Origin of the sequence: Halomonas sp. 111 (genome assembly GCF_052379685.1) — a bacterium.
Classification (GTDB): domain Bacteria; phylum Pseudomonadota; class Gammaproteobacteria; order Pseudomonadales; family Halomonadaceae; genus Vreelandella; species Vreelandella citrativorans.
The window spans coordinates 1-56,805 of sequence record NZ_JBQSYV010000007.1 but is presented as its reverse complement, the minus strand read 5'-3'; the positions used below and the strand labels follow the sequence as shown (position 1 = coordinate 56,805).

The 56,805-nt window shown below is 54.3% G+C and carries 53 protein-coding genes and 3 pseudogenes (1 of these 56 only partly in view); 28 read left to right on the top strand and 28 right to left on the bottom strand.

Features of this window, described 5'->3' with window-relative positions:
* The 5 genes in view from ACT3T7_RS06985 to ACT3T7_RS06965 are tightly spaced (at most 57 nt apart) and all read right to left on the bottom strand, a layout consistent with a single transcriptional unit that may run on beyond the window.
* Nucleotides 1–1,691, bottom strand: partial view of a peptidase M14 gene (locus ACT3T7_RS06985; RefSeq protein WP_172117825.1) — the 5' portion only. 76 nt of this gene lie to the left of the window's left edge; the window shows 1,691 of its 1,767 coding nt (coding positions 1–1,691); its start codon is at nt 1,689–1,691; its stop codon lies off the left edge, out of view.
* Nucleotides 1,688–2,536 (bottom strand): ABC transporter permease, encoded by an 849-nt coding sequence (locus ACT3T7_RS06980; protein ID WP_172117826.1) that lies wholly within the window; start codon nt 2,534–2,536, stop codon nt 1,688–1,690. The genes ACT3T7_RS06985 and ACT3T7_RS06980 overlap by 4 nt, the downstream gene beginning before the upstream one ends.
* Before the next feature lie 8 nt (nt 2,537–2,544).
* Entirely contained in the window at nt 2,545–3,468 is a 924-nt protein-coding gene (locus tag ACT3T7_RS06975) for an ABC transporter permease (protein ID WP_172117827.1), read from the bottom strand.
* 57 nt (nt 3,469–3,525) lie between these two features.
* Nucleotides 3,526–5,046 carry an ABC transporter substrate-binding protein gene (locus ACT3T7_RS06970; RefSeq protein WP_172117828.1) on the bottom strand — a complete coding sequence of 507 codons (1,521 nt, stop codon included), beginning with the start codon at nt 5,044–5,046 and terminating at the stop codon, nt 3,526–3,528.
* A 48-nt stretch (nt 5,047–5,094) separates the two neighbouring features.
* A complete protein-coding gene (locus ACT3T7_RS06965) occupies nt 5,095–6,948 on the bottom strand; it encodes an ABC transporter ATP-binding protein (RefSeq protein WP_192528279.1) in 1,854 nt (617 codons plus the stop codon).
* A 220-nt stretch (nt 6,949–7,168) separates the two neighbouring features.
* Here ACT3T7_RS06965 and ACT3T7_RS06960 point away from each other — a divergent pair, with 220 nt between their 5' ends.
* Complete coding sequence (locus tag ACT3T7_RS06960) at nt 7,169–7,699, top strand: winged helix DNA-binding protein (RefSeq protein WP_172117830.1); 531 nt, start codon at nt 7,169–7,171, stop codon at nt 7,697–7,699.
* A 208-nt stretch (nt 7,700–7,907) separates the two neighbouring features.
* Here the strand turns inward: ACT3T7_RS06960 and ACT3T7_RS06955 are convergent, their stop codons facing one another.
* Nucleotides 7,908–8,996 (bottom strand): HDOD domain-containing protein, encoded by a 1,089-nt coding sequence (locus ACT3T7_RS06955; protein WP_444630466.1) that lies wholly within the window; start codon nt 8,994–8,996, stop codon nt 7,908–7,910.
* 217 nt (nt 8,997–9,213) lie between these two features.
* Here ACT3T7_RS06955 and ACT3T7_RS06950 point away from each other — a divergent pair, with 217 nt between their 5' ends.
* The gene (locus ACT3T7_RS06950) at nt 9,214–9,909 is read left to right on the top strand and encodes an HAD family hydrolase (protein WP_444630465.1); all 696 of its coding nucleotides are present in this window, start codon (nt 9,214–9,216) and stop codon (nt 9,907–9,909) included.
* Nucleotides 9,910–9,951: 42 nt separating this feature from the next.
* Here ACT3T7_RS06950 and ACT3T7_RS06945 read toward each other — a convergent pair whose 3' ends face one another.
* Nucleotides 9,952–10,698, bottom strand: coding sequence for a sulfite exporter TauE/SafE family protein (locus ACT3T7_RS06945; protein ID WP_444630464.1), 747 nt, complete (start codon nt 10,696–10,698; stop codon nt 9,952–9,954).
* A 90-nt stretch (nt 10,699–10,788) separates the two neighbouring features.
* On the bottom strand, nt 10,789–11,823 hold the full coding sequence (locus ACT3T7_RS06940; RefSeq protein WP_444630463.1) for a LacI family DNA-binding transcriptional regulator: 1,035 nt from the start codon (nt 11,821–11,823) through the stop codon (nt 10,789–10,791).
* 181 nt (nt 11,824–12,004) lie between these two features.
* Between ACT3T7_RS06940 and ltnD the strand changes: the two genes are divergently transcribed.
* The 10 genes from ltnD (at nt 12,005) to ACT3T7_RS06890 (ending at nt 22,028) form a co-directional block, all read left to right on the top strand.
* Nucleotides 12,005–12,937: an L-threonate dehydrogenase gene (gene ltnD, locus ACT3T7_RS06935; protein WP_444630462.1), complete on the top strand. Its 933-nt coding sequence runs from the start codon at nt 12,005–12,007 to the stop codon at nt 12,935–12,937.
* Between the two features lie 2 nt (nt 12,938–12,939).
* Complete coding sequence (gene otnK, locus ACT3T7_RS06930; protein WP_444630461.1) at nt 12,940–14,268, top strand: 3-oxo-tetronate kinase; 1,329 nt, start codon at nt 12,940–12,942, stop codon at nt 14,266–14,268.
* A complete protein-coding gene (gene otnC, locus ACT3T7_RS06925) occupies nt 14,265–14,924 on the top strand; it encodes a 3-oxo-tetronate 4-phosphate decarboxylase (protein WP_444630460.1) in 660 nt (219 codons plus the stop codon). The genes otnK and otnC overlap by 4 nt, the downstream gene beginning before the upstream one ends.
* Before the next feature lie 38 nt (nt 14,925–14,962).
* On the top strand, nt 14,963–15,757 hold the full coding sequence (gene otnI / locus ACT3T7_RS06920; RefSeq protein ID WP_444630459.1) for a 2-oxo-tetronate isomerase: 795 nt from the start codon (nt 14,963–14,965) through the stop codon (nt 15,755–15,757).
* 63 nt (nt 15,758–15,820) lie between these two features.
* On the top strand, nt 15,821–16,783 hold the full coding sequence (denD, locus tag ACT3T7_RS06915; protein WP_444630458.1) for a D-erythronate dehydrogenase: 963 nt from the start codon (nt 15,821–15,823) through the stop codon (nt 16,781–16,783).
* A gap of 86 nt (nt 16,784–16,869) precedes the next feature.
* Complete coding sequence (locus tag ACT3T7_RS06910; protein WP_193053373.1) at nt 16,870–17,871, top strand: TRAP transporter substrate-binding protein; 1,002 nt, start codon at nt 16,870–16,872, stop codon at nt 17,869–17,871.
* Between the two features lie 61 nt (nt 17,872–17,932).
* Nucleotides 17,933–18,502: a TRAP transporter small permease gene (locus ACT3T7_RS06905; protein WP_444630457.1), complete on the top strand. Its 570-nt coding sequence runs from the start codon at nt 17,933–17,935 to the stop codon at nt 18,500–18,502.
* Entirely contained in the window at nt 18,499–19,773 is a 1,275-nt protein-coding gene (locus ACT3T7_RS06900; protein ID WP_444630456.1) for a TRAP transporter large permease, read from the top strand. The genes ACT3T7_RS06905 and ACT3T7_RS06900 overlap by 4 nt, the downstream gene beginning before the upstream one ends.
* Nucleotides 19,774–19,783: 10 nt before the next feature.
* Nucleotides 19,784–21,097 (top strand): aldehyde dehydrogenase family protein, encoded by a 1,314-nt coding sequence (locus ACT3T7_RS06895; RefSeq protein ID WP_444630455.1) that lies wholly within the window; start codon nt 19,784–19,786, stop codon nt 21,095–21,097.
* 37 nt (nt 21,098–21,134) lie between these two features.
* Nucleotides 21,135–22,028 (top strand): NAD(P)-dependent oxidoreductase, encoded by an 894-nt coding sequence (locus tag ACT3T7_RS06890; RefSeq protein WP_444630454.1) that lies wholly within the window; start codon nt 21,135–21,137, stop codon nt 22,026–22,028.
* Between the two features lie 250 nt (nt 22,029–22,278).
* Here the strand turns inward: ACT3T7_RS06890 and ACT3T7_RS06885 are convergent, their stop codons facing one another.
* The 9 genes from ACT3T7_RS06885 to ACT3T7_RS06845 form a co-directional block, all read right to left on the bottom strand.
* Nucleotides 22,279–22,707: a YbaN family protein gene (locus ACT3T7_RS06885; RefSeq protein ID WP_444630453.1), complete on the bottom strand. Its 429-nt coding sequence runs from the start codon at nt 22,705–22,707 to the stop codon at nt 22,279–22,281.
* A 126-nt stretch (nt 22,708–22,833) separates the two neighbouring features.
* Nucleotides 22,834–23,595: an ATP-binding cassette domain-containing protein gene (locus tag ACT3T7_RS06880; protein ID WP_444630452.1), complete on the bottom strand. Its 762-nt coding sequence runs from the start codon at nt 23,593–23,595 to the stop codon at nt 22,834–22,836.
* Nucleotides 23,589–24,623: a FecCD family ABC transporter permease gene (locus ACT3T7_RS06875; protein WP_444630451.1), complete on the bottom strand. Its 1,035-nt coding sequence runs from the start codon at nt 24,621–24,623 to the stop codon at nt 23,589–23,591. Before ACT3T7_RS06875 ends, ACT3T7_RS06880 begins: the two co-directional genes overlap by 7 nt.
* On the bottom strand, nt 24,623–25,492 hold the full coding sequence (locus tag ACT3T7_RS06870; protein WP_444630450.1) for a heme/hemin ABC transporter substrate-binding protein: 870 nt from the start codon (nt 25,490–25,492) through the stop codon (nt 24,623–24,625). The genes ACT3T7_RS06875 and ACT3T7_RS06870 overlap by 1 nt, the downstream gene beginning before the upstream one ends.
* Entirely contained in the window at nt 25,489–26,541 is a 1,053-nt protein-coding gene (locus ACT3T7_RS06865; protein ID WP_444630449.1) for a ChuX/HutX family heme-like substrate-binding protein, read from the bottom strand. The genes ACT3T7_RS06870 and ACT3T7_RS06865 overlap by 4 nt, the downstream gene beginning before the upstream one ends.
* Before the next feature lie 32 nt (nt 26,542–26,573).
* Nucleotides 26,574–28,568, bottom strand: a complete 1,995-nt coding sequence (locus ACT3T7_RS06860) for a TonB-dependent receptor domain-containing protein (protein ID WP_444630448.1) — start codon at nt 28,566–28,568, stop codon at nt 26,574–26,576.
* 121 nt (nt 28,569–28,689) lie between these two features.
* On the bottom strand, nt 28,690–28,854 hold the full coding sequence (gene hemP / locus ACT3T7_RS06855; RefSeq protein WP_193054698.1) for a hemin uptake protein HemP: 165 nt from the start codon (nt 28,852–28,854) through the stop codon (nt 28,690–28,692).
* Nucleotides 28,855–29,149: 295 nt separating this feature from the next.
* The gene (locus ACT3T7_RS06850; protein ID WP_444627101.1) at nt 29,150–29,641 is read right to left on the bottom strand and encodes a YciE/YciF ferroxidase family protein; all 492 of its coding nucleotides are present in this window, start codon (nt 29,639–29,641) and stop codon (nt 29,150–29,152) included.
* Nucleotides 29,642–29,843: 202 nt separating this feature from the next.
* Nucleotides 29,844–30,446, bottom strand: coding sequence for a LysE/ArgO family amino acid transporter (locus ACT3T7_RS06845; protein ID WP_172117861.1), 603 nt, complete (start codon nt 30,444–30,446; stop codon nt 29,844–29,846).
* Nucleotides 30,447–30,564: 118 nt separating this feature from the next.
* Here ACT3T7_RS06845 and ACT3T7_RS06840 point away from each other — a divergent pair, with 118 nt between their 5' ends.
* From ACT3T7_RS06840 to ACT3T7_RS06825, 4 genes are all read left to right on the top strand, one after another.
* Complete coding sequence (locus ACT3T7_RS06840) at nt 30,565–31,452, top strand: LysR family transcriptional regulator ArgP (RefSeq protein ID WP_172117862.1); 888 nt, start codon at nt 30,565–30,567, stop codon at nt 31,450–31,452.
* 74 nt (nt 31,453–31,526) lie between these two features.
* Nucleotides 31,527–32,618, top strand: coding sequence for an ABC transporter ATP-binding protein (locus ACT3T7_RS06835; RefSeq protein WP_193054695.1), 1,092 nt, complete (start codon nt 31,527–31,529; stop codon nt 32,616–32,618).
* Between the two features lie 29 nt (nt 32,619–32,647).
* A complete protein-coding gene (locus ACT3T7_RS06830) occupies nt 32,648–33,631 on the top strand; it encodes an ABC transporter substrate-binding protein (protein WP_176372234.1) in 984 nt (327 codons plus the stop codon).
* Nucleotides 33,631–35,328: an ABC transporter permease gene (locus ACT3T7_RS06825; RefSeq protein ID WP_087110902.1), complete on the top strand. Its 1,698-nt coding sequence runs from the start codon at nt 33,631–33,633 to the stop codon at nt 35,326–35,328. Before ACT3T7_RS06830 ends, ACT3T7_RS06825 begins: the two co-directional genes overlap by 1 nt.
* An 8-nt stretch (nt 35,329–35,336) precedes the next feature.
* Here ACT3T7_RS06825 and madM read toward each other — a convergent pair whose 3' ends face one another.
* The 5 genes from madM to ACT3T7_RS06800 form a co-directional block, all read right to left on the bottom strand.
* A complete protein-coding gene (madM, locus tag ACT3T7_RS06820) occupies nt 35,337–36,098 on the bottom strand; it encodes a malonate transporter subunit MadM (protein WP_193054694.1) in 762 nt (253 codons plus the stop codon).
* A gap of 15 nt (nt 36,099–36,113) precedes the next feature.
* Nucleotides 36,114–36,584 carry a malonate transporter subunit MadL gene (gene madL / locus ACT3T7_RS06815; protein ID WP_087110906.1) on the bottom strand — a complete coding sequence of 157 codons (471 nt, stop codon included), beginning with the start codon at nt 36,582–36,584 and terminating at the stop codon, nt 36,114–36,116.
* Between the two features lie 89 nt (nt 36,585–36,673).
* Entirely contained in the window at nt 36,674–38,209 is a 1,536-nt protein-coding gene (locus ACT3T7_RS06810; protein WP_444630447.1) for a malonate--CoA ligase, read from the bottom strand.
* Nucleotides 38,210–38,244: 35 nt separating this feature from the next.
* Nucleotides 38,245–39,582, bottom strand: a complete 1,338-nt coding sequence (locus ACT3T7_RS06805) for a malonyl-CoA decarboxylase (protein WP_444630446.1) — start codon at nt 39,580–39,582, stop codon at nt 38,245–38,247.
* 316 nt (nt 39,583–39,898) lie between these two features.
* Complete coding sequence (locus tag ACT3T7_RS06800) at nt 39,899–40,660, bottom strand: SDR family NAD(P)-dependent oxidoreductase (protein WP_444630445.1); 762 nt, start codon at nt 40,658–40,660, stop codon at nt 39,899–39,901.
* A gap of 244 nt (nt 40,661–40,904) precedes the next feature.
* On the opposite strand from ACT3T7_RS06800, the gene ACT3T7_RS06795 reads away from it, so the two are divergent.
* Together ACT3T7_RS06795 and ACT3T7_RS06790 are read left to right on the top strand one after the other, a co-directional pair.
* Complete coding sequence (locus ACT3T7_RS06795) at nt 40,905–41,198, top strand: hypothetical protein (protein WP_172117871.1); 294 nt, start codon at nt 40,905–40,907, stop codon at nt 41,196–41,198.
* Nucleotides 41,199–41,372: 174 nt separating this feature from the next.
* Entirely contained in the window at nt 41,373–41,900 is a 528-nt protein-coding gene (locus tag ACT3T7_RS06790; protein WP_442353188.1) for an HPP family protein, read from the top strand.
* A 23-nt stretch (nt 41,901–41,923) separates the two neighbouring features.
* Here the strand turns inward: ACT3T7_RS06790 and ACT3T7_RS06785 are convergent, their stop codons facing one another.
* Nucleotides 41,924–42,523 (bottom strand): gamma-glutamylcyclotransferase, encoded by a 600-nt coding sequence (locus tag ACT3T7_RS06785; protein WP_444630444.1) that lies wholly within the window; start codon nt 42,521–42,523, stop codon nt 41,924–41,926.
* A 64-nt stretch (nt 42,524–42,587) separates the two neighbouring features.
* Between ACT3T7_RS06785 and ACT3T7_RS06780 the strand changes: the two genes are divergently transcribed.
* Both ACT3T7_RS06780 and ACT3T7_RS06775 read left to right on the top strand, forming a co-directional pair.
* Nucleotides 42,588–43,451, top strand: a complete 864-nt coding sequence (locus tag ACT3T7_RS06780; RefSeq protein WP_444630442.1) for a sirohydrochlorin chelatase — start codon at nt 42,588–42,590, stop codon at nt 43,449–43,451.
* Nucleotides 43,452–43,534: 83 nt separating this feature from the next.
* A complete protein-coding gene (locus ACT3T7_RS06775; protein ID WP_444630441.1) occupies nt 43,535–45,124 on the top strand; it encodes an ABC-F family ATPase in 1,590 nt (529 codons plus the stop codon).
* Nucleotides 45,125–45,166: 42 nt separating this feature from the next.
* Here the strand turns inward: ACT3T7_RS06775 and ACT3T7_RS06770 are convergent, their stop codons facing one another.
* On the bottom strand, nt 45,167–45,772 hold the full coding sequence (locus ACT3T7_RS06770) for a cell division protein ZipA C-terminal FtsZ-binding domain-containing protein (RefSeq protein ID WP_444630440.1): 606 nt from the start codon (nt 45,770–45,772) through the stop codon (nt 45,167–45,169).
* A gap of 166 nt (nt 45,773–45,938) precedes the next feature.
* The gene (locus tag ACT3T7_RS06765; protein ID WP_444630564.1) at nt 45,939–46,085 is read right to left on the bottom strand and encodes a hypothetical protein; all 147 of its coding nucleotides are present in this window, start codon (nt 46,083–46,085) and stop codon (nt 45,939–45,941) included.
* Nucleotides 46,086–46,391: 306 nt separating this feature from the next.
* On the opposite strand from ACT3T7_RS06765, the pseudogene ACT3T7_RS06760 reads away from it, so the two are divergent.
* Nucleotides 46,392–47,423, top strand: a pseudogene (locus ACT3T7_RS06760) (IS630 family transposase).
* Between the two features lie 4 nt (nt 47,424–47,427).
* On the opposite strand, the pseudogene ACT3T7_RS06755 reads toward ACT3T7_RS06760, so the two are convergent.
* From ACT3T7_RS06755 to ACT3T7_RS06745, 3 genes and pseudogenes are all read right to left on the bottom strand, one after another.
* Nucleotides 47,428–47,835: pseudogene (locus tag ACT3T7_RS06755) on the bottom strand (glycerate kinase).
* A 101-nt stretch (nt 47,836–47,936) separates the two neighbouring features.
* Nucleotides 47,937–48,220 (bottom strand): annotated as a pseudogene (locus ACT3T7_RS06750) (glycerate kinase).
* 262 nt (nt 48,221–48,482) lie between these two features.
* A complete protein-coding gene (locus ACT3T7_RS06745; protein ID WP_444630439.1) occupies nt 48,483–49,217 on the bottom strand; it encodes a GntR family transcriptional regulator in 735 nt (244 codons plus the stop codon).
* A gap of 160 nt (nt 49,218–49,377) precedes the next feature.
* On the opposite strand from ACT3T7_RS06745, the gene ACT3T7_RS06740 reads away from it, so the two are divergent.
* From ACT3T7_RS06740 to ACT3T7_RS06710, 7 genes are read left to right on the top strand one after another with little or no spacing between them, the layout of a single operon-like run.
* Nucleotides 49,378–50,355 carry a tripartite tricarboxylate transporter substrate binding protein gene (locus tag ACT3T7_RS06740; RefSeq protein ID WP_444630438.1) on the top strand — a complete coding sequence of 326 codons (978 nt, stop codon included), beginning with the start codon at nt 49,378–49,380 and terminating at the stop codon, nt 50,353–50,355.
* 56 nt (nt 50,356–50,411) lie between these two features.
* Nucleotides 50,412–50,894 (top strand): tripartite tricarboxylate transporter TctB family protein, encoded by a 483-nt coding sequence (locus ACT3T7_RS06735; protein WP_444630437.1) that lies wholly within the window; start codon nt 50,412–50,414, stop codon nt 50,892–50,894.
* An 18-nt stretch (nt 50,895–50,912) separates the two neighbouring features.
* Complete coding sequence (locus tag ACT3T7_RS06730) at nt 50,913–52,421, top strand: tripartite tricarboxylate transporter permease (protein WP_444630436.1); 1,509 nt, start codon at nt 50,913–50,915, stop codon at nt 52,419–52,421.
* Between the two features lie 20 nt (nt 52,422–52,441).
* Nucleotides 52,442–53,581, top strand: coding sequence for a mandelate racemase/muconate lactonizing enzyme family protein (locus ACT3T7_RS06725; RefSeq protein ID WP_444630435.1), 1,140 nt, complete (start codon nt 52,442–52,444; stop codon nt 53,579–53,581).
* 14 nt (nt 53,582–53,595) lie between these two features.
* A complete protein-coding gene (locus ACT3T7_RS06720) occupies nt 53,596–54,495 on the top strand; it encodes a fumarylacetoacetate hydrolase family protein (protein WP_444630434.1) in 900 nt (299 codons plus the stop codon).
* Nucleotides 54,488–55,450 (top strand): NAD(P)-dependent oxidoreductase, encoded by a 963-nt coding sequence (locus ACT3T7_RS06715; protein ID WP_444630433.1) that lies wholly within the window; start codon nt 54,488–54,490, stop codon nt 55,448–55,450. The genes ACT3T7_RS06720 and ACT3T7_RS06715 overlap by 8 nt, the downstream gene beginning before the upstream one ends.
* Nucleotides 55,451–55,479: 29 nt before the next feature.
* Nucleotides 55,480–56,619 (top strand): mandelate racemase/muconate lactonizing enzyme family protein, encoded by a 1,140-nt coding sequence (locus tag ACT3T7_RS06710; RefSeq protein ID WP_444630432.1) that lies wholly within the window; start codon nt 55,480–55,482, stop codon nt 56,617–56,619.
* The last annotated feature ends 186 nt before the right edge of the window (nt 56,620–56,805 follow it).

Here is a 56,805-nt window from a genome sequence, read left to right as displayed (position 1 = left end):
TGTGCCATTACGAAGTCGTCGCCATAAATCGTTTCGTCCGGATACTCGGTAATCAGTTGCAAAGGGGTTAACTGCTGATCATCACGTGTCAGTAAATAAGGAATGTGGTGACGCGAGGAAAACTCCAGACGGCCAGCATGGGCTTCAAACGCTTTAATCTGTCGCTGGTTATAGGCGACAAGACCCGGCACGTTTGCCAAGTGAGCGGTTACGCTCTCAAGCAATGCGTTGGCTTGAGTTTCCCACTCTTGATGATAGCGAATGACCAGGAAGAACCCCTTCGGAATGGACCATAGCTCAAAGTTACGCGGCACGTAGCCGGTCAATGGACGAGTCCACTCGTGGGCGGGATAGCCGTGCAGGTTAATGTGTAGGTAAGCATCACTTAATGCTTTGGCACGCTCGCGGATAGCTAGCTCAAACTCGCCGTTGGCGGGCTGTGCCTGGAGGTCGTTGCCAAATGCGGTATAGCGTGCAGCGTGATGCATATGGGTCGGCTGCTCGGCGACCAAGCGCTGTTGCAGGCGATAGCCATCAGGATTCTCAAGGGGTGAAAGTACAAAGTGTGCCTCAGCCTGCTGCGCCAAGTCGCGCCCGGCCCGAAGTGCGCCAACGATACCAGACGGCTCATTGGCGTGCTGCGCTGCGCTAATCATCACGGCACGATCGCTGCCTGGACGGTAGCGTGCGGAGAGTTGTCGTCCGCTGCGGCTTTTAGTGTGGATTGCTTCGCCGCCTAATGCCTCCAACTGCGTGCTGATTTGGCCAACGCTCAGCGGGTGGGAGGCCGTATCGAGCTCAACCTCTGCCTTGGCGGGTGCCTCTGTGGTATTCAGCGGACGCAGGGTAATGTTCAGGGAAGGAGATGCGTCCGGGCGAGTCTTGATTTCAGGCACAATTTGGCCCGGCTGAATCGAACGATCGCCGAGCGGTAAGCCTGCAAGGTGCTGATAATACTCCAAAAGCGAAAAGTATAATTCTTCATGCAGGGCCTCGGCCAAGCTGATGTGCTCTAGCCCAAAGGGTAAGCATGTATCCTGGCTTGGCAGCGTAACGCTGATATTTAGCTCTTCAAAGTACGGCTGCTCGGTGGGCCAATCAGTTCGGGTGACAGCTTCTATCGCCGCCTCAAACAGCTTGGCGTAATCACAGGCGTAAAAAGCGCTTTCGGTGTTGCCATCGCCAGTGCTCCACTCGACCCAGCCGCAAGGAGAGAGTTGCCAGGTATTGATGTGGTCCAGATGGTGGCGGTTAGGGGCCGCGACACGGACCTGCTCTTGTGCGCCATCGCTATCGGTAAGTGTCAGTTCGTAGTGGTAACGTCGGGTTTGCGTGTCACATGCTACGGGTTCCCAGCTGAGTGCTACGTTGGCATCAAGCAGTCCTGCCAGCGGGTAGGCTTCCAACAAAAAACGCTGGGGCGTTTCCAAAGGTGCTGGGTAGCGGATATGAATAGCCCGTAGCGACCGCTCGGGCAGTACCTCAATAACATAGTGCACCAAGGGCTTATAGGCGCTGTAGAAGTGCGCCTTAATGCCATGTTGTGCAAGTGTTTGCTCAGCCTGCTGACGTGCGGCGAGGTCATCAAATACCCAAGCGTTAAGCGTATCGCCAGACGACAGCACTGTCTGGTATTGTGAAACGATGGCATCTACGCTGCGCTCAAACGAAGTCTCCAGTAATGTGATCATCGTGATGTCCGCCCAGTAGGATCAAGGGTATCGCGTAGCCAGTCTCCCAATAGATTGAGACCCAGCACGGTGAGCAAAATCGCCACACCAGGAAATACGCTGACCCACCACGCGGTTTGCAGATAAGTACGGCCCTCTGCCAGCATGCCACCCCAGCTAGGAATAACGGGGTCAACTCCCAAGCCCAGGAAGGTTAGGCTGCTCTCCAGAAGAATGTTGTTGGCGACGTTAAGTGTCATCAGTACAACAACCGGGCCAAGCAAGTTCGGCAGCAAGTGCTGAAAGAGAATTCGCCAGTCACGCACACCAATGGCCTGTGCCGAGAGAATAAATTCGCGATCTTTAAGTGATAGCACCGAGCCGCGTACCAAACGAGCGTACTGCACCCACTGTGAGATGATGAGCAGAATGATCATGTTGGTCAGCCCACCACCGATGACGGCGATGAACGTAATGGCGAGCAGAATAAAGGGCAGCGCAAGCTGCACATCGGCAAAGCGCATCACGAGCATATCGACAATGCCGCCATAATAGCCCGATAAAAGCCCCATAATAATACCCAGCACTACAGCACCTAACGCGGAGTAAAAGCCGACCTTAAGCGATATTTCACCACCGATGACCACGCGTGCTAATACATCGCGTCCCAGTGGGTCAGTACCTAACGGAAAGCTACCGTCGACCAAGGGAGGCGTGAGGCGCATGGCGAGATTGATACCGCTGCCGCCGTCTGGAAATAGCCAGCCTGATAGCAGAACGGCCAAGGTGATGCCGCCCACCAACAGGGCGCCCATGATAAATTCAATACTTTTAAAATGTCTTAGATCCAGAGAGTTTGCCGACATAATGATACCTAGCTCTTGCGCACGCGGGGATCAACAAAGCCATAGGCGATATCGACCAGCAGGTTGATTGAGATAATCATCAGCGAGAGGACGGTGATAACGCCCTGCAGTACGGGGTAGTCGCGGGCAGCAACAGCATCAAAGGCCAGCGTACCCAGCCCAGGCCAGTTGAAAACACGCTCAACCACAACAATACCGCCCAGTAGGCCGCCGAATTGCAGGCCGAAGTAGGTAATCAATGGAATAGAGCAGTTGCGCAGTGCGTGCTTATAGAGCACTACAGAATTGGATAGGCCTTTAGCACGCGCCACCATGATGTACTGAGAGCGTAGGGTTTCCAGCATGGTTGTTCTGACCAGACGCACGTTGGTTGCGGTAAGAATAATGCCCATGGTCGCCGCCGGCATAATGAAACTCTGCCAGCCCTCCATACCGCTGGGGGGCAGCAGATTAAAGGTAATGGAGAACACTAATACCAGCATGATAGCTAGCCAAAAGTTGGGGAAGGAGAGCCCCACCAGCGAAACAATCCGAATGACCTGATCGGGCCATTTACCGCGTGAAACAGCGGCCTTTACTCCTAAAGGAATCGACAGCGCAATTGAGATGAAAAGGGATGCAAAGGCCAGCGCCAGGGTGGCTGGTAGGGCGCGGCTAATCAGCTCGCTTACGGATGTGCCGCCCATAAAGCTGCGTCCCATGTCACCTGTAAACAAACCTTTTAAAAATTCCAGGTACTGCACTAAAAACGGTTGGTTGAGTCCAAGAGCCTCGCGAATACGCTCCAGGTCTGCTTCGGTAATGCTGCCTGCACCTTGGGCGAGCATAACGGCCGGGTCGCCGGTGAGGCGAATCGCAAACGACACGATCAACGTGACGGCTACAAGCACAAACAGCGCCTGTAGCAGTCGGTAGAAAAGAAACTTGGCCACGTGGCCTCCCCACTCAAAATAGGCACCGCCGCCCACAAGGACGACGGCGAATTAGGCTTACTCGCTGACGTCGACGTTAGTGAGACGTATCCGGTTGTCAGGGGCTGGCTCAAAGTTCGTCACACGGCTACCCACGCCGTACAGCGCATTTTGGCTATACAGAGGCATCTCCAAGGCACGCTCTTTGGTATAACGTGCGATGAACTGAAGCAGGGTTTCGCGCTCTTCGCGGTTAGTAATGCCGCGTTGAGTGTTCAGCATCTCATCCAACTGGGCATCGCTGTCGTAGGGGTTCCAACGTTCGCCAGTGTGGTACATCAAATACGCAGTGTTATCGAAGTCAAACGTCCAGCCTCCCCACTTTTGCTGGAACATTGCGCCGGTACGTCCCGCTGGAATAATGTCATTAAGCAATACGTTGGTTTCGTAAGGTTGGATAGAGACATTAAGCCCAACGCCTTGCAGGTAGGAAGCTACTACTTGAGCGACTTCGGAAAAGGTAGAGTCGTTTCCGCGTACATCAATCTGCAGTGAGGTGCCAGGTTCAACACCCGCTTCGGCGAGCAGTTGCTGGGCGCGCTGCGGATCGAAGGGGTAGGGGTCAAGCGAGGGATCAAAGCCAAACGACTGGCTGCCTTGGAAGCTGGCGATAACATTGCCTTCACCTGCGAGTACGGCGTCGACGATCGCCTGACGGTCAACCGCCATGATAATCGCCTGACGTACTCGCTCATCGGCGGTAATGCCTGACTGGGTATTAAAACGCAGAGCTTCTACCGTAGGAGAAGCGACGCTGACAATCTCCGCATTAGGATGATTATTGATGGATTCGATCATGCCGATCGGAATAGTGGGCGGTAGTACCAAGTCGACTCGGCCGGACTGTAGCTCGGCAACGGCAGTGGAAGGCTCAGAGATAAAACGGTAAGTCACACTGTCGAGCTTGGGTGCGCCACCCCAGTGATCCGCAAACGCTTCCAGCTTCACATCAGAGCGTGGTGTGTAGTCGACTAATTTAAAAGGACCGGTACCGACAGGATGAGTATTAAAGTGGTCGTCACCATGCTCTTCAATATAGCCAGGCGGTACGATCATCGCGCCATACCCGGCCAACTTGGTGAGCAGCACGGGATCCGCATTATATAAGAAGAAATCAACGGTATAGTCGTCAATGATCTCTACATGAGAAATAGCCGTGTAGTTAGAGCGTTGTGGCCCGCGTGAGCCCTCTTCTCCGAGCAGACGGTCGAAGGTGAACTTAACCGATTCAGCATTGAACGGTTCATCATTATGGAAGACCACGCCTTCACGCAGCGTAAAGCGGATGCGCTTACCATCATCCAGCTCTTCCCAACTGGTGGCCAAGCCTGGTACTAACTCAAGGTCGGGGCCTCGGTAGGTCAGACCATCGAAGATGTTAGTGGCCACTGAGGCCCAGTTCACCAAAAAGGTGTCAATCGGATCCCAACTGCCCGGATCCTGCGGTGAGGCTATAGTGATTGAGCCCGCGTAGCTGGTGCTTGCAGCAGCCATGGCAGCAGCCAGGGTGCATGCTTGGAACAGTTTTGTCTTTTTCATTAGTATCATTCTCCAAGGGCTTGTTATTTGTGTTAACAAAACGAGCAATTACAGGCGGGACGACGTGCCGCTACGCGACACAAAATGTCCTGCCGCTACTTCATCCAACGGGTAAATGGCGGGCTCGTCGCCTACTTTACGGATGGGACTTGGGATATCACCCTCCAATAACAGATGCTTACGGTGGTGAAGTGGATCCGCTACCGGGACGGCAGAAAGTAATTTTTGGGTATAAGTATGCTTGGGGGAGTCAAACACCTGTTGGCGTGACCCCATTTCAACAATTTGGCCCAGGTGTAGTACGGCAACGCGATGACTCATCTTTTCTACTACGGCCATATCATGGCTGATAAAGAGATATGCCAACCCCTCTTCACGCTGTAGTTGCATCATGAGATGAATAATTTGTGCCTGGATAGAGACGTCCAGTGCTGAGAGCGCTTCATCGGCAATAATAAGCTTGGGTTTAGACGCTAGCGCCCTAGCGATACAGATGCGCTGGCGCTGGCCGCCGGAAAACTCATGCGGATAGCGCTTGGCATGCTCTGGCTTAAGGCCAACCCGTTCGAGAAGCTCACTCACCCGTTGCTTAATACGTTTGCTATCACTTATTAAATAGTGGGTGTGGATGGGTTCAGCAATGGAGAAGCCTACCGTTTTGCGCGGATCTAGCGATGCAAAGGGGTCTTGGAAAATATACTGCACTTGCTGACGAAGCGTCATTTTCTCGCTGCGGGACATCTGTGAGACAGGCTTCCCAGAGAAAATAATGTCACCACTGTTGCTCTTTTGTAACTGCTGGATAGTGCGGCCAATGGTCGACTTTCCTGAGCCAGACTCACCTACCAGCGCCAGTGTTTCGCCTGGAGAGATAGCGAAGCTAACGTTCTCTACGGCATGGACGCGATGGCTAACGCCTCCAAAAAAGCCCTTATTGATATCGAAGCGCGTTACCAGATTTTCGACGCGTACTATCGGTTCCTCCTGAACACGAACCGTATCCTGAACGGTAGGTTCACCGTGGGTAACGATCTCTGTGCCGTCAAAGATAACGAGTGGGTCAGCGCACGGGAGCGCTTGTCCTTTCATGCTGCCCAGCGTAGGCACAGCCGCTAGAAGGGCGCGGGTGTAGGCTTCTTGAGGATGCTTAAAAAGAGGTTCAACATCCGCTTCTTCAACCTTTTCTCCATCACGCATGACAACTACATGATCGGCAATTTCAGCGACCACGCCCATGTCATGGGTGATGAAAATCACTGCCATGCCCAGTTCTTTTTGCAGGTCGCGAATAATCGTTAGAATTTGTGCTTGGATCGTGACATCCAGTGCTGTCGTCGGTTCATCGGCGACCAGTACCTTGGGCTTACAAGCGAGTGCCATTGCAATCATAACGCGTTGCCGCATGCCGCCAGATAGTTGGTGGGGGTAGCGCTTTAGCAAGGACTCGGCATCGGCCAATCGCACTAAGCGTAATAGTCGCAGTGCTTCTTCTTGTGCTGATGCTCGCGTGTAATCACCGTGAAGTAGCAAAACTTCGGTGATTTGATCACCAATCGTGTAAACCGGATTAAGCGATGTCATCGGCTCTTGAAAGATCATGGAAATATCCTTCCCACGGATCTTGCGCATCTGGCGATCAGATAACTGGGTCAGGTCGACAGGTGTGCTATCGACGTTTTTTTGAAAAAGAATACTGCCGTTGGCAATGGTGGCATTGAGATAGTGAACCAGACCCATGATAGCCAGTGAGGTCATGGATTTACCTGACCCGGACTCTCCTACGATCGCAAGCGTTTGACCGGGGTAGAGATCGAAAGATAGGTTCTTGACGACTCGGTTTGAGCCGAAGGCGATATCTAACGAATTAACGGATAGCAGCGGGTAGGGCGGTTGTGATGGCACAGAGTGTTTACCTGTATTTTTTATGTAATTTATATAGAAATTATCCGTAAGATGTCTGCGTGTCAATCGTGCAGTGTTTATCCCTTTCCTATTCTGTAAGCAACCCCGGCATTGATAACAAGTTGCCAAACATCCGAAACTACGTAGAGTATGGTTCCCTAGCGAGCGATCAAGCAGCGTAAATATATGTTTACGAACAAAGACAATGGATATGTTAGCGATGACAGAATCAAGCCAGACAGTAGTCAGTAGTCGAGAGCCGATCGTCTCTTCGGAGCACTTATCTCATAAGGCTCACGAACTCTCGGAATTTGAATTTGGCGTTATTATTTCGAGCCATGCGTTTAATCGTTGGATGGTGCGTTGCATGGCGGCGACCGGATACCCTGAATTGAGCGCTCTGGATGTCCTGGTGTTGCATCGGGTGAACCATCGAGGGAGAGCCAAGCGCCAATCTGATATCTGCCTGGTACTTAACGTGGAAGATACGCATACCGTTACTTACGCGCTTAAAAAGCTAACCAAACTTGGCTTGGTGATAGGCGAAAAGCAGGGTAAAGAGACGTATTTCAGTACAACTGAACAAGGAGGCGGTGTGTGTAGCCGTTATGCTGAAATACGAGAAACATGCTTGATTGACTCACTCGCTTCCATGGGAATTGAACGGGCCGAAATCAGCCGCGTGGCAGGTATTTTGCGCGCCATGTCAGGTCTTTATGATCAGGCCGCGCGAGCCGCTGCTTCTTTATGAATACACTTTTATGATCACGTAGCGGTTAAAATCAACTTCAATTAGGCCCACTTTTATCGATCGCTGATATCTAATGCTTTATTTTATTGCTGTTTATTTGAAATGTTTCGTCGACGAGAAAAGATAAGGGTGAAAATAACAATATACTTAAAAAACAGGTCGCTTAATCACGGCCTGTTTTTTTAGCATGGGTCAAAATGCGGTTTATCTATTTTTTATGCTTGCGTACTAGCCCTGATCGCTTGGCATCAAGAGAAGCATCCCGTCGGATACGCTCTTTGGGACTGGTGTTGTCATTGGGGTAGCGCAATGAGATTAACGCTTGTTTTTGGGCTTCTAGTTGAGAACCAAGCGTCAGCGTGTGCTGAAAGAGCAGTTGATGAGCTTCCGCCAACAGGGCCGTGCTATCGACCTCTATGGGCGTATTCATGTTCATCACGTTGGCAATCAGGCTGGTCTGATGCTGAACATTATAAAGCACTTCGTCGAGCTGCAGCGTATCGGCATAGCTAACGGTCTTGAGTTGATATAACAAGGCCGCTAGTTGAGATGCTGGGTTGTTGGATAGCCAGGCATCGGCAATGGGTCCTGACAAACGAAGGCAGAGAAGTGCTTTATCACTGACTAAAAAGCTTTCATGGCTTTGGCGTATGGCCATTGCCGCGTGATTGGACATTCCCCATTTAGAGGCTAGCCAAGCGCCAACCAGTGTATGGTCGCAGCCAAAGCAGCGTTGCTCTGCTTGCGTTATCTCAGCATGCGATAAGGAAGTATCGGTATAGAGTTTGTCGGCTTCTTCAGGGTAGGCTGCCTGTAACGCTAATATGCCAATATCCTGTAGTAGCGCCTGTGTAAATATGCTGCCACTTTCGTCAGGGCATAGCTGCTCAGCCAAATAGCGGGCTACCAGGGCCGCAGTGATGGTGCGTTGCCAAGCCTGATGACGATTAGGCGCTTCTTGAAACAAACTAAACCCTAATATAACGGGCAGCGTTGCGTTTATACCAAGGCGCTGCATGGCTTCAATACAGGTTTGAACAGGTGGCGCTGAGCGCGTGTAATAGGCGCTATTCGCGAGCGCAATGAGGCGCAGTGTTAACGCTGGATCGTGCTCAATCGCTTTGGCGTAATCGCTCAAGGTTGAACTTGATGAACGGGCTATATCAAGCACTTTAAGCGCTACAGACGGTAGCGTTGGTAGGCTCTTGCACTGTAAAAGTGATTGGCTCAAAAACGCTGGCAGTTCATCAGTCAGTGTTATGTAGAGCGTATCGACTGATACTAAAGGGCCCGTCATGGGATAATCTCCTTGTGTGTTGTCAGCGTAGCGGGCAGCGGCTGTCAGTACTTTCGTTAATCATATACCCCGTAGGCGTCGACGTCTTCCATGCTGATGCAATGAACAGCGCTTGTACAGCGGGTGAGTAACAACGAATGGCTTGCGGTTGTCATCTTTTTGCCATGATTCGTGGCATATCCTACGCGCCGTCAATCCGCGACGATAGGAGTGCTTTATGCGGCTGGCCTTGTTTGACCTTGATGATACTCTCTTGGATGGAGATTGTAGCGACCGCTGGAATTTATGGATGTTCGAGCAGGGTTGGATCAGCAGCGCCGAGACCTTTCTCGCCCGGGCTGAGCAGATGCAGCAGGCTTATCATGCGGGTCAATTAAAGCTGGAAGAGTACCTGGCGATGACGCTGGCGCCGCTTAAGAACAGGCTCGTGACTGACGTCGAAAAAGAAGTAGAGCGTTTTGTTGCGACGCATATCCAGCCGCGTATATTCGCTCAAGCCTTGGCCTGCCTGGCGGCTCATCGTCAGGCGGGCGATACGTTAGTGTTGATTTCTGCCTCGTCACGCCACTTGGTCGCGCCCATTGCCAACATGCTGGGAATTGCCCACGTGCTGGCGGTGGATCTAAGTATTGATAAAGAGGCAGAAGAAGCGCGTTATACCGGTGAGAGTGAGGGCATTTTCTCTTACCGCGGCGGTAAAGTGCTGCGCTTACAGCAGTGGCTAACGGAGCACCAGATTACCCCCAGCCACACTATGTTCTACTCAGACTCCCGCAACGATTTACCGCTTCTGCAATATGTCGATTGCCCCGTGGTGGTTAATCCCGACCCCGTGCTGGCTGAGGTCGCGAGCCTTGAAGGGTGGCAGAGGCTTGATTGGCGAACCTGGCCGCTACCAGGTTATCAGTTGTAAAGATACCCTACGCAGATAATTGTATGGGGAGACGTTTATCTTTTAAGGCGCCAACGCCTGCCAAATCAGATTAACACCCACCAGGAACATGGCCAGTATAACCAGGCGATAAAACCACTGCTCATTAACTCGGCTTTGTAGCCAAAGGCCGCTGCGCACGCCTACCCAAGCGACCGGCACCAGGAGTAGCGATGCCCAAGCACTGGTCATATTGATTTCACCAAGCCACAGGTACGGGCCCAGTTTAATCACGTTAACCGCTGTAAAGGTGACAACGCAGGTGGCGATAAAGGTCTCTTTAGGCAGTTTTCGTGGCAGTAGGTAAAGATTGAGTGGTGGGGCGCCTGCATGGGCAACAAAGCTTGTGAAGCCACACACGCTGGCGGCAGGCAGCGCCCAATGCGTTGAGATAGGCTTGGCGGCCAATGGCTTTAACAGCATATACGCAGCAAACACCACTGAGATCGCACCCAATACCAGGCGAACGCCCTGTTCGCTCAGGCTGCCAAAGAGCAGTGTGCCAACCGCAACACCGACGAAGAGCCCTGGCAAAAATCGCCATACTTCGGCCATGTCATGCTTGCCCCACCATGCTTTCACTGCCAATACGTCCATTACCAGCAGCAACGGCAGCAATAGGCCTGCGGCCTGCGTGGGGCTAATCACCAGTGCCATCAGCGGCACCGAAAGCGTGCCAAAACCACCAGCAAAGCCGCCTTTTGAGACGCCCGTCAGATACACCGAAAATCCGATCAATAGCCAAGCGATAATGGAGTAGTCCGGCAGCATGGCAATCCCTTAAAAGCCCGAAGTTGAAACGCCTGGCGGGAAAAAACGCGTGGGCGGGGCTTGGAGTTAGCGAAAATGTTTTGCGGTCTCTTATGTACTTTCACCGATTTGAAGCGTGAAGCCTACATCGTGTTGTCGGCGATAAACATGTTTACCGCGAAGTCTGCGAATGAGCTCCTGTGCGGCCAGACGGCCCATGTCTTCGCGTGGGGAGAGAATGGTAGTGAGTTTCGGCGTGATATGTTGACCTAACGGTAAGCCGTTGAAGCCTGCAATGGCAATATCATCTGGCACAAGAAGATCTTGGCGTTGGGCGGCCAGCAAGGCACCTGCGGCAAGATCATCGTTGGCAAAATGGATGGCCTGCGTGGCGGGGTAGCCTTTCAAAACCTGGGCTAGGCTTTCCGCGCCCGCCTGCAGGCTGCCCAAAGTGTCCAGTTCTAGCAAGGGGGCTTCAAGCCCCTTTTCCTCCAATGCTTCTTTATGCCCTAGGTAGCGCATTCCCGCGCGATAATCGTGGGAGAGCCGCGCGCCAACATACACAATTCGCTGGTAGCCTCTGTCGATAAGATGGCTGGCCATGCACCGGCCGGCAGCTAAATGATCCAGCCCCACGTTGAGATCTATGCCTTTACCGAGCTCCATCACTTCCATAATCGGATGGCCCCAGTTAGCTAATAGCGTCCGACACGCATTGTTATGGCGTAGCCCGGCGGTGACCAAAGCCGAACATGACCAGCCTAAAAACGTACGCACCAGTTGATACTCACGGTCCAGGTCGTAATCAGTATTGCCGAGCAGGATCTGATACCCCTGCGCTTCTAGTGTTTCCTGCAAGCCTTTGATGACTTCCACAAATACACTGTTGATCAGCGACGGCACGATAACGGCAATCAGCCGGGAGCGGGAAGAAGCTAGGCTACCCGCCACCAGGTTGGGCACATAGCCCAGACGCTCTACGCTTTCCAAAACGCTTTGGCGGGTACTGTCGCTCACCTTGTCGGGGTGGTTCAGTGCCCGCGATGCCGTAATCGGGGAAACCCCTGCGGCCTGCGCCACCTGACTGAGCGTGATTTTATCGGAGCGACGGCGTGACTTGTTAGCGGTCGAGAGGTCTTTAGACATTAGTCGCACGTCCTTGATGTTCAACTTGTCGATACGTTGAGAGTAATCTAGAAGTAATGGTAGCGCTATCATGACAGCGCTACCATTTCCCTTGTTAAGGTGAACAATCAGAACAGATTCAAGGGAAAAGTAAGGCATCGTAACGCCAGCAATTCATACAACAACAGCGAGGTGTCGACCGGTGAGTCAACACGATAAGCAATCACGTCAAGTAGGCGTTATTGGCCTCGGTGCGATGGGAATGGGCACCGCTACTGCCTTACATCACCAAGGATTTAACGTAACTGGATGTGATATTGCCGTTGAGGCACGCGATGCCTTTATAGCAGCTGGGGGCAAGAGTGTGGCAACGCCGATGGAGCTTGCTCACTGTCATATTGTGCTGGTAGTGGTCGTCAACAGTAGCCAGGTTGAGCAGGTGTTGTTTGGTGAGCAGGGCGTGGTGGGCCATCTAGCGCCAAGCAGCCTGATTATACAGTGCGCCACGGTGGCGCCCAGTCAGGCGAAACAGCTTGGTGAGCGCGTGGCAGCAGAGGGATTGATGATGCTGGACGCACCGATTAGCGGCGGTGCTGCAAAAGCCAAAAGCGGTGAGCTATCAGTTATGGCATCGGGCGCCGCGGAGGCATTTAGCTACGCAAGTGACGTGCTTGATGGCATGGCCGCCAAGGTTTATCGCCTGGGCGATGACCCCGGCGTGGGGTCCAGTATGAAGCTAGTCAATCAGCTGTTGGCAGGCGTACATATCGCGACCGCCGCTGAAGCCATGGCGTTGGGTATTCGGATGGGACTTGATCCCGAGGATATCTTTGAGGTGATTACTCACTCGGCGGGCAACTCCTGGATGTTCGAGAATCGTGTACCCCATATTCTCAAAGGTGACTACACGCCGCTTTCAGCGGTGGATATCTTTATTAAAGACCTCAATATCGTGCACCAGACCGGGCGCGAGCTTTCGATGGCGACGCCGGTTGCCGCCAGCGCGTTGCAGCAGTTTACCTCGGCCAGTGGGGCAGGTTTTGGTCGAGAGGATGATTCTGCGATTATCAAAGTCTACCAGCGGCTATCAGGCATTACGTTGCCTGAAGCGGCTAACGATGCTCAGGAAACCTAATCATGAGCACAGTGCAGAGCATAGCCCTTGAAAAGATAGCCCTTGGAAGCATAGTCCTTGGAGCTATTGCCGACGACTTTACCGGGGCAACCGATCTTGCCAATAACTTGGTGCGCGGCGGTATGCGCTGCTTACAGGTGATCGGCGTGCCGCAGGAGACGATTGATCTCCAGGACGTTGATGCCGTAGTGGTAGCTTTGAAATCGCGCTCCTGCCCGGTTGATGAAGCCATCACGGATTCTCTCGCAGCTCTTGAGTGGCTGCATGGGCAGGGTGCCCGACAGCTATTCTTTAAATACTGCTCTACTTTCGATTCTACGGATAAAGGCAATATCGGGCCCGTGGCCGATGCGCTACTGGATCGCCTGGACGCCTCTCAAACGGTGATGGTACCGGCATTTCCGGTCAACGGGCGTACGGTTTATCAGGGCCACCTGTTTGTGGGTGATCGCCTGCTTAACGATAGCGGTATGCAGTATCATCCACTCAGCCCGATGCAGGACGCCGATCTGGTGCGGGTCTTATCCCGTCAAACAACCCACCCGGTAGGCTTGCTCAGTCACTCGGTATTGTCCCAAGGCGCCAGCGCCGCTTGTGGTCACTTATCCGCACTTGCCGAGCAGGGCACTCGCCATGTGATTTGCGACACGCTTGATGAGCAGAATCTGGATATATTGGCAGAAGCTACCGTGCTGATGCCGTTGGTGACCGGTGGCTCCGGCTTGGGGCAGGCTTTACCCGCCCAGTACCGTGCCCAAGGCTGGCTTAAGCCCATTACGGAACCGGGGCGTTTACAGCCTGCATCAGGCAGCGTGTTGGTGCTGTCCGGGAGCTGTGCTACAGCAACCCTGGCACAAGTAGCCGATTTTCTGGCTTGCCATCCTAACAGCGGTTTTGCGCTAGACCCTTTGTCGCTTGCCGAAAGTGACCGGCAGTTGGAGCAGGCGCTGGTCTTTGCGCGACAGCGGCTATCAGAACAGACTCCGGTATTGATTTACGCCTCGGCGGATCAAGAGAAAGTCAGCGCTGCCCAGCAAGCATTGGGTGTTGCGCGTGCGGGGGCGCTGGTCGAAGAGGCACTGAGCCAATTGGCGGTAACGCTGGTTAATGAAGGCGTTGGTCAGTTGCTGGTCGCCGGGGGCGAAACCTCAGGGGCCGTGGTCTCGGCGCTGGGAATTTCCACCCTACGTATTGGCGAGCAGATTGATCCCGGCGTGCCCTGGACCCAGGCTCCGCTGGAAGGTCGTGAAGCGCCGCTCTCGCTGGCGCTGAAGTCGGGCAACTTTGGCGGTGTCGATTTCTTTACCCGAGCCTTTGAGGTGTTGGCATGAGCGTCCACTTACGCCACCATCATCAAAACAGCCTGCGCGAGCAGATCAGCACGCTAGGCAACTCGCTGTTTGATCGCGGGCTGACCATGGGGTCCAGCGGCAACATTAGCGTGCGCCTGGATGACGGTGGCTGGCTGATGACGCCCACCAACGCCTGCCTGGGGCGGCTGGACCCGGCGCGAATCTCCCATCTGGATGATAACGGCCAGCTACTTGGTGGTGATAAACCTACTAAAGAACAGTTCCTGCATATGGCGATGTATGCAGAGCGCCCTCAGTCGGGCGCTATTGTACACCTTCACTCTACTCACTCGGTGGCGGTCTCGTGTTTGCCGGACGTAAACCCCTGCGACTGCATTCCGCCGCTCACCGCCTACTATGTCATGCGGGTGGGCAAACTGCCGCTTGTGCCCTATCACATCCCCGGTGACCCAAAACTGGGCGAAGCGGTACGGGGCCTAGCGGGTAAACACAGCGCTGTGCTGCTTGCCAACCACGGCCCGGTAGTGGCAGGCAAGAATCTGGAAGCGGCGGTGTACGCCACCGAAGAGCTTGAAGAAACGGCCAAACTGTTTCTGCTACTGCGCGGCGAAAACCCACGGGGGCTAACGCCTGAACAGGTCGCGGAGCTTGAGGCGCGGTTTCCTCGGGATTAGCCCGCATTGCGATAAAAATAAAGAGGCACCGATACACCATGATTCGATTAGCCGCCAACCTCAGTATGCTGTTTAACGAGCACGATTTTATGGACCGCTTTTCAGCGGCGGCTGATGCGGGGTTTAAAGGGGTTGAATACCTGTTCCCCTACACCTATAGCGCTGCAGAGCTACGCCAAGCGCTTGACGAAACACAGTTGGAACAAGTGTTGTTTAACTTGCCGCCGGGTGATTGGGAAAAAGGTGAAAGAGGGCTTGCCAGTCTGCCTGGGCGCGAAGCCGAGTTTCGTGATTCGGTTATCGAGGCGCTACATTATGCTGAGACGCTTAACTGCCCACACGTTCACGCCATGGCGGGATTACTACCTGAGGATGCCGATGCGACGACCCTAGCCGATCATCAGGCTACTTACCTACGTAACCTGCACTACGCTGCTACTGAGGCCGCCAAGCTGGGCAAGGGCATATTGATCGAGCCCATCAATACCCGTGATATGCCCCATTACTTCTTGTCGGGACAAGCGCAAGCCTTGACGGTATTGAAAGCGCTGGGGGCGAGCAATCTGAAGCTGCAGTTTGATCTCTACCACTGTCAGATCATGGAGGGGGACCTCATTCGCCATCTTGAACACCAGTTTAGCGCTATCGGCCATGTGCAAGTGGCGGGAGTGCCGGAACGGCACGAGCCCGATGTTGGCGAGATCAACTATCCGGCACTATTTGCCAGGCTTGAAGCGCTGGGCTATAGCGGTTGGGTTGGCTGCGAATACAGGCCGGCCAGCGATACGCGCCAAGGTCTGGGCTGGGGTCGACATTATGGGCTTCACTCATGATCGAGTAGCCAAAACATGGTCTCAAACGCTAACAACCTACAATAAAGCGAGGACACCTTAATCATGCATATCTTAATCACGGGCGCCGCTGGGTTTTTGGGACAGCGTCTTTTACATCGACTGATTAGCCGCAAAGAGCTGTGCGGTCAGCCGATCACCCACTTAACGCTGGTCGATCAAACCCAGGCTGCCGTACCCGACGCGCCTGATATAACGATCCGCAACGATGCTGTGGATATTACTGCTCCAGATGCGCTGGGCAGTGCGCTTGATCGAAAGCCCGATGTCATCTTCCACTTGGCTGCGGTCGTAAGCTCCGCGGCTGAGGCTGATCTGGACCTAGGCATGGCGGTCAATTTTGATGCTACTCGCGCCTTGCTGGAAGGTTGCCGTGCCCGGCAGTTGAATAAGACACGCTTAGTCATGGCAAGCTCCGTGGCGGCTTACGGCGGGGATCTGCCTGATGTGCTGGATGACATGACGGCTTCGCAGCCGCAAACATCCTATGGCACGCAAAAAGCAATGTGTGAGCTTCTCATCAACGACTACAGCCGACGCGGCCTGATTGACGGCAGGGTACTGCGTTTGCCGACCATTGTGATTCGTCCTGGGCGGCCGAATGCTGCGGCGTCGAGCTTTGCGTCCAGCATTTTGCGCGAGCCCTTAAGCGGGGAGGAGGCCATTTGTCCCGTACCGTTGGATCAGGCGCTTTTCGTTATGTCGCCGGATAAGGTGATCGAAGCGTTGATACATGGCGCCGAAGTGCAGGAAGAAGCGTTGGGTAAGTTTCGCGCATTTATACTGCCGGGCATCACGACCGATGTTTCCGAAATGCTCGAGGCGTTGCGTGAGGTGGCGGGCGCAGAAGCGGTGGCGCGTGTACGTCATGAGCCAGACCCGCGTATCGAACCCTTGGTGGCAAGCTGGCCCGCGCGCTTTGAAACTGCTAAAGCGAACCAGCTGGGTTTTGTCGGGGACCGAGATTTCAAACAGATTATCGATGCCTATGTGGCAGAGCATCGCTAATGGATCTTCGCCTGCCTGGCGGGCGAGCAATAAGGGGCGATTACTCCCCATCATTCTTACTAATAAATACAATCAGGAGTATTACCATGACCACTCGTTTCGCTCGGCGTACGCTTGCGACCGCTATTGGCACCGCTACCACGCTGGCTCTGGCCGGCTTGGCATTTCAGGCTCAGGCCGCTACAGAGGTAAGCGTGGGCTACGCCATTTCCAGCGACTCCCACTATGGCGCTGGTTCCCGCGCCTTTAAAGAGACGCTTGAAAGCCTTTCTGATGGTGCTTTTACCGTGACGGATCATCCCAGTGGTTCGCTTGGCGGAGAGCGGGCCATGATTGAAGGGCTGCAGATCGGCACCGTCGATATAGTGATCACCTCTTCCGGACCCTTGGGTAACTTTGTCCCCGAGACCTATGTTCTCGATCTACCGTTTTTGTTCACCAGTTACGAACAAGCCCGCTGCGTACTTGACGGAGAGATCGGTCAGGAACTGCTCGATAAGATGGGCGACCACGACCTGGTCGGCCTCTCCTGGTCGGAAAACGGTTTCCGCCATATCACCAACAGCCAAAAAGCCATTGAAAAGCCAGAAGACGTTAGCGGCTTAAAAATTCGCACCATGGAGAACCGTATTCACCAGCAGGCCTTTGAAGGGCTAGGGGCCAGCCCGACGCCCATGGCCATGCCGGAGCTGTTTACCGCCCTGCAGCAGGGTACGGTGGACGGTCAGGAAAACCCCATTACGGTGATTGTGGCTGCGAACCTCTATGAGGTCCAGGATCAACTATCGCTGACCGGCCATGTTTACTCGCCTGCCATTGTGCTCGGCTCACCGGTGCTAATTGATGGGCTGAGCGAGGAGGAGCGTGAATGGTTTAATGAGGCCGCTCAAGCTGCTACCGAAGCTACCCGCGCTGAGGTTTCACGTTTGGAAGAGGAGGGCGTGGCTTTCCTGCAAGAGCAGGGTATGACGGTCACGGATAATATTGATCCAGCACCGTTCCAAGAGGCAGTAGAGGCCGTTCATGCTGACTTTATTGAGCAGTATGGCGAGGAGATGCTAGAGCGCATTCGTAACAGTAGCTGCTGAACCCATCCCGTGGCGCCCTCTGGGCGCCACTTGCCCATAACCTGACGGGGTGAGGTGATTTATGGTGTCCTGGTTTCTGCGTGTCGAACATGTGTTGACTCGGTTAGCGCTGGCGATTGCTATTTTGATGTTGATCGTTTCAGTGTCGTTGGGATTCTATCAAGTGCTTACACGATTTCTCTTCAATGCGCCCTCGACGTGGTCGGAGACGTTGTCACGGGCGACGATGATCTGGTGTGTGTTTATGGCTTCTGCCGCCACGTTCCGCGGCGGCTTTATGATGGCCGTAGAGGTTATCTACAAGCTCGTGCCCAAGCCCACCCTGCTGGCGCTTGAATGGTTTATCGGTCTGTGCTGTCTTCTGGTGCTCTCTGTATTGGTATTCTACGGCATCCAAATGACCCAGCGGGTTAGCAATCAGACGCTGTCCGCGCTTGAGGTCTCGATGTCCTGGGCATATGCGGCTATTCCAGTGGGCAGTGCCTTTGCGATGCTGGCCGTTATTGCGCGGCTGCTGGCCCAAAGTTGCGGTCTTGAAACTTTAGGGCCAATGCATGATGAGACAGTCGAGCAAGAGGCTGCAGCAACGTCCGGCATGCCGCCTGCTACCCCGAGTGAGCCGCGCTTATGAACTTAGCCATTGGTCTTTCTCTGTTGATTTTGTTCGCCACCGGCGTGCCGATCGCAATCTCCATTCTGCTGGCATCGATCATCGGCATTGAGTTTTTTTCGCGCTTTCCCTTGATGATGGTGCCTCAACAGCTGTTTGTAGGGCTGGATAACTTCCCGCTGATGGCGATTCCTTTTTTCATCTTGGCGGGCAACCTGATGGCGGCCGGTGGTATCTCTAGCCGACTGGTTGATCTGGCCAAGTCAATCGTGGGTGGCGTTCAGGGCGGGTTGGCGATGACCTGCGTACTGACCTGCATGATGTTTGCGGCAGTATCAGGCTCCAGTGTGGCGACGACCTTTGCTATCGGTGCGATTCTTATTCCAGCAATGGTCAAGCACGGCTATCCCAAACCCTTGGCTGCCTCCATCCAGGCTTCATCGGCAGAGCTGGGGGTGCTGATTCCGCCCTCTATTCCCTTGATTCTATTTGGGGTAAGTACCAATACCTCGATTGGCCAGCTGTTCATTGCAGGCATTGGTCCGGGGTTATTGGTTGGTGGTGCGCTGCTGGTCTTTGTTTATATTTTCTGCAAGCTGCGCGGTTTTGGTCTTCAAGATCGCAATGACCGCACTCGCTTTACGACGGCCTTCCAGCGCGCCTGGGCGGCGATGCTGATGCCGGTGGTGGTCATCGGCGGCATCTATGGCGGGATTTTTACGCCCACTGAAGCCTCGGCGGTGGCGGTGTTTTATGCCTTGGTGGTCGGTGCTTGCTACCGCGAGCTTAAGCTGGTCGACCTAATCCCCGTACTGCGTCAAAGCGTTGTGTCTACCGCTGCGGTGATGCTGATTATCTCAGCGGCCGCTCTGTTTAGTTTCCTGATTAGCCGTTCCGGCCTTCCCGCCCAAGTCGCCGCTGGAGTCACGGCGATGTTCGAAAGCCCCTGGGCTTTTTTGCTGGCCGTCAACGCCCTGCTGCTTGTGGTGGGGATGTTTATCGAGACCGGCGCGGCGATCCTGGTACTGGCCCCGATCCTTACGCCGATCGCCATGCAGTTTGGCGTTCATCCGGTACATTTCGGACTGATCATGGTGGTTAATTTAGCCTTGGGAATGATTACTCCGCCGCTGGGCGTAAACCTGTTTGCCGCGTGTGCAGTGGCGAAGATTTCCATTGATCAGATGCTGCCTTGGCTGGTTCGCTTTGTGCTGGTGGTGCTGACGTGTCTGATGGCAATTACCTATATGCCCTGGATCTCCATGGGCTTGGTTGACCTACTGTATGGCTAGGAGTCTGTTGATGATTGATTTGCCCGAATTTCCACCCCAGGCGGCGCTAATAGGCAATATCTGGGTTGATTCCGGTGCGACGCTACCCGTAGAGGCGCCCGCTCGTGGCGAAGTCGTCACGCATATCGCCCGCTGCACGCCCGAGCATGTCGATGATGCCGTCGCCACAGCGCGGCGCGCCTTTTCAGGTGAGCTAGGAGAGTGGGCGCAATGGAGTGCCCGCCAACGCAGCGCCTGGCTATTTGACTTTGCTGATGCCATCGAGGCCAACCATGAGCATTTATCGGCTTTAGAATGCCTGGACACTGGAAAGCCCTTAACCCAAGCGCGCGCGGATATTAAAGCCTGCGCGCATTACTTTCGCTTTTACGGCGGTGGCGCCGATAAATTACATGGCGAGACCCTACCTTATGAAGAGGGCTACACCGTCATGACGTTGCGTGAGCCGTATGGTGTTTGCGCGCAGATTATTCCCTGGAATTACCCGTCACAGATATTTGGCCGCTGCGTGACAGCCGCCCTGGCTGCGCATCCGGGTATTGATCATCTCTCATTCACCGGTTCTCCTGAGACCGGTACCCATGTAACCCAAGCGGCGGCAAAGCATCATGTGCCCGTCACGCTAGAGCTGGGTGGCAAGTCGCCGCAGATTGTCTTTGAAGATGCCGATCTAGATGCGGCTTTCGACGCAGTGGTGCGTGGGATTATCCAGAATGCCGGGCAAACCTGCTCGGCGGGAAGTCGCCTGTTGATACAGCGCGATATATCGAAAGCGTTTACGGATCGTCTGATAGAGCGTTTCTCGGCGCTACAGTGTGCATCGGGCGAGGAAGATGCCGACTGCGGCCCGCTGATCAATGCCCGTCAAAAATCGCAGCTCGATAATCGGCTAGCCATGGCCGAAGCGGACGGTATTCGAGTTGCGGCAAGAGGGCAGCTAGCTAAAAACGCCTCACCGGCCGGGCATTTCGTCGTCCCGCATCTGCTTACCGACATTCCCGATGATCATGACGTGCTGCGCGAAGAACTGTTTGGGCCCGTGCTGGCCGTTCAGATATTTGACGATGAAGCACAAGCGCTGCGCTTGGCCAATGCAACCGACTTCGGGCTGTGTGCCGGTGTCTGGACGCGCGACGGTGGCCGCCAATTACGCTTGGCGAGAGGCATTCGTAGCGGCCAGGTATTTATCAATAACTACGGTGCGGGCGGCGGCATTGAACTGCCTTTCGGCGGTGTCGGGCGCTCCGGGTACGGGCGGGAAAAAGGCTTCGAGGGGCTGCGCAGCTATACTCGGATAAAAACGGTCGCCATTCGCCATGGCTAGAACACAATCGTAACTACATTAGGCTAGGAGCTTATTCATGAATCAATCCGTTCGTACAGAGCATCGCATCGGCATGGTGGGTGTAGGGTTAATGGGCCACGGCATTGCCAAGAACATTCTCAACGCGGGGTATTCCCTGGCCTTTCTGGACCACCCTGGTAACCAGCCCGTGGACGATCTACTGGCGGCAGGCGCCGTGTCGTGCTCAAGCGCGTGGGAAGTGGCCGAAAAAGCCGACGTGGTATTGCTGTGCGTAACGGGATCACCCCAAGTAGAGGCCGTGCTGTTTGAGCCGGATGGCGTGCTGGAGGGGCTCGCCCAGGGCTCCATCGTGGTGGACTGCTCTACCTCGTTGCCAAGTTCCACGGCTAAGGTTGCCGCTAGGGTAGAAGAAGCGGGTGGCCACCTGGTCGATGCGGCGATGACACGCACGCCCAAGGAAGCTGAGGAGGGGCGGTTGAACCTTATCGTCGGTGCATCCGAGACGCTGTTTGAAGCGTTGTGTCCGCTACTCGAGAGTTTCGCTGAGGTCATTACCCACGCGGGAGGCGTAGGCTCAGGGCATACCCTTAAGCTACTGCATAACTACGTGTCGTTGGGCTTTTCAGCCGTACTGGCCGAGGCGACTGCGGCTTCCCTGCGGGCGGGTATCGATGACCACGCTTTTCTGGAGGTTTTGACCAAGGGCGGCGGGGGCGGCGTGGTGCTGGAACGGTTACGTCCCTTTATTGAATCAGGCGATGCTTCGGGGTTTCGCTTTAGCGTGGCGAACGCGCATAAAGATCTCGGCTACTACCACACCATGACCGATGAGCTTAATACGACAAGAGGCGTCGCCGGCGCGGTAGCGGCGCTGTACGCCGGTGTGGAGGATCAGACCATGGCGGTGCCGGAGTTGATTCGTTTGCTAGAGGAGCACGCTGAAGTCTGATCATTGTGGCGTTGGCTTGGCGAGCGCTGAAGACTATAAAAACGGAAGGAAGTTGCCGCGATTCGTTACCTCAAAAAAATCTTATTATTTCACCGTATGAGGTGACGACGTGAACCTTCTTGCAACACCAAAATTACTAAAGCGGTACCGAGAGAGCATTTGTAGGTATTTCGAGGAAACTTGTCTCCCTGCGAGATCAAGGAAAGTGTTTTATCCGGGATATCTTCTAGACATGTATCCTCCGGTTATCTCAATCACGCGCACTCGGTTCAGGTCGTGTCGCGAGCCAGCAGGCGATGCACGCCAGCAGCGCAACGATAGCCCAGCGTAACCAGCCCTCGCCTAAATGCCAGAGCAGGATCATCGCGCTGGCAAAAATACTGCTTACCGCGATGTATTTAGCGCGTCTAGAAATAGCGCGCTCACGCTCCCAGTTTTTAATCAAAGGCCCAACATAACGCCGCGAACGGATCCACGCTTCAAAGCGTGGTGAGCCTTTGGAAGCGCAATATATGGCGCCCAGCATAAACTCGGTCGTGGGCAGCAAGGGCAGGAAAATACCGATAACACCAATCCCAAAACTCAGCGCAGCAAGGCCTACCCATAAGGCGCGTACTAGCGTTAGGGGCTCTTTTGATGGGCGCTTTGGCGGTGAGCTTACGGGTGGTTTCTCGTTCATTTATCCAGTTTCTCATGGATAACAGGGCTTGGCGATGCGCCAGGTCAGGCGATGACCCACTAATAGGTGGATACGCTAAGCATACTACGCCGTATTAAGAACGGGTTAACGCTCTTCAAGCGCGCATTAACGCATTAGTGCCAGTAGCGGGGTAGAGGTCGTCTGGCTCGTGAGTGCCTGGAGTTCTGCCTCGTACACATCAGCAATGCTGGCGGGGACGAGAACGTCATGTGGTTTACCATGCGCTATACGCTGTCCCTTTTGCAGTAACCAAACGTAGTCGGCGTAAGTGCCGGCCAGGTTCAGGTCATGTAGGACGCATACGATGGCCATATGATGCCGTGTGGCCCAGGTGCGTAGTTGACGCATTAGTCGCTGCTGCTGGCCGATATCCAAGGCGCTGGTAGGTTCATCCAGCAGAAGTAGGCCGCCATCCCTGGCAGCGTCCGAGCGCCGCGAGAGCAGTTGGCAGGCGCCGCGGGCGATCATCACTCGCTGGCGCTCGCCGCCCGAAAGCGAGAGCACGCTGCGCTTGGCGAGCGGGACGAGGTCCAGGTCATCGAGCAGTTCGGCGATGAGTGCTTTATCGGGGTTGCTCCCCAGACACACCAATTCTTCCACTCGCCAATCGAAGCCGACAGGTTCCTGCTGAGCGACAAGCGCACGTCGGCTGGCGAGTGCGGTGACTTCCCATTCATGCAGCAAGTGGCCATCCAACTGTACGGTGCCCTGTTCGCAGCGGCGATAGCCTGACAGCATGCTGAGCAGCGTGCTCTTGCCCGCACCATTAGGCCCTACAATCGCGAGCAGTTCGCCCGGGTGGATCTCGCCATCGATAGGCGCTAGTGCGGGAATCGAGGTGAACCCCGCTTGATGCAGAGTCAGCATGACGGGCTCCGGCGCATAAGCAGATACAGGAAGTAGGGCCCGCCCAAAAGGCTTGTTAGCAGCCCGACCGGGATCTCGGCAGGTGCACCTAGCGTACGTGCCAGGGTATCGGCGACCACTAACAGCAGCGCCCCGCCCAGCATTGAGGCAGGCAGGAGTAACCTGTGTCCGGGCCCTAGCCAAAGCCGTAGGCAGTGGGGAACCAGCAGGCCAAGAAAGCCAATGACACCGGTGAGCGCTACGCAAAGCCCGACGCCAAGTGAGGTGGCCACGACAATGCGGCGTTTGAGGCGGTTGGCGTCCAGCCCCGCCGCATGGGCCGTGGTTTCGCCTAGCTGAAGCAGGTCAAGCTCGCTGGCACTGCGCATTAGCATCCACAGTGCCAGGCTAATCAGTACCAAGGCGATAGCGGTGGTTCGCCATAAGGCATGGGTTAGCGTGCCCATGCCCCACAGGCTCAGTTGGCGCAGCTGTTCATCGCTGGCGATAAACGCAAGGACGCCACCCGCAGCGCCGGCCAGAGTGTTAATCGCCAGGCCCGCTAGCAGCAGGGTCATAACGGCGGCACTCCCACCCTGGCGTTTGGCCAAGCCAAACACGATGACACATACGCTCAGCGCGCCCAAAAAGCCAGCAGCAAACTGGCCGTAAAGGCTGTTGACGGCGCTACCCTGAAAAATAACGATCCATAGCGCCACAAATAGCCCGGCACCGCTGGCAAGGCCGAGCAGAGTTGGGTCGGCTAAAGGATTACGAAATAGCCCCTGCATGGCAGCGCCGCTGCCTGCGAGCATGGCGCCTACGGCAACCCCCAGCAGCAAGCGCGGTAAGCGCAGCTGCCACCAAACCTGTGTGCTGAGCGTATCGGCATTGCCGCTTAGCAGTGCCCATGGGGAGAGCCCTAATGCTCCCGACGCCGCGCCCCACGCCAAGGCAAGTAACAGCGCAAGCGTTAAACCGATAAGGACTCGTGGAGCGCGCCCCATCGGTCGCATCGTACGCTGACGATAAGCCGTTAAGCTGACCATTACGGCGCAGCCAGTGCAGTGGGCGAGGCGTTGAGCAGCGCTTCAACATCCTGGCGTAAGGCTAACAGCTGGTCGGGCGCACGTGGCCCAAAGCCCAGCAGTGCCTGATCATCGATAACGATTAACCGCTGCGCTTGGCCTGCCGGAGTAAGTGCCATGCCGGGTAATTGCCATAAGGCCGTTGGGCCGCCCATGGCGTCTAAACCGCGCGCTGACATAATGATCAGCTCAGGTGCCTCGCGCACCAACGCCTCGGCGCCAACACTGTGGTAGCCCTCCATCGTTGCAAAGGCGTTTTCCAGCCCGACGGCTTCAAGTGCCGTATGCGCCGCGGTTTGGCTTCCGGCAGCGCGCGGCGTTAAGCCGCTATGCTGGAGAATAAACATCGCCCGGGTTGAAGGTAAGGGAGGCAAATCGGCTAGGTATTCAAGCTTGTCAGTCAAGGCTTGCGCTAAAGCGTTGGCTTTTTCATGCCGGTCAGTGTAGCTACCCACCGCGCGAACCTTTTCAGCAATGGCCTCTAGCGTCGCGGGTGCGCTAACCACATCCAGCGTAACGCCGACAGCGTTCAGCTGTTCAAGCACTTCTTTAGGGCCGGTATGCTGATTGGCAAGGATACGGTCAGGCTGAACCGACAGTACGCTTTCGACCGAGAGCTGGCGCAAATAACCCACGGAGGGCAGCGCTGTCAGGGCCTCAGGATAGAGAACCGTATCGTCGCGGGCGACCAGATTAATGTCAGCCTTCAAGGCCGAAAGCGTTTCAGCAATATCGCCGCCCAGCACAACCCAACGTTCGCTGGCGCTCGTTTCCAGGCTGAACAACAGCGCAAGCAAAACGCCGGGCAGCAGTCGAACAGGCTGCTTCATGCCACGGCCTCACGCTGATTAAGCTCATTCAATAGCTGCCGCCAGGCGCTGGATTCGGGATTGCCCTCTCGGCGCTCGGCGTATATTTGCAGGACTAATGCGCCTTGTGCGTCAAACGCTTCAATGCTGGTGACGCCTCCGTCACGATTGGGTTTAGACACTTGCCACACCTGATCAATGGCGGTGTCGTCCAGGTGCAGGGTAAAGCTATCGCCAAACAGATTCAGCCAGCCCCGTGCGCGCTGGGGTGTGGGCAGCGTGCCCGTGCGGATTTGTACGCAGCCGGGGCTGGCGACAAACAGCATGAGCGGCAAGGCGTGTTGGCTTGCCTGATGGAGCAGGTTTTCCAGTATGTTAGCCGGTAGCGCCCGGGTATAGTGGCCCTCCATCAGCTGGTTGGCCTCAATACGCTCCAGACGATGGCGCTGCAGCAGAGCGAAGAATTGATGCACGTCCTGCATCGCTCCCCATTCGCTCGCAAGATCGGGGACATTGGGAAGCGGGCGTTTAAGGCGTGGTGCACTCTGGGTGAACGCTGGAGTGTCCTGGGTGCCGAGTGCTGCTAACGCGTTCCAGGCGCTGGGAAGCGGTGTTTCCAGCGCAAAGCATTTGTGCACGGCGCAGCCATGCTGGTTAAATATTTGCAGGCTCCAGCGCCACTCCTCCGAGCCATCTTGTGAAGGCATGGCATCGCGAATCAGGCACACCCAGTGCCAGTGGGAATACAGCAAGCGAAGATCCAAACCGCCGGGGTCGAGCAGTAGTCCCGTTTGGGCTCCGCCGCGCAGTTCAGGATAGTCCCCGGTTTGTTCAAGGACGGCCAGGCGCGAGCGGGTCAGCGATTTTACGCGGCCAAGCGTGGGCAGATAGCTTGCGATCTCACTGGGTGGCAGGGGCAGTGTCCATACATCACGCCCCAGGCGAGCCGCCTGTAACTCGCCTTCGCTAATGGCCAGGCGCTCGGCAATATCAATAGCGGGCAGGCGCGGCTGTGCTTCACGCGCAGCATCAAAGGCTTCCAGAATAGCGATCTGTTGGGATTGCGTCATGAGCTCACCTCCATCGGGTGCATGGTGTGGCATTACCACTGCCAGTTGAGGGTAGCGAACAGGCTGCGCCCATCGCCTAAGCTGCCATCGGGGCGGTACCACACTTTATCGCCCAGGTTGGCCAGGCGTAGCGAGGTATCAATGGCGGGGGTAAGGCGCCAGGCCAGGTGTACATCGTGTAGCCCGTAGCCTGGCAAGCGCTCGTCATCGCCCTGTTTGTCGAAATCACGGGCAAACCGACCTTGCCAGCCCAGGCGAACATTACCGTTGTACAGTGCAATATCACTGCCTAAGGTCGCTTCCAGCGGCGTTTGATTGCCTAGCGGCGCGCCGGTGTCGCGGTCTTTGCCGGAGACTTCGGAAAGGCCTGCAAAACTGGTAAGGAAAGAAAAAGTGCTGGGCTGCCAGAAAATGCGGGCATCATAGCCCCACAGCTGGGCGCGTTGAACGTTCACGGCTTGAGTGGTGCCTGCCATAATATCGACCTGAGTATCGATAAAGTCATTGGCACGGGTATCAAAGTAGCTGGCACGCACTTGCCAATCTCCCTGATGCCAAACCACGCCGCTCTCCCAGGTATGACTGGTTTCAGGGACAAGATCCGGGTTGGGTATCCAATAGTTGTCGGGCGTACAGAAGAACGGCCCGGCACAGAACCCCGCAAAGTGGCGTTCATTAGCATATAGCTCAGAAAGGCTCGGAGCGCGGAAAGCCTCGGCGTATCCGGTAAATAGCATCAATGCGTCGTCGGGCCGCCAGGCAACGCGAAAACGTGGGGAAATCTGGTCATGTACGCTGTTGGCCTCGCCTTGGCCGGTGGCATCGTAACGGTCATAGCGGGCGCCTAATCCAATGTCGAATGCTCCCGCGCCGCCCTCCGTCAGGTAACGGCCGGCGGTGAGCGTTGTATCCAGGTAGGCTGCTTGCGTATCAATGTTGGCATGTGGGAAACCATTCGCATCGCCTTCAGGACGTTGGCGGGCCTGCTCCAGTTCAGCACCAAATACCAGCGTTTGAGAAAGCCAGCCATGCTCCATTCGGTGATAGCCGTCGCTTTGCAGCCCCGCACGCTCCAGAGTGCGGCTGGCCCTTGGCTCATCAATATCTTGCTGGCTAAAGGTGAGTCGTGAGGTGATCTCGGTAGCCGCACCTGGCTGCCAGCGGTGGCCGAGCTGCACATTGTTGCTCTGAACGTCGCGGTCGCGCAGTGGGTTGCTGGCATCTGTAGAACGCTGTTGCGGATTAGCGGGTTGGGTGGTGTGCTCGTCGTAATGTTGCCAGCTAACAAATACCCGCTGATCGTCATCTGGCTGCCAGCCACCTTTTAGCAACAGGCTGTTGAGCGAGGCATCTTCATCGGCCATCTCGCCACCGGCGCGACGAATATCACCGGACTTGCTACGGCCTATTGAGAGAAGACCATCGACGCGGCCATTTGACGTATCACGACGACCAAAAGCGGTAAGGCTGCCACGTAACTCGTCACTGGCGCTTGCGCCACCGACAGAAAGCCGTACACCGCTTTCCTCGTCGGGCGCAAGTAGGTCCTCGGCATCTACGCTGTTAAAACTAACCACACCGCCCATCGCGTTACTACCGTAAAGGCTAGAGAGCGCTCCGCGGGCAATCTGGACATGTTGAATCAAGGCGGGATCAAGGAAAAAGTTACCGATATGACCCGTGGAAATATCTTGCCGAACACCATCCAGGCGGACCAGTACGCCCTCGCGGCCAAAGCCACGCAGGCTCAGCGTTTGGCCGTTGCGGCGCCCTTGTCCTGCAACGTGTAGGCCAGGCTGACGGCTTAGTACGTCTTCCACTCGGCTCGCGGTGGCCAACACTGCATCATCACGCTCAATAATATCGATGATGAGTGGGGCACGGGAAAGATCCGTGGGCACTCGTGTACCGGTGACAGTGACAGGATCAAAGGAGTGAGGCTCAATCTCTGGTTGCGCCAAGGCAGGTGCTACCAATAGAGGGCAAAACGTAAGATAAAGCGGGCAAAGCGAGTAAGCGCGTTTCATGGGCCAGACCATTCCAACAATAAGAAGGTAATAGGTGCTGGCTGGGTGCGTCGGCTACCTGGCTGGCATTAAGCTTGGGACGTATTAATAGCAAATGCTAAGGGGTCGTAACGGTCAGTTGTTAAGCCGTTAAAATAAGTTTTCCGCTTTTGGTAAAACGTAGCAGATAGCGCCGGTTTTCGTGATGAATCACCAACTGGCCTTCTGACCCCAGTAACTCTCGACTTTCCACTTCACGTGGTGGCGGTGTTTTCTCCCGCGAGGTGCTTTTTTCCATGCTGCACATGAGATGAAATTCCCTATGCTAATGATAGTTATTATCGATAAGATATCAGCCTGTTTGCGTTAACTCAAGCATCAACTATGGGTTGGCTAAGGCCAAACCAGGGCAGGCAGAGATCAAAATGGGAATCGTGAGGAGAGGATGTGAGCGAGCCGTTACGACATAATGCGCCCACAATAGGCGATCAATAGCATCAGGGCAGTTCCGTTAATAGCTGGCTCCCCCTGCTACGAATAATATCTGATAGTCGTAATAATGGGGGTGAGCCAGCTATTGAGACCCGTTTGCCAAGCAGCCGTTAACCCGCTTTTTTGTTAACGTTGGCTTCTGCCAGTTTGCTTAGCTTGTCGTCTGTCGATTTCTCTTCTTTAAGTGTTTCGGCCAGGATGTTTTTAGCGTCTGTATAGCCTAACTGCTCGGCAAGGGCGCAAAGAGTGCCGTATGTCGCAATCTCGTAGTGCTCTACTTTTTGCGCTGCGCCAATTAAGCCTGCATCTCGTACAGGGCCTTTCTCGGTGGCTTCAATGAGTTCCTGGCCTTCTTCAATCAAGCCTTCCATCGCGTGGCACTTGATTCGCTTGATACGGATATCCGGCAGGCTATCCGCGACTTTCTCAAGCCGCTCCAACTGGCCTTGGGTTTCTTCAAGGTGGTGTTTGAAAGCGTCGGCTAATTGAGGGTCGTCAGCTGCGCGGGCCATCTTGGGCAGCGCCTTAGTTATCTGCTTTTCAGCACTGTTCGTATCGGAAAGCAGATGAATGAAAAGTTCCTTGGCATTTTTAATAACCATCAGTCGGCTCCTTCTCGGTTAATAAAGCATTATCCGTAATGAAAGACGGAAGCCATTTAAAGCTAGCAGGGATTTAGGAACTCAAGTGTTTATAAAAGTTAAGCTTTAAATTGAAAATTAGTTGGCGCGTGGTTAAATTTTTTATTTTAGAAAGTGGTATTAATCTACGTTAAAAGTTTAAAACTCTCATACTATGGATGGGTTACAACCCACCCATCATCAGTTGGATGGCAATCGTCAACATCATCATCGCAACCCCAATATCGATTAGCCGCCAAGTAAAGGGGCGTGATAGCCAAGGCGCCAGCCAGGCAGCGCCTAGTGCCAGGGCAGTAAACCAGAGTGCTGAGCCACTGGCAGCCCCCATGGCATAGGCGCCGGGAATAGATTGCTGAGCACCGAGTGAGCCGATCAGCAATACGGTATCAATATAAACATGCGGGTTGAGCAGTGTTACCGCGAGTGTCGCCAGTATGACCGCAGTAAGAGAGCGTGGCGGCGTACCGCCTGCCTCAAGCGCGTTAGGGCGCCAGGCACGGCGTAGTGCCTGGCTTGCGTACCAAAGCAGAAACGCAGTCCCGCCCCAGCGAGCAATGGCCAATAGAAGGGGGTTCTGAGCCAGCAGGTTCGCCAAACCAAACACGCCAGCAGTCACCAGCACGGCATCGCAAACAATGCACAGCAGAGCGACCGGAATATGATGTTCGCGGCGCAGGCTTTGCGAAAGCACAAACGCATTTTGAGCGCCAATCGCCATGATTAACCCCATCCCAACCAGCAGGCCATTGCTGTAACTCTGCCACATGCTCTCTTTCCTGTTATGAAGTGCGTTATGAATATTGCAGTGAATATCGCTGGCCAGTGTGCGGAGATTACCTGTATAAGAAAAACGAATAATGCTGATGTCTCATTAGGAAAAGTGATTGCTGGATTACAAATTATTGGCGGCGTTGGCCGCCGTCATAGAGCAGGGTGGTTTTGAGCGAGGCGCGCAGGTGCTGGGGTTATCGCAGTCAGCTATCTCCCAGCGGATCAAACTGCTTGAAGCGCGTATTGGTCAGCCCGTTCTGGTGCGTGCCACACCGCCTGCGCCCACCGAGGTAGGACGCCAACTGCTTAACCATGTGCAGCAGGTGCGCTTACTTGAACGCGACTTAAAGGGGCAGGTGCCGGTATTAAGCGAGGCCGTACCGGAACGCCTGCGCTTGGCAATTAATGCCGATAGCCTGGCGACGTGGTGGGCATCAGCGGTGGGGGATTTTTGTGCCAACCAGAACGTGTTGCTGGAGCTGGTGGTGGAGGACCAAGAGGTAGGACTAAAGCGCATGCGTGCTGGTGAAGTAGCAGGATGTGTCTGTGCTGCCGAGCGTCCGGTTGCGGGTGCCAACAGCGTAGCGTTAGGTGCCATGCCTTATCTTGCCGTGGCAAGCCCGGCCTTTGTCCACCGCTACTTGGCAGAAGGCATCAATGCCCAGGCGTTGGCCCGCGCACCGGCAATCGTGTTTGGAACCGATGATCAGCTACAGCATCGTTTTTTGGCGGAACTTGGCGCAACGGGAGGGTTTGATTATCACCTATGCCCCTCTTCAGAGGGCTTTGTACGACTAATGGAAAGCGGGCTTGGCTGGGGGATGGTGCCAGAGCTTCAAGTGCGAGATGAATTGATTAAAGGCACGCTGGTGGAGTTGATGCCGGGGCGCGCTATTGATGTGCCTCTTTACTGGCACTATTGGCGCAGCGGGGGCCGCCTGCTAACCGAGTTAACGCAGCACCTTTGCCGTGAAGCAAAAGAGGCATTGGTGCCGCTTTAACGGTCATTGCCGCTGTCAAACGACTGTCATCATTTTTGGTTAGGGTACTTCCTTTTGATGACGGTGCTAACCCCATGCCCATTCCTGCGCTTGCTATTGAAGGTTTGAATAAATCGTTTGACGATAAAAAAGCGCTGGATGGTATCGACCTTCACCTATCGAGCGGCAAAGTGCTGGCTCTGCTAGGCCCCTCTGGCTGTGGTAAAACGACATTACTGCGCTGTATCGCTGGGCTAACCGGCATCGATAGCGGACATATTTCCCTGAATGGGCAGCTTGTGGCTCAGCCTCAGTGTCATTTGAGCCCCAACGATCGAAAGCTCGGCATGGTCTTTCAGGATTATGCGCTCTGGCCGCATATGAGCGTGGCGCAAAACGTAGCGTTTCCTCTGGAAATGCAAGGTGTTAACCCTAAAGCGCGCGAAGAGCAGGTAGCCTGGGCGCTGTCGCTGGTCGGCCTTGGCGACTATGCCGACCGCCAGCCGGGGTCGCTCTCCGGCGGGCAGCAGCAACGCGTTGCTCTGGCACGCGCCATCGTGGCCAAGCCCAGGCTTTTGCTAATGGATGAGCCGCTCTCCAATCTGGATAAAGGGCTTCGCGACAATCTGGCGCTGGAAATCAGAGCCCTGATAGAAGAGCTCGCCCTGACGGCCGTTTTTGTCACCCACGATCAGCACGAAGCCTTTGCCCTGGCTGATGAGGTGGCAGTGTTGCAAGAGGGGCGTTTGCAACAGGTAGCCTCCCCGGAAGCGCTTTATCAAGCGCCCGCTACCCCCTCGATTGCCGCGTTTATCGATGCCGGTGCGGTGCTTGATGGACACTTCGATGCAGATGGCTTTCATGTTGCTGGCCAAACGTTACGCGTCATGGCTCACCGTGATTACACCGGCCCGGCACGCCTTCTGCTACCTCGCCGGGCACTTACACTGACGTCGCCAACTCAGGCTGACGTGATTGCCAAGGTAAAAGGTCGGCTGTTTCAGGGCGACCACACCGCACTAACGCTGTCGCTTAATCAACATACCCATATAAAACTGCGCGTACATGGCACGCTGGTGCCATCGGAATCCGTTGGCCTGACGGTAGACGTCGCATCACTACGCGCCTGGCTACCCACTGGCGAGGCGCTTTCCTGTTCCCCTCTGCATGCTGCGGAGCTTTGCTAACACATTTATCCCACTATAAGGAATGTCGCATGCTTTCTCGATTGCTTTCCCGCTCTGCGCTGGTGTCGCTTACGGGCGCCGCAATTTTTAGTCTGGGTAGTCAAGCTCATGCTCAGGCGTTGACGATCTACTCGGCAGGGCCGAACTCGCTGATTGAACGTCTGGCGGCCGATTTTACCGAGCAAACCAATATCGATGTGAATGTGTTTCAAAGTACGACAGGCCAGGTAATGGCCCGGTTGGAAGCCGAGCGTGCCAATCCGTTGGCAGATGTCGTCATTTCTGCCTCTTGGGATAGCGCTACGTCGCTTTCGGAAGATGGTCTCTTGCACGCTTATCGATCTTCTAATGCGGCCACTGTGCCTGATTTCCTGCAGGCGGATGACTACGTCGCCCAAGGCGTTTCGGCGCTGTCGCTGGTCTGGAACCAAAATAGTGATACGCCGCCACCCAGCGACTGGTCTGATCTGACTGACCCGGCTTACGCCGACCAGGTAACTATGCCTGATCCCGCTCAGTCGGGAGCTGCTTTTGAGCTGGTGGCCGGCCTTTTGACGGCGACGGGAGAAGACGCAACGTGGTCGTTGCTGGAGGCACTGATGGACAACGGTATGGTGGTGCCCGGGCCTAATGCGCGCGCGCTTAACCCCGTATTGCAGGGCGCCAAGTCTGTTGTGTTTGGCGCCGTCGACTATATTGCGCTTACCCAACAGGAAAGCGGCGAGGCGATTGAAGTCATTTTCCCCGAAAGTGGTACGGTTATCGCGCCGCGCCCGATGATGATTCTTGAGTCCAGCGCTATGCAACATGAGGCCGAGCAGTTCATCGATTTTGTGCTCTCTGATCAAGGCCAGCAGCGGGTTGCTGAAAGCTACCTGATGCCAGCACGTAACGATATCGAAGCACAGCGCCCGACGCTGAATGAGCTGACGCTGATTGATATCGATAGCGAAGCAATGAACGAGCAGCGTGACGTCATTCTGGAACGCTTTCGTGGGCTGACGGGCGGGTGATGAAGTCGATCAAAGCCCTCAACCTGCCCCGTTTGGACGGGGCAGGCATCGTGCTGTTGCTCACGGTGCTGATACTGCTTTTATTGGTGGGCTTGCCGCTACTGTATATCGTTTTGCAGGCCATTTTTCCGCTATGGTCGCGCGGTGATCTCTCTGGTGCTTTTACACTGTTCGTGCCAACGCTTGTCGACCCTGCACTGCTTAAACTGCTGGGCAATACGCTGCGGCTGGGCCTTGCCGTGGTCTTGGCCTGTGCCGTGCTGGCCATACCGCTTGGCGCGCTGCGGGCGCTTACCCGTGTGCCGGGCGGCGCTATTTGGGATCTGATTTTTCTGATTCCGTTTATGATTCCACCGTATATCGCAGCGCTCTCCTGGATGTTGACGCTTCAGCCGCGTGGCTATGCGCAGCAGTTAATGGGTATCGAAGCGAGCCATTTTCTATTCTCTTTCTACGGCATTGTGTTCGTGATGGTTCTGAACGTCTTTCCCGTGGTCTATTTTGCCGTTTCGCGCACTATGATGAGTGTGGGTGGGCGCTACGCGTCGGCCGCCCGCGTTTGTGGGGCAGGCAAGTGGCAGGCGCTTTGGCGCGTCACGCTGCCACTCTCGACGCCCGGTATTGCGGCCAGCCTACTGCTGGTTTTTGCACTCACGATTGAGGAGTTCGGCACGCCAGCCACGCTGGGCGCTCAGGCGGGCTATCACGTTTTGGTGACCGGGATTCATCAGCGCTTTTCCGACTGGCCAATCGATATCCCCGGCGCTGCCGTGCTGTCACTGTTGCTTGTGATGCTGGCGATGGCCGCCTTCTACGTCCAGCACTGGCTGGTAACGCGGCGTTCGTTTATCAGCCAGACCGGCAAGCCAGCGACGGGGGAGCGCGCCGAGCTTGGAAAATGGAAATGGCCGACCTTAGTGCTTTTTTCAGCCGTGGCGTTTATCTCGGTTGCCGTCCCCCTGCTGGCCGTATTGGCGACAGCGCTGACGGGAACGCTGTCGGGCGGGCTTACGCTGGATAACCTGTCGCTACGCCACTTCGAGGCGCTGTTTGCCAATCGTGGCGGTGCCATGCAGGCATTGGGAACGAGCTTGAGCCTGGCCGTTGGTGCCGCTTTGCTCACAGGTGTATTGGGAGCCCTGGTTGGCTATATGGTGGTGCGCGCTCAAGTACGTGGCAAAGGGATGCTCGATTTACTGTCGTTGCTGCCCAACACCCTGCCTGGGGTCGTTGTCGCAGTAGGTTTGATTCTGGCGTGGAACCAGAGCCATTGGCCCATTCAGGTGTACAACACCGGGGCGATGCTGCTGCTGGCGTATGCGTGCCTGCTGCTTCCTTACCCTGTGCGCTATGCCAGTGCGGCTTTCCGGCAGATGGGGGAGAGCCTGGAAGCAGCTGCCAGAGTGTGTGGTGCCGGGTTTGTCACGACATTTCGGCGTATCTTGCTGCCGGCGCTGGCGCCGAGTCTTCTGGTATCCATGCTGCTGGTGTTTGCCATCGCTTCCAGAGAGCTGGTGGCATCACTGATGGTGGCGCCGGCAGGCATGAGCACCGTATCGACATTCGTATTTGGACAATTCGAGCAGGGCTCACCGGGAGTGGGAATGGCGATGAGCGCCGTGGCGATTTTTACCACCACGGCGCTATTGGTCGGGCTAACGGCCTTCAGCCGCAAACGGTTGCCCATCGCCAGCTAGATACGCCTTTAAAAAACGGCGCGCACAGCAAGGTACAGCACCGAAGGGGCAAGCAGTGCGCCTAGCCCGGTATAGAAAGTGGCCGTCATCGCGCCGTAAGGCACCAGTTTCGGGTCGGTGGCAGCTAAACCCGCTGCTACGCCACTAGTGGTACCCATCAAGCCACCAAAGATCATCGCAGAGCGCGGGTTGTCCAGACCGATATGGCGGGCTGCGATGGGAGTCAGCACCATCACCAGAATCGATTTGAAAAGGCCTGCTGCAATCGAAAGCGCAATAATGTCGGAAGAGGCGCCAATGGAGGCGCCGGCAATGGGGCCAACAATGTAGGTGACGGTACCGGCACCAATGGTGGTGAGCGAGACCGGGTCCCGATAGCCAAATGCGTAAGCCACGGCAACACCCGCTACGAAGGACACAATAACGCCCAAAAACAGTGCGATGATACCGCTAAGGCCCGCTGCGCGAATTTCTTGGAAGCGCACCCCGTAAGCTGTGGCGATAATGGCCAAGTCGCGCAGCATGCCGCCACCCATTAGCCCAAGCCCTGCAAACAGGCTGATATCGGCAAGCCCACGGCTACCACCGGTATGAATGCCGCCAAAGTAAGCGAGTGCCAGGCCCACCATAATCGCAATGGCTGAGCCGTGAACGCGGCCCTTGGTCAGCTTGTCGCTGACCAGATAAGAGATATACATCGCACCGCCTACCAGCGCAAAGGCGGCGATTAGATGCTGTTTTTCGAGCTGAGTGACGAACGATTCAATCATAACGATAGCCTCAGGTTAGCGGGCCGTGCGCGTGCGCGCAGACGCCGGAGAAGATGAAGAGGTTTTGACCCGAGACTTACTGGCCTTACTGGCGCTTGAAGCAGACGCAACCGCTGTCGTGGATGAGGATTTCGGATGACCGAGACGAGTGAGAAAGGGCACCAATGCAAAGCTTGCGGCAACGGCCACCAGGCTTGCCAGGAGCGCGATCATCCCACCATCGAAGGCAGCGGCAACATCTTGACTCGCCGCCATGGCCACCACAATGGGGATATACATACCGTTCCAGAAGGTGATGCCGCTTTCGGTACCGCTGGGCATTTTTCCCTTGTCCATCAGGTAGCCGCCCAGAAAAATCAGCATCAGCATGGCAATACCGACGCCGCCTACGTTGGAATTGACGCCAAGCAGCATACCCAGCACATCACCAGCCCATAGACCAACCAACATACACCCTGCGAGCAGGGCAACTCCGTAAATCACCATGGCAATCTTCCTGTTTTATCGTTGTTGTATGAAGCTTTCTTTAACCGCAGTCAGGGCTTAGCCCTTCCCCTGCGGCGCGGGATCCAGCATCAAGCGTTAGCGGCGGTGTGCTCCTTTTTAAAGGTGTCAGCGTAGGTGTTACGCAACTGATTCTTCTGCACTTTGCCCATAACGTTGCGAGGGAGCGCATCGGCAAAGAAAACCCGCTTGGGCTGTTTGTAGCGTGCTACCTGGTCCTTCAGCGCGGCCAGTACCAGTGCTTCGCTAATGGCGTCTGAAGCACTGGGGACCACCACGGCGACGACCCCTTCGCCAAGGTCGCTATGAGGCACACCAATAACGGCCGACTCCATTACGCCGGGCAGGTCATCAATTAACTGCTCAATCTCTTTCGGGTAGACGTTGTAGCCGCCGGAGATCACCAAGTCCTTATCGCGGCCCACGATATTCAGGTAGCCCTGGTCATCCATCAGGCCTAAATCGCCGGTAATGAAAAAGCCGTCATCACGAAACTCCGCCTTGGTCTTTTCGGGCATGCGCCAATAGCCCTGAAAAACGTTAGGCCCGCGTAGCTCGACCATGCCGGTTTCCCCTTGGGCAAGTGCGGCGCCACTTTCGCGGTCGGCAATCCGTACTTCTACGCCCGGCAAGGGCTTGCCCACGGTGCCTGGCCGACGCTTCCCATTGTAGGGGTTGGAGGTGTTCATGTTGGTTTCGGTCATGCCGTAACGCTCAAGAATGGCGTGGCCGGTACGTGCTTCAAACGCTTCATGGGTTTCCGCCAGCAGCGGCGCCGAGCCCGAAATAAACAGGCGCATATTGGCAACGATATCGCGGTTTAAACGCGGCGAAGCGAGCAGGCGGGTATAGAAAGTGGGTACGCCCATGAGCACGCTGGCATGGGGCATCAGATCAAGCAGCTCATCCACGTCCAGCTTGGGTAGGAACGTCATTGACGCGCCGTTGATTAGCGTAATGTTGCACGCTACAAAAAGCCCATGGGTATGGAAAATCGGCAGGGCATGGATCAGATGATCGTGCTCGGAATAGTGCCACGCCTCGCTCAACGCCTGGCTGTTGGAGGCCAGGTTCTGGTGGCTTAGCATGGCGCCCTTGGAGCGCCCGGTGGTCCCCGAGGTGTACAGGATGGCCGCCAGGTCGTCGGCCGACACCTCGCACACCTGTTCGGTTTCGGAGGCCTTGTCGACCTTCTCCATCAGGCTGCCGTCGGCGTTGGTGCCCAGGCTTTCTACATGGGCAACGCCGCTGGCGATAGCGCGGGCATGTTGCAGCACCTCTGGGCGGCAAACATAAACGTGTGGCTCGGCATCTTCCAGAAAGTAGGCGATTTCGCTGTCGGTATAGGCGGTATTCAGTGGCAAATACACCGCGCCGACCTGAAGGCAGGCAAGATACAGCATCACGATCTCAGGGCTTTTGTCGACCTGTACGGCCACTCGGTCGCCCGGTGAAACGCCCAGCTCAAGCAGGGTGCTGGCCATTTTTCGACTGGTAGCGAGAACATCGCTGTACCGGTAGCGCTTGCCGTTGAGCGTATCCATCAGCACCTTATTGGGCTGACGTTCAAAATGCGGATAGAACTTGAGATAAAGATTGTGGTTCATGAAAGGGTCCTTTTTATTATCCAAAGCGCTCGCTGTTAGGCGTTCGCTTCACTGTTGAAATACTGGCCTGCCTGATTGGCTAAACGGCGAATGTCATTGGCACATACCACGCTATGGTTGCGAGTATAGGCTTCGTGGTTTTGCTCAATACGCTCCAACTGATAGAGGTAGTTAACCATCAGGCCGTGGGCCTGTTGCAGCCCTTTGGATGAGGTGTCACCCAGCCAATTCAGCCGATGAAGGCTGGCACCATTGCCTAAATGAAAACGCGCGACCGGATTGAGCGGTTGGCCACTACGGTGCTTGGCCTCGGTTAAGTAATAGGCGGCCAGGCGCATGAACTCTTTATGCGCGGCGGCGGGCAGCTCGGTTGCTTCATGGTCCTGTAAAAAGGTGCCTAGCGTCTCTGACAGTACCAGTGACTGCGAGGCACGCTGCTCGGCGAGCCAGTCGGCGAAACCGGGTACCGGCGAAAGCGTGACAAAGTTCTTCAACTGCGGCAGCTCGCGGCTAAGCTCCTGTACGACTTGCTTGATCAAAAAGTTGCCGAACGACACCCCTTTAAGTCCTGCCTGACAGTTGCTGATGCTGTAGAACACCGCAGTGTCGGCTACCTCCAGCGGCACTTCTTCGCCATGTTCCAAAATACGCTGAACGTTGTCGGGGATACCTTTACAAAGCGCCACTTCCACAAAAATAAGCGGCTCGTCGCCGGTGGCCGGGTGGAAAAAGGCGTAACAGCGACGGTCATCTGGATCAAGGCGGCGGCGCAGATCGCGCCAGTCGCTGATGGCATGCACCGCCTCGTATTGAATGAGCTTTTCCAACACGGCGGCGGGCGTATTCCAGTCGATGCTTTCCAGCACCAGAAACCCCCGGTTAAACCAGGAATTAAACAGATGCGAGAAGTCGCTGTTGAGCGCGGCAAGCTCTGGCGTATGGCGCAATTGCTTGAGCAAGTCGGCACGCATCTTGACCAGCTCGAAGGTGCCGCCTGGGCAAAGGTTCAAACGGCGCAATAAATCCTGACGACGCGGTTCACAAGCGTTAAACAGTTGTTCCAGCGCGGCGTTATCCTCCGACGCACAGTACGCTTTGTAGGCGCTATGGATGGCGCTAGGCTCAGCGGAATAGTCGCTGGCCAGCAGCGAAAAGAACGCCAGTCTCTCTTCAGGCGCCAACTGCTGATAATGAGTGAGCGCACGCTGGGCGGTCATTATCTGGGAGGCTTCACCGCCACGCTCCATCAGCGTTGCACAGGCTGATGAGAGAGCTTGCAAGTGCGCACCACTGCTTTGTGCGGTGTTAGACGCGTTACCCAAGAGACGTGTACGCGTACTGATATTGGAGAGTAGCCCTTGAAGAAACGTCATGTTCACATTCATGCACATCGACCTCTGGATGGGCGGTCCCTTGGCAGGGCACGCTTGACGGCGTAGAGAAATTTATTAGGCGCCTTGTTATATATAACAAATAGAGGTTTAAAATATTTAGGTCAAGCGTGGCAGGGGTAGACATAAGGTGAAGGCTTGGAGAAAAGCGCGTGAGAATAGCGGGTTAGCCAGCAAAAAAGGACAGGCAGAGAAGCCTAATAAAGGGCTGCTGTACGAGTGAATACTGGTGAAGGAGAAGCGTTGTATCACCCGTGCAGCAGCATAAAAAGCAGACGCGTGTTAGTGGATTGCGATGTTATACAGGGTCGCGGTCAACATTAAGCGGCGACCATGCCTGGCGCACGGGCATGATTTCCAGGCGGTTAATATTAATATGCGCGGGCAGCGTGGCGAGATAGTAGAGCTGCTCGGCAATGTCTTCGGCCTGAAGCGGTGTAGTACCGCGATACAGAGCATCGGAGGCTTCCTGATTGCCTTTCGTGCGCACCAGGGTGAATTCGGTTTCCGCCAGGCCCGGGGCAAGGTCGGTAACCCGTACGCCAGTGCCTAATAAATCGCAGCGCAGGTTGTAGCTAAACTGTTGAACAAACGCTTTGGAGGCGCCGTATACATGGCCGCCAGGGTAAGGCCACTGGCCTGCTACAGAACCAAGATTCAAGATGCTGGCACCTTTACCATGCGCCAGTAGCAATGGCATCGCGGCGTGAGTGACGTTGACCAGCCCCTTGATGTTGGTATCAATCATGGTATGCCAGTCGTTGAGGTCGACCTGCTGCGCAGGCTCGGGCGCCAGTGCCAGGCCTGCATTATTGATCAAGCAGGTGAGCGGCAAAAAGCGCTCGGGTAAATTGCTGATAGCGTTGGTGACCGCGTCGCTATCGCGTACATCAAGTGTCAGGGTTAATACCGGCACCTGCTGTGAAAGCTCGCTCTCAAGCGCTTTCAAGCGCTCTTCCCGGCGGCCTGTCAAAATCAATGACCAGCCTGCTTTTGCAAAACGCTGGGCGGCGGCCTTACCAAAGCCGGATGTTGCACCGGTAATTAAAACGCTGGGCATTGCGAAGACTCCTTTGATGGGCGGACACAATAGATTCAGTCCTAATGTAGCCTGTTTCGCTTGGCTTCTTGAAGGCTTAATGGCTATTTAGCTCTATATCGTCGGGGCCAGCCTGGCTAGATAAGAGCACAGCCAGCGACTCAACGTCGTTGGTATGTGCATGTGCCGAGCGCATTATTTTGCCCGTTGCTGGGTTTTAGCTGACAATGCCAACCAACACGATGGTTACGTTTGGGGATATTGCATGCAGGCAAATGGTTTTTTTGACAGGGTGGGGGAAACCATCGGCGATGCAATTCGTACGGTGGTTGAGTTCCTATTGGCTATTTTTACCAATTTCTTCGGTGCCCTTGAAGAGTTTGTCGATGGGCTCAGTCGTTCGCTGGGGATCAACGCGTCATTTTTTAGCCTTCTGGTGTTAATCATAGGGCTTTATCTATTGTGGGGTGGTGTGCGAGCGCTGTTACGCGGGTCACTGTTTGGCGCCATTGTGCGGATTTTGTTGGCGCTATTTATTCTTTCTTGGCTCATTATGTAATTAGACTCAGTATTAAGATGCTTAAGTAAGCTTGCTAAGTATCTGTATTAATGGCGTTAATCGTTTCGCTCGTTAATGTTTTGAAACGTATTCATAACGCTATGACCATTTATCATTTGCCTATTTGGTGCAATTTGCCATCATTTCGCACTTCTTTAGTGCAATGAGAGCGAGATGAAAACGTATCTTGGCAAAATGCGGGGCGAACGTATTCAGCGCAATCGGGTAGGTTGGCAGGATGCTGTATGGTCATGGTTGGGCGCATTTACCGGTATGGCGGTGATTTGCTGGTTAAGCTCGGCATGGCTTTCCCAGCAGTTGCTAATTGTGGGTTCGTTTGGGGCAACGTCGGTACTGATCTATGCCGCACCGGAAAGTCCGTTTGCGCAGCCCAGCCATGTGCTGTTTGGCAGTGTCCTGTCAGCGTGTATTGGGGTGGGCTGTTACCAGCTTTTGGGGGCAACGCCTCTTTCCATGGCGCTTTCGGTATCGCTTTCCATTCTGATTATGCAATTAACCCATACGGTGCATCCGCCCGGCGCTGCTGCGGCGCTTATTGCGGTAGGTGGCGGTACCAGTGTGCATAACCTGGGCTGGTGGTACCCGCTGCTGCCCATCGGCATGGGCTGTGTGGTGATGCTGGCGATCGCAATTTTGGTTAATAACCTGGCGCGCCATCGCCGCTATCCGCGCTATTGGTAGTGTCCGTACGATTGATAGCGCAACTAAAGGCGGTTTAACTGCTGCTCCAGCGCGAAAATATGCGCATCATCGACGTTTAAATGCCGCAGTGCCTGAGCCAGGTTAACCAGGTAGTCACGGTTGGGGCCGCTAGGGCCAGACGCGTGAGTAATCTGGCGGGCCATATCATCAAGCGGCGCTGGGCCTAGAAAGGCGGGATTATCGTCGGTTGCCAAATACACTAGCCCTTGCGTTTGCGCTTGATCACCCTCGTTAGTGCTTGAGTCACTGTCCGTAAAATTGTCCGTAAAAAACAGGGGCGTTAACTCGCGCAAGTAGCCATTTTTCTCGCGGTGATCCAACGGCGCTAACGTCTCGGGAGTAATGCGGTAGGCCATGCCGTGGCAAATAGCCCCTGGGACAGGCGTGAGAGTGACCACGCGACCAGGCGCTTCCAGCGTGCCACGATGATCATGGGACCCCTGCCAGAAGCGGCGTTCCCAACCGGTAATATAAGCACTGCGTTTTTCCAGGAAGGGAAAATCCGCTTTCCAGATCAGCGATCCGTACCCGAAAATCCAGATTTCCGCATCTGCATCGAAGCAGTGGCGCTGCTGGTTGATGGCAGTAGTATCGATCAACATGGGCCCCGTCACGTGGTTTAAAATGCCATGGTAACATGATCGGGTACTCTCCCTTGGAGCACTCATGCGCGCTATTTTTCTGGTCGATAATGGCTCATTACGCCCGGCCGCCACCCGCAATTTACGCCGTATAGCGGCCTTGCTCAGCCAACAAAAAAGCGAGACGGTGTGCGCCGCGTCACTGCTCCACTCCCATAAAATCCCGGCTGATGAACTAGAGGGCACTCCCGCACTTACCCTTGGGCCTGCCGCCGAGCGCAGCGCGGAGCAAGGGGCTACCGAGATCATCGTTTTGCCGTTCTTTTTTGGGCCAAGCAAGGCCTTGACCGACTATCTACCCGAACGTATGGCGACCCTACAAGCGCGCTTTCCTCACGTGAGTGTGCGAGTTGCCCAGCCGTTGGTGGACGAACGGGGGGATAACGACCTGCGGCTGGCCAGGCTGTTGGCTGACAACGTACGCGAGCATCTTAACGATACGCGCCCCCGGGTTGCGCTTGTCGACCATGGCAGCCCTATTCCTGAAGTTACGGCTGTGCGCAATCGGCTGGCCGGGCAGTTGAGCGTGCTGTTAGCGGATGAGGTTGCTTGCGTGGCCGCAGCGTCCATGGAACGGCGTGAAGGTGAGGCGTATCGCTTTAACGAGCCGCTGTTGCAAAACCTGCTGGATAACCCCGGTTTTCACGATGGGCCGGTCGTTCTGGCGATGCTGTTTCTCTCGCCGGGCAGGCATGCAGGAGAAGAGGGTGATATTGCCGAGATTTGCCAGGCCGCTCAACAGCGTCACCCTACGCTTAATGTTGCGACCACAAGGCTGGTCGGTGAGCATTCCGGTATTGTCGATATTTTGCACTCTCGGCTATGCCAAGCGATTGATGGGCAACGCTTTCTGCTGGAGCTGCCCGCCCCCGATAGCACACTGCGTTAGTCGAAGGGTGTAACGTTGCCCAAGAGCGCGTAGAATCGCGAGCCTTTGTACGCGCAATTACTCCGCTAACCAGGGTCACCATCTTGATCGCAACCGCCAATATCACCATGCAGTTCGGGGCCAAGCCTCTGTTCGAGAACGTCTCCGTCAAATTCAACAACGGCAATCGCTACGGTCTGATTGGCGCCAACGGTTGCGGCAAGTCGACCTTTATGAAGATTCTGGGTGGCGAGCTTGAACCAACCTCTGGCCAGGTCATGCTGGATAACAGCACGCGGCTGGGCAAGCTGCGCCAGGACCAGTTCGCCTATGAGAATGAGCGGGTCATCGACACTGTGATCATGGGCAATACCGAGCTTTGGAAGGTTGCAGCGGAACGCGAACGCATCTACAGCCTGCCGGAAATGAGCGAAGAAGACGGTATGGCCGTGGCCGACCTGGAAGTGCGCTTCGCTGAGCTGGATGGCTACACTGCCGAATCCCGCGCCGGTGAACTGCTTCTGGGCCTGGGGATTCCCATTGAGCAGCATACCGGCCCAATGAGTGAAGTGGCTCCCGGTTGGAAGCTGCGCGTGCTGCTTGCCCAAGCGCTCTTTTCAGACCCTGATGTATTGCTGCTCGACGAGCCTACCAACCACCTGGATATCAACACGATCCGGTGGCTGGAGGATATTCTGACGGCGCGTAACAGCACCATGATTATCATCTCTCACGACCGCCACTTCCTGAACAGCGTATGTACGCATATGGCGGACCTGGATTATGGTGAGATTACCCTGTTCCCGGGTAACTATGACGACTACATGACGGCAGCAACTGCTGCGCGTGAGCGTCAACATTCGGATAACGCCAAGAAAAAAGTCCAAATTGCTGAGCTTCAACAGTTTGTTAGCCGCTTTTCGGCGAACGCCTCGAAAGCCAAACAGGCCACCTCGCGGGCGCGCCAGATCGATAAAATCAAGCTCGAAGACATCAAGCCTTCCAGCCGGGTAAGTCCGTTTATCCGCTTTGACCAGAACAAGAAGATTCACCGTAATGCGGTCAACGTGGATGCGATCACCAAAGGCTACGATGACGGTGCGCCGCTGTTTGAGCGCTTCTCCATGTCCGTCGAAGCGGGTGAGCGTATTGCGATCATCGGCCCCAACGGTATCGGCAAAACGACCCTGCTGAAAACTCTGGCGGGCGACCTTCGCCCCGATAAAGGCGAAGTGAAGTGGACCGATGCGGCCGAAGTTGGCGTCTTTGCCCAGGATCACGCCGATGACTTTGCCGTCGATATGACGCTCTTCGGGTGGATGGGGCAGTGGACCCAGGGTGGCGAGCAAGTCGTACGCGGTGCGCTGGGGCGCATGCTGTTCTCAAGCGACGATATTGGAAAGTCCATCAAGGTCATTTCCGGCGGTGAACAGGGGCGCATGCTGTTTGGCAAGTTAACCCTGACTAATCCTAACGTACTGCTGATGGATGAGCCGACCAACCACCTGGATATGGAATCCATTGAAGCGCTAAACCTGGCACTGGAAAACTATCCAGGTACGCTGCTGTTTGTCAGCCACGACCGTGAGTTTGTGTCGTCGCTCGCTACACGCATTATCGATATGCAGCCCGACGGCATTGTCGACTTCAGCGGTAGCTATGACGATTACCTGCGCAGCCAGGGCGTGGTGTAAACAGCGCCATCATCAACGGCTAAGGCATTGAGCGTGAACTCATCAGCCGATAATGGAGGCGTAGGTCGCTTCCGTTACCGGCTGGTGGTGGATATCCAATACATCCGCGTTTAAAAGGCTGCCTACTTCTTTGGCAAGCTCCACATACACGTGCATCTGCTGATTACGGCGTTTGTGCAGCGGTGGTTTAACGATCAAGCTGATACCCCGAACCGCTTCAGTGCCTTGCTCATCCCGGTACAAGTCGGGCAGCTCACCAGGCAAAAAAGCATTCGTGACGGTGATGGGGTTGGCAGGCTGTTGGCCGCTAATCAAAAACACGTGCTTGAGCGAATCGTACTGGGCATCATGACTTTTCAGCCACTCGGCCAAACGCTGGTCAGTGCTCTCTCCCGGCTGATCAAAAAGAATAAACAGCGAATGCTGTTTAAACGTTTGGGCGGGCTTGGTTGCTGCTTCTGGCTCAACGGCAGGTTCAGGCGTTGGCGGGGTTGCGGCGGCTTTAGCCGCTATTTTGCGTGCAATAGCGCGGGCGCGCCGACGCTTATGCCAAGGCACCACAATGTAGATAAAAATAGCGGTAGCAATGCCAGCCAATAGCAATGAGGCCACAGAAAGTAGTAATACAGTGGTGTTATTATTATCCATCGGCATTCAATCCAGTTTAAAAAGTAGCGACAGTTATAGCGTTTAAAAGACGTGACTTGGTAATCAGATCTTTTATAGTAACAGCGTTCTAACATGAATATATATGCAAAAAGCACCACACAAGTGGTGCTTTTTGCTGTTATGAACACGCATTTACGTCGGCGTATTAACCAATACGATCATAACCGTTATCCATAAATGGGTAATCGGTATAGCCTTTCTCGTCGCCACCGTAGAAGGTGGCGTGATCAGGCTCATTCAATGGTGCGCTGGGGCGCGTGCTGTTCTCAAGCGACGATATTGGAAAGTCCATCAAGGTGATTTCCGGCGGTGGACAGGGCCGCATGCTGTTTTAACGTTTGGGCGGGCTTGGCAGCTGTTTCTGGCTCAACGACAGGCTCAGATGTTGACGGGGTTGCGGTGGTTTTAGCCGTTATTCTTCCGCGATAGCGCGGGCGCGCCGAGGCTTTGATTTTAAATGTCCGATAGAAATGATGAGCGAACTAATGGCCAAGTATCATGAAAGCCCATCCACCGTCCAGTGAGTGTGTTGCACTTAAGTGCTTGGTCTGAAGTTTTCGTGTAGCATTGGACCAGACAACTCATCACGGATGAAACCATATTAAGGCGCTTCGTTGCTCCCCTGTACTGACTCTGAACAGAGACGCTGTCTTCCGCCTACCACCACGGTGAGAAGCGTGCTCTACGCCGACGTGCGCATGTCATCCTGCTGAGCAATCAAGAACCAAATCAGTCAGGTACTGCAGGAGGTCCGCCGCGACGCCGTATCACGATGGCTCAAACAGTGGGAAGCGTTAGGCCTTGATGGACTGATCGACAAACCCTGCAGTGGCCGCTGGCCGCACGCCCGTCCTGGATGAACGCGATCATCAGCGGCTGCAGGAACTCGTTGCCGAACACCCTCGCCAGATCCGAACCTTGCAGGCTCGTTTTGATGAAGAGACGGGTAAGACCGTCAGAACGGTGACCCTTCGCCGAGCGTTGAAAAAAATGATTTCAGCTTCAAACGCACCCGGCACTCACTCAAGGCACTGCGTAACGAGGCGGATTTCCGGAACACCCCGGGCCTTCTCAAGGCACTCCATCAGCAGGAAGACCAGGGTTAGCACGAGCTCTATTACTTTGATGAGCCAGGATTTTCACAATCGTCATCGGTACCCTATGCGTGGAGTCCTGTCGGACAGTCCTGTGAGGTGACCACCTACTCACACAGCCGAAGGCTGAATGTATTGGGGTTCCTCAGTCGCGCTGGAAAACTGATCGACCACACCACACCACACCACACCACACCACGACCGTGTCGGTGACCACCGAGACGGTCATCGAAGCGTTTGACCAGTTTGTCGCACAGAAAAAAAACGATACCTTCGCTGATGTAGTGCTCGATAACGCCAGCATGCATCGGTCTTGGGCCTTCAGGCGAAAGGTCGTGGAGTGGATGTCACACCGTGTGCATCTGGTTTACCTGTCGGCCTACTCGCCGGAGCTGAATCTGATTGAGATACTGTGGCGTCAGATGAAATACGCATGGCTGCCGTTGAGTGCTTATCTTTCGTTTGATTACCTCTGTAAAGAGGCGCACCGGCTGTTTGGAAGTTATGGAACTGATCACGCGACTAATTTTGAATAAGCACTTAGAGGCTAGGGCGAAGATCAGCGTTTAGCAGCGCATGGGCGTTAAAGCCTATCCCTTCTGCTGTACCGGCGCCTGATGATTTGCGATGGTTTTCGCTCAGTGCTTGATAGGCGTGATTCGCGAAATGCCTGAGTGCGGCATCAAGGATCTGTATTTTATTCTCATTGGCCCCTTTTTTTGGGCCAAATACCATGCTAGCGACTTGCGCTTCGGTTGGAGGGTTATCAATAGCTACGGCAATTTTTACACGTAATCAGCGTAATTTTGGGCTGAGCTTTGACAAGTCCAGGCAGTCCAGATTTGCTGGCGCAGCACCTCCAAGGGGTAGTGGCTGGGCTTGGGTATCAAGAAGACGTGCAACCAGAGCTGTTAGCATGTCTGCGTCATTAGCGGCACTACCGCCCAGCAGCAGGAGTAATCTTTCGGCACCGGCATCTAGGGCTGCGTTAGTTCACCGACGCCAATAGTTGTGCTATGTAAGGCAGTACGCTCAGCTTGCACCAAAGGCTACAGACCGCGAGCCTCGGCGGGCTCTATATAAGCAGTACGGTTTTGTGCCTGCCAGTTCAAAAATGCCATGGTAGGTCGGCCAAGAACGTTGTGTGCCTCTGTTTCTCGGCGTTCGGTATCAGTCGTCGTCAGCAAGGCACCAAGGGTGCCTTCACCTCCATTTCCCATTGGGCAAGCTCGGCATGAGGTAAAGCTCGGCGCAATCCATCAGCAATGGCTTTAGCGGAATCACGGGCTGTTAGGCCATCTTTATAACTATCGTGAGCAACTAGGATTTTCATTTTTCTCCATTGCTTAACGTAGTTATTATGGACTTATTTTTGATAAGCTATTGAGCTGCAGTTAGAGCTGTAAATAACTTGATCAGTTGAATCGTTCTCCTAAATGCTAGCCATATTCTGATTCTGAAACCAGCAGGCCTGATGAACACTGCTCCAATGAGGCGTATCTCTTGCCTCATGAACAAGTAAGTTAATTAACAGCAATTTAATACGGAGCATTAGTTTCTAGGCAGTGCAACATGTCATCTTGGAATGCCCGTAGTTACGGACGGGTCAGTTTATCAGTATCCATCCGAGCACGTCGGGTAATACAGCCTTGTTCATCCATTAATCCAACTAGGTATTGAGCGGCTTGCTCTATATCCGCAACGATTGCCCTCCGCGCATTATCCGCATCAGCGTTACGTATTGCGTCTAAGATTTCAAAATGATAGTTGGTGCGCTTAAGAAGGCGCACATAATCAGGAGTGACTAACGATAGTAACGGTCCGCACCGCAGCCATAAATTCTCAATCATATCAGCCAGTAGCGGGATTTCGGCAATGTCGTAGATACCAAAATGAAATTCCCGGTGAGAATCAAGATAGGTTTGATAATCACGCAAAGTAGCCGACTGTTCCATCCGCTGTAATGCATTTTCAAGGCGCTGGATAGATTTGGTTGTTGCTTTACTCGCAGCCTCAAATGCTGCGCGGCCCTCCAGCTCACAGCGAATAATGGTGAGGTGATTAAGCTCTTCTGCACCTACTTCGGGCACGATCGCGGAATTTCTTGATCCTTGCCGGAGCACCCCTTGAGCAACCAAGCGAGTCACTGCATCACGAACGGGGGTAACTGACGTACCGAATGTTTCAGCAAGAAAGCGTAGCGTCAGTCCACTTCCAGGCTCGAATTTACCGGATAGCAGCGCATTGCGAAGCTGGGAGTGTGCACGATCCCATAACGGCTCACGTTCTATTTTACTTAGCGGCATTTCATTCGACTGTTTGCTCATCATGCTCCCTGCATCTTACAGAACCGTTTTAGGCTAGTTCAGAATACCTTGTGCCACTAGATTATTCGACAAAGGTCTAGGCAGGTTAGGTTTGACAAAAATCCTTAATCTGAACTACGTTGTTTGTTATAACAAATAACAAGCCACAAGGAAAGCTACTACGATGAAAACAATCAAAAGTGTCGTGTTCGCAAGCTTCATTGCCACAACATTCCTGTCAGCAGCAGGGGCTCAAGCCGAAAGTCAAGCATCGTACCCAGAGCGTGAAGTGCGCTGGGTCATACCATGGAATGCAGGCGGGTCGAATGACATTATGGCCCGCAAACTACAGCCTATTCTGGAAGAGGAGGGGATCAATACTGTTATTGAGAATATTCCAGGTGGTACCGGTGCAGTAGGTATGGGTGAGGTTACCACCGCCCGGCCAGATGGTTACACAATTGGCAATGGTACCAGCTCTACCCTGTCAATCATCGCGCAGGACAAGGCACCCCTGAAGAATGAGCAGTTCACTCACATTATCCGGCTGTCGGTTGATCCGTTAATTCTTGTTGTACCTGGTGAGAGCGAGCACGACACTCTCGAGAAGTTTGTCCAGCATATGAAAGACAATCCCGGCTCGGTCACTATCGGTACCCCGGGTACAAGCAACCTCAATCATATTTTCGCTGCCATGACTGCACGCGCAGCTGATACGGAATACCGACATGTGCCGCAATCCGGTGGGTCACGAGTAATTCGTGATTTGCTGGGAGAGCACGTTGAGGCGGGGGTGCTCAAACCCAGTGAGACGATGGCTCAGATAGAGTCGGGAAGTTTGATCCCCATTGGCGTTTTTGCAAATGAACGCATTGATTCATTGCCTGACGTGCCCACTTTTGAAGAGATGGGTTTCGATGTGTTTCCTTATGGGCCAGTGGTGCAAATGGCGTACATAGAGGGGCCCGCTAATCTTGATCCAGCAGTTCGAGACAAATTGACAGCGGCGTTTGAGAGCGCGCTCAGTAGTGATGAGTTCACACAGTTTGCTGCAGATAATGGATTCGAAATCAGCCCAATATCTGGTGAGGAGCTTGAGCAGGAAATAGCCGAAGTATCCGCTGCTATCCAGCAGGTGGCTGGACAAATCTTCGTTGATTGATTTCTTACTTAATCACATCCGGCGGTTTATCCGCCGGGATATTGAGATCCATTGATATGTCTGCATTACGTTTAACAGCGAGCGGCTTGGTCACTCTTGTATTGCTTACTGTGTGTGCATTGATCGCATCTTCAACCTTCAGCCTGCCTGGTATGGACGCACGTGGCAGCATAGGTGCTGGAGCTATCCCGCAATTCGTGGTTGTGGCCACCGTTCTTCTATCGCTACTTGTGTTTATAGGTGATGTGTTCACATGGTTAAGAGCAAATATTACTGAAGACGAGAGCGAAATAGCAACGCCAAAGGAAGTGATGTTAGTCGGCATTCCGGTTTTCCTGATTCTGGCTGGCTACGTAGTGGCTTGGCGCTATGTAAACTTTCTTGTCACTTCCATTCTCTTTTTTGCTCTCTTGAGTGTCATGTTGGGCTGGCGAGGCATAACGCGCCGTGGCCTCGTCGTGCTTTTTGCTACTTCCATTCTGTTCAGTACCGGTATCTGGGCGCTTTTTGTCTTTGTTCTAAAAGTGCCGCTTCGGTAACTACAGGAGATATTTTCCATGGACACTCTCTATAGCCTTGGTGACGCGTTTTTATTCATGCTAACGCAGCCCCAGGCACTGCTACTTATTTTCATCGGCGTTATCGTGGGTTTTATCTTCGGGGCCACACCCGGTCTTACCGCGACTATGGGAGTGGCTTTATTCATTCCTTTGACGTTTGCACTACCAGGCGATGTCGCCATTAGTATGATGATTGGGCTGTATGTCGGCTCCATGTCGGGAGGGTCGATTCCTGCCATCCTGCTTAATATTCCCGGCACGCCCTCTGCCATCATTACATCGATTGACGGCTACCCAATGGCGCGTAAGGGACAAGCAGTGCGTGCCTATGGGTGGGCGCTAGTTGCCTCTGTAACTGGTGGGTTAATTGCTTGGCTGTCTCTTGTCACCATTGCTCCTCCGCTGGCAACGCTAGCGCTTAAGCTGGGAGCCGCAGAATATGCAGCAGTTGCACTTCTGGGAATGATCATTATCGCTTCAGTTATACCAGGGGCCGTGTTGAAAGGGATTCTGAGTGTAGTAATAGGCGTTGGCCTTTCCGTCGTGGGGCTTGATCCTATTACCGGACAGGCACGCTGGACATTTGACACGATGGAGTTGATGCGAGGCATTAATATTATGCCTGCACTCATCGGCCTGCTGGTAATCCCTGAATTAATGAGCTCTATGTTTCAAAAGGATATGCATGCCCAAACGCCTAAGAGCCTAAAGGGTATGCTGCCTTCCTTTAGCGAGTGGAGTAAACAAGCTGTTAATAGTATTCGCTCCGGATTTATTGGTGTTGCACTAGGAATCATGCCAGCGCTGGGGGGTAGTGTCGGTTCACTCATCGCTTATGACCAAGCAAAGCGATTCGATTCAGACAGCGCGAATTATGGTAAGGGTGCGCCTGGAGGTGTCGTTGCATCGGAAGCCGCTAATAATGGAGTGACGGGGGGCGCCCTGATACCACTGCTCACACTGGGCATACCTGGCGATACGGTTACGGCGATGCTGCTTGGGGGGCTATTGATTCATGGTGTGCAACCAGGCCCACAGCTGTTCGAGACAAGCGGTGATCTGGTTTGGAACATCCTCGCTTCAATGCTGATTGCAACCATTGCCATCATCGTCGTTGGTTTAATAGGTTTTCGTTTTTTCGTGCGAGTACTTGATGTACCACGTCACTTGCTAACGCCTGCACTCTTTGTTCTCGCTGTAGTTGGTACCTATTCTCTGGGCAATCAGTGGTTCGATGTTGTTGTCATGCTAGGGCTAGGTATCTTCGGCTTTCTGGCAACGCTTGCACGTCTATCAGTTTACCCCATCGTCATTGGCGTCATTCTCGGCCCACTACTGGAGTCGGAAATGCGGCGAGCTTTGGTCATTAGTGGGGGCGATTGGACAACCTTTATCACCAGGCCGGTATCAGCCTTAATTCTCTTACTCGCCCTGGCCGCGCTGATACTTCCCACCTTAATAGCGAAGTTTAAAAAACGTAAAGCGTGTATCGACACGCCCTTATAAAGCCACATGGAGTCGTACAAATGCAGATTAAGAAAGTAACCTGTCATGTCATCAGTTCCGCGGTAGATAAACCTTTCACTTCCTCACGTGGCTGGCTTTATAAACGTAGAGGAACCTGTCTGGTCGAGGTGGAAACCAATGATGGGATTGTTGGCTGGGGTGAGTGCTACGGTCCACCTGCGGTTGCTAAAGCGTTTATTGACACTCAGCTCAGTGCGCATGTTATAGGTCGTGATCCGTTCGATGTCGAGGTGATCTGGGAGTTTCTCTACAACCGCATCAAAGATTATGGTCAAACAGGAATGGCCATTGCCGCTATCAGCGGTATCGATATAGCGCTTTGGGATATTGTTGGTAAAGCCTGCGGGAAGCCCATACATAAGTTGCTCGGTGGCGCCTTCCGTACCGAGGTCGATGCCTATGCGACTGGTCTCTATTTTACAGATACCGGGAGGCTTGTTGACGAAGCTGTTGAAGAGGCGCAGGGCTACGTTAAGGATGGTTTTAAAGCCATTAAGATGAAGATTGGTCTGGGATCGATTGAGCGAGATTATGAGCGCGTTGCCGCTGTACGTGAGGCCGTTGGCGCGAACATTCGCCTCATGGTTGATGCTAACCACTGCTTTTCAGTGCCGATAGCCATACGTCTCGGCCGAAAACTGGAAGAATTAAACATTGAATGGTTTGAAGAGCCAATCTCGCCAGAAGATACAGATGGTTACGTAGAAGTTACACGGGCGTTGGATATGGCAGTTGCTGGCGGTGAAAACGGATTCACTCGCTGGGGATTTCGGGACATCATCACCCGCAAAGCCATGGACATTGTACAACCTGATGTTTGTGCCGCAGGAGGGCTTACCGAATCCAAGAAGATTGCCACTTTAGCGTCGGCGCATGGCGTCGAGTGTGTACCTCATGCGTGGGGGTCAGCGGTGGGTCTTTCGGCGACACTGCATTTCTTGGCGGCACTACCGGACCAGCCACCCAGCCTCTTTCCCTTTGAGCCTATGCTTGAGTTCGAACAGTGTGAGAATCCTTTCCGTGATCACCTTGCTTTTGAGCCTATCACTCAAGTGAACGGTAGAGTGAAAATACCTACCGGTGCGGGGCTCGGCATTGAGATTAATCGCTCTATCATTGAAAAATATCGTGATGCCTAAGCCTGGAGATACCGATGCGTTTTATCACGTTTCGACATGGCGGCACTAGCCGAGCCGGTATTGCAGAGGGCGATGCTCATCATCAATACGTCATTGATCTTAGCCATGCTTCACTTCGCGAACGACTACAAGAGGTTGAGCCACACGTTGCTGCCTTTATTGATTACGGGCTGGAGAACGTTATGGAGCAGTTCGCCCGAAGCCCGTTGCCTGAAGAAGCGCGTATAGAGCTCAGTAAGGTGGAGCTATGTGCTCCGTTACCAAGCCCGCCACGCATAATTGGTGTTGCACACAACTATCATGATGCTTTGGCAGAAAGAGGGATGACGCCGCCTGCACACCCTGTATTGTTCGAAAAAGATCCTAAAACAGTTGTGGGGCCAGGGCAGGCTATTGTGTTGCCTCCGGATATAGGAGGCGTCACTTATGAAGCTGAATTAGCAGCGGTCATAGGACGCTCAGCCAGTAATGTGAGCATCATCGATGCGCTTCATTATGTTGCTGGTTACACCGTTTTCAATGATATCAGCGCAAGTGAGATGATCCGCAAAGATGGCTATTTGGAGCGTGGTAAGAATCATCCAACATTTGGGCCATTGGGTCCCTATCTCGTTAGTGCCGATGAAATAGAGAATCCTCAAGCATTAAAAATTCAGATGATGATTGAAGGTGAGTATCTTCAGGACTCCTCGACTTCGCAGATGCTGTTTAGTGTCGCTGAGCTAATTTCCACTCTCTCCCAGGGATCTACGCTTGAGCCAGGTACCGTAATCGCCACTGGCACCCCGGCGGGGGTGGCACCTGTGCGTTCACCGCCTACCTGGCTGCAACCAAACACCATGATAAGCGCCCAGGTTGAAAGGCTTGGCACTCTGACGAACCCTGTTACAGAGGGAAAAAAAGCCCATGTCTAACCAGCCAAATATCCTGCTGACGAATCCGATACATGAGGATGCAGAAGCACTTCTTGCGCCGCACGCATCCCTCATAGTAGCCCCTGACACTCAGCCGGATACATTACGCGCGCTTGTCGAAAAGGTTGACGGAATCGTAGTAAGAGCCCAGCTACCAACGGATATCTTAGAGTATGCACAGCACCTTAAAGGCATCGTCAGGCATGGTGTAGGCCTAGATTTTATACCTGTGGAAGCAGCAACGGCACGAGGAATTCCAGTTGCGAATCTTCCGGGTATAAATGCTCAAGCAGTGACAGAGTATTGTTTCTCCGCGTTGTTACACTTACGTCGGCCCATTGCAACGATGGGTAATATGCTTGAGCACCAAAGCTGGGAGGCTGCTCGGGCAATGGCTCCTTCAACGACTGAAATAGGCGGATCGACGATTGGTATTGTTGGGGTTGGAACTATTGGGCGACGGATAGCGGAGAGTGCTCGGCTAGGCTTTGGTATGAACGTCCTTGGTGCATCGAGGAGGCAAGGACATATGCCTGATGGCATAGAGGAGGTCAGTATTGACGAGTTGTTCGCACGCAGCGATGCGATTGTACTCACCTGTGCGCTCACGGATGAAACACGTGGAATGGTCAATGCACGTCGATTGGCGCTGATGAAGCCCGATGCTGTGCTGATAAATGTTTCTCGAGGACCTGTGATCGACACTGAGGCTTTGGTTTCGGCACTGCAAAAAAAGGCAATTGGTGGTGCAGCGATCGATGTCTTCGTTACTCAGCCGTTACCTCGTGAGAGTGGTCTGCTGGGCTGCCCGCGGGTTCTGCTTACCCCTCATATTGCAGGTATCACTTCCACCTCTCTGCGTAACATGAGTATCGGAGCAGCTGAAGAAATGCTTCGCATCCTGCGTGGTGAAAGCCCTGTGAATCACGTCAATCCAAGTTGCTGGACTAAATAACGCTAAATACTAAATAAGCGAGGTTTACTATGCGTATCACTCGTATCCAAGCTGTACCTGTCTCTTATCGAGTGCCGGAGGGCCATAATGTGACTCTCGGTATCGGCCGTGCCGTAAAACGCGATGCTGTTTTAGTCAAAATAGAGACCGATGAGGGTATCGTTGGTTGGGGAGAGGCACATCATGGTCGATGCCCAGGCGCGATAGCGAAACTCATAGATACCACAATAAGTGAACTTGTAACTGGAATGGATGCGTTAGATGCTGTAGCCGTATGGCAGCGCATTTATCGCATGCAACTGGCTAGTCACGGCATGGGGGTTGCTGCGGTGCTCGCCCTGAGTGGTATCGATATTGCGTTATGGGATATCCGCGGGAAGGTAAGCGGGCTGCCCATTTATCAACTCTTAGGTGGAGGACGAAAGGCTATGCCCGCCTATGCAGGGGGGATCTCACTCGGTTGGCAGGATACTGCTTCACTGGTTGAGGAGGCTCAGTCCTATGTTGCACAGGGCTATCAAGCGCTGAAGCTACGCGTTGGTGATACGCCGAAGCGGGATATTGTTAGAGCGCGAGCGGTACGAGACGCTGTTGGCAATGATATTAACATCTTGGTCGATGCTAATACGGGCTATACACTCGATGATGTGCGACGGGTTATGCCAGCTTATGAGGAGCTTGCAATCGGCTGGTTGGAGGAACCTTTTCCACCACACGATTATCGTTCATATATTAACGCGGCGACACTGGGAACCGTGCCGCTCGCCGCGGGTGAAAATCATTACACTCGGTTCGAATTTATTCGTCTAGTTGAAGACAACGCAATTCGTTTCGCACAGCCAGATATATCGAAGGCAGGAGGTATAACGGAAACCCAGCGAATCGCAGCGCTAACCTCTGCTTGGAAAATACCTTTACATCCACATACTTCAGCAACTGGCATCAATATGGCGGCGACCCTACATCTACTCGCTGCATTAGATAATTCTGGCTACTTCGAGGCGGATGTGGCGCGGCATAACCCTTTTCGCGACGAGATTAGCGGCAAGCCATATGAAATTGACGCCAATGGCTGCGTACAACCGCCCTCTGGTCCGGGGCTTGGCATCGAAGTTGATGAAGAGTTTATTAAAGCCCACCCGCTCATTGAAGGCCCATGCTACGTGTAGTTGGTAGCCGTTGGATTGGCGAAACCTCAGGTCATCTTACTCGGCATTAGTGAACATAGGTTTAAGCGAGCTCCAAGCTTACAAAACGGTACTGAGCTATAGTCATCAATAACGATTTCTGATGCTGCTCTCACCAACTTATCGATAAAACGTGAAGAGACCATTCCTATGGATAAGCCTTAACCC

Bases quoted from the DNA above. Each gene is read 5' to 3' on its own strand.
- ACT3T7_RS06980 (WP_172117826.1), bottom strand. From the start codon at position 2,536: ATGTCGGCAAACTCTCTGGATCTAAGACATTTTAAAAGTATTGAATTT.
- ACT3T7_RS06970 (WP_172117828.1), bottom strand. From the start codon at position 5,046: ATGAAAAAGACAAAACTGTTCCAAGCATGCACCCTGGCTGCTGCCATG.
- ACT3T7_RS06960 (WP_172117830.1), top strand. From the start codon at position 7,169: ATGACAGAATCAAGCCAGACAGTAGTCAGTAGTCGAGAGCCGATCGTC.
- ACT3T7_RS06955 (WP_444630466.1), bottom strand. From the start codon at position 8,996: ATGACGGGCCCTTTAGTATCAGTCGATACGCTCTACATAACACTGACT.
- ACT3T7_RS06950 (WP_444630465.1), top strand. From the start codon at position 9,214: ATGCGGCTGGCCTTGTTTGACCTTGATGATACTCTCTTGGATGGAGAT.
- ACT3T7_RS06945 (WP_444630464.1), bottom strand. From the start codon at position 10,698: ATGCTGCCGGACTACTCCATTATCGCTTGGCTATTGATCGGATTTTCG.
- ACT3T7_RS06940 (WP_444630463.1), bottom strand. From the start codon at position 11,823: ATGTCTAAAGACCTCTCGACCGCTAACAAGTCACGCCGTCGCTCCGAT.
- otnK (WP_444630461.1), top strand. From the start codon at position 12,940: ATGAGCACAGTGCAGAGCATAGCCCTTGAAAAGATAGCCCTTGGAAGC.
- otnC (WP_444630460.1), top strand. From the start codon at position 14,265: ATGAGCGTCCACTTACGCCACCATCATCAAAACAGCCTGCGCGAGCAG.
- otnI (WP_444630459.1), top strand. From the start codon at position 14,963: ATGATTCGATTAGCCGCCAACCTCAGTATGCTGTTTAACGAGCACGAT.
- denD (WP_444630458.1), top strand. From the start codon at position 15,821: ATGCATATCTTAATCACGGGCGCCGCTGGGTTTTTGGGACAGCGTCTT.
- ACT3T7_RS06910 (WP_193053373.1), top strand. From the start codon at position 16,870: ATGACCACTCGTTTCGCTCGGCGTACGCTTGCGACCGCTATTGGCACC.
- ACT3T7_RS06905 (WP_444630457.1), top strand. From the start codon at position 17,933: ATGGTGTCCTGGTTTCTGCGTGTCGAACATGTGTTGACTCGGTTAGCG.
- ACT3T7_RS06900 (WP_444630456.1), top strand. From the start codon at position 18,499: ATGAACTTAGCCATTGGTCTTTCTCTGTTGATTTTGTTCGCCACCGGC.
- ACT3T7_RS06895 (WP_444630455.1), top strand. From the start codon at position 19,784: ATGATTGATTTGCCCGAATTTCCACCCCAGGCGGCGCTAATAGGCAAT.
- ACT3T7_RS06890 (WP_444630454.1), top strand. From the start codon at position 21,135: ATGAATCAATCCGTTCGTACAGAGCATCGCATCGGCATGGTGGGTGTA.
- ACT3T7_RS06885 (WP_444630453.1), bottom strand. From the start codon at position 22,707: ATGAACGAGAAACCACCCGTAAGCTCACCGCCAAAGCGCCCATCAAAA.
- ACT3T7_RS06880 (WP_444630452.1), bottom strand. From the start codon at position 23,595: ATGCTGACTCTGCATCAAGCGGGGTTCACCTCGATTCCCGCACTAGCG.
- ACT3T7_RS06875 (WP_444630451.1), bottom strand. From the start codon at position 24,623: ATGGTCAGCTTAACGGCTTATCGTCAGCGTACGATGCGACCGATGGGG.
- ACT3T7_RS06870 (WP_444630450.1), bottom strand. From the start codon at position 25,492: ATGAAGCAGCCTGTTCGACTGCTGCCCGGCGTTTTGCTTGCGCTGTTG.
- ACT3T7_RS06865 (WP_444630449.1), bottom strand. From the start codon at position 26,541: ATGACGCAATCCCAACAGATCGCTATTCTGGAAGCCTTTGATGCTGCG.
- ACT3T7_RS06860 (WP_444630448.1), bottom strand. From the start codon at position 28,568: ATGAAACGCGCTTACTCGCTTTGCCCGCTTTATCTTACGTTTTGCCCT.
- hemP (WP_193054698.1), bottom strand. From the start codon at position 28,854: ATGTGCAGCATGGAAAAAAGCACCTCGCGGGAGAAAACACCGCCACCA.
- ACT3T7_RS06850 (WP_444627101.1), bottom strand. From the start codon at position 29,641: ATGGTTATTAAAAATGCCAAGGAACTTTTCATTCATCTGCTTTCCGAT.
- ACT3T7_RS06845 (WP_172117861.1), bottom strand. From the start codon at position 30,446: ATGTGGCAGAGTTACAGCAATGGCCTGCTGGTTGGGATGGGGTTAATC.
- ACT3T7_RS06835 (WP_193054695.1), top strand. From the start codon at position 31,527: ATGCCCATTCCTGCGCTTGCTATTGAAGGTTTGAATAAATCGTTTGAC.
- ACT3T7_RS06830 (WP_176372234.1), top strand. From the start codon at position 32,648: ATGCTTTCTCGATTGCTTTCCCGCTCTGCGCTGGTGTCGCTTACGGGC.
- ACT3T7_RS06825 (WP_087110902.1), top strand. From the start codon at position 33,631: ATGAAGTCGATCAAAGCCCTCAACCTGCCCCGTTTGGACGGGGCAGGC.
- madM (WP_193054694.1), bottom strand. From the start codon at position 36,098: ATGATTGAATCGTTCGTCACTCAGCTCGAAAAACAGCATCTAATCGCC.
- madL (WP_087110906.1), bottom strand. From the start codon at position 36,584: ATGGTGATTTACGGAGTTGCCCTGCTCGCAGGGTGTATGTTGGTTGGT.
- ACT3T7_RS06810 (WP_444630447.1), bottom strand. From the start codon at position 38,209: ATGAACCACAATCTTTATCTCAAGTTCTATCCGCATTTTGAACGTCAG.
- ACT3T7_RS06805 (WP_444630446.1), bottom strand. From the start codon at position 39,582: ATGACGTTTCTTCAAGGGCTACTCTCCAATATCAGTACGCGTACACGT.
- ACT3T7_RS06800 (WP_444630445.1), bottom strand. From the start codon at position 40,660: ATGCCCAGCGTTTTAATTACCGGTGCAACATCCGGCTTTGGTAAGGCC.
- ACT3T7_RS06795 (WP_172117871.1), top strand. From the start codon at position 40,905: ATGCAGGCAAATGGTTTTTTTGACAGGGTGGGGGAAACCATCGGCGAT.
- ACT3T7_RS06790 (WP_442353188.1), top strand. From the start codon at position 41,373: ATGAAAACGTATCTTGGCAAAATGCGGGGCGAACGTATTCAGCGCAAT.
- ACT3T7_RS06785 (WP_444630444.1), bottom strand. From the start codon at position 42,523: ATGTTGATCGATACTACTGCCATCAACCAGCAGCGCCACTGCTTCGAT.
- ACT3T7_RS06780 (WP_444630442.1), top strand. From the start codon at position 42,588: ATGCGCGCTATTTTTCTGGTCGATAATGGCTCATTACGCCCGGCCGCC.
- ACT3T7_RS06770 (WP_444630440.1), bottom strand. From the start codon at position 45,772: ATGGATAATAATAACACCACTGTATTACTACTTTCTGTGGCCTCATTG.
- ACT3T7_RS06765 (WP_444630564.1), bottom strand. From the start codon at position 46,085: ATGGACTTTCCAATATCGTCGCTTGAGAACAGCACGCGCCCCAGCGCA.
- ACT3T7_RS06745 (WP_444630439.1), bottom strand. From the start codon at position 49,217: ATGATGAGCAAACAGTCGAATGAAATGCCGCTAAGTAAAATAGAACGT.
- ACT3T7_RS06740 (WP_444630438.1), top strand. From the start codon at position 49,378: ATGAAAACAATCAAAAGTGTCGTGTTCGCAAGCTTCATTGCCACAACA.
- ACT3T7_RS06735 (WP_444630437.1), top strand. From the start codon at position 50,412: ATGTCTGCATTACGTTTAACAGCGAGCGGCTTGGTCACTCTTGTATTG.
- ACT3T7_RS06730 (WP_444630436.1), top strand. From the start codon at position 50,913: ATGGACACTCTCTATAGCCTTGGTGACGCGTTTTTATTCATGCTAACG.
- ACT3T7_RS06725 (WP_444630435.1), top strand. From the start codon at position 52,442: ATGCAGATTAAGAAAGTAACCTGTCATGTCATCAGTTCCGCGGTAGAT.
- ACT3T7_RS06720 (WP_444630434.1), top strand. From the start codon at position 53,596: ATGCGTTTTATCACGTTTCGACATGGCGGCACTAGCCGAGCCGGTATT.
- ACT3T7_RS06715 (WP_444630433.1), top strand. From the start codon at position 54,488: ATGTCTAACCAGCCAAATATCCTGCTGACGAATCCGATACATGAGGAT.
- ACT3T7_RS06710 (WP_444630432.1), top strand. From the start codon at position 55,480: ATGCGTATCACTCGTATCCAAGCTGTACCTGTCTCTTATCGAGTGCCG.